The 57,671-nt window shown below is 50.9% G+C and carries 52 protein-coding genes and 1 tRNA gene (2 of these 53 running past the window's edge); 33 read left to right on the forward strand and 20 right to left on the reverse strand.

Annotation, left to right across the window (positions count from 1 at the left end):
* On the forward strand, positions 1-351 hold the end of the coding sequence (locus V3C19_RS11460) for a hypothetical protein (protein ID WP_295934272.1). The gene continues 405 nt to the left of window position 1, outside the view; the window shows 351 of its 756 coding nt (coding positions 406-756); the start codon falls outside the window, past its left edge; its stop codon occupies positions 349-351.
* Positions 352-590: 239 nt separating this feature from the next.
* Here the strand turns inward: V3C19_RS11460 and V3C19_RS11465 are convergent, their stop codons facing one another.
* The 4 genes from V3C19_RS11465 to V3C19_RS11480 form a co-directional block, all read right to left on the reverse strand.
* A complete protein-coding gene (locus tag V3C19_RS11465; protein ID WP_295934270.1) occupies positions 591-776 on the reverse strand; it encodes a hypothetical protein in 186 nt (61 codons plus the stop codon).
* A 38-nt stretch (positions 777-814) separates the two neighbouring features.
* Entirely contained in the window at positions 815-1,276 is a 462-nt protein-coding gene (locus V3C19_RS11470; RefSeq protein ID WP_295934269.1) for a hypothetical protein, read from the reverse strand.
* A gap of 37 nt (positions 1,277-1,313) precedes the next feature.
* Positions 1,314-1,754: a sialate O-acetylesterase gene (locus V3C19_RS11475; RefSeq protein ID WP_295934267.1), complete on the reverse strand. Its 441-nt coding sequence runs from the start codon at positions 1,752-1,754 to the stop codon at positions 1,314-1,316.
* A 503-nt stretch (positions 1,755-2,257) separates the two neighbouring features.
* Positions 2,258-3,514 (reverse strand): DUF2254 domain-containing protein, encoded by a 1,257-nt coding sequence (locus V3C19_RS11480; protein WP_295934265.1) that lies wholly within the window; start codon positions 3,512-3,514, stop codon positions 2,258-2,260.
* A 484-nt stretch (positions 3,515-3,998) separates the two neighbouring features.
* On the opposite strand from V3C19_RS11480, the gene V3C19_RS11485 reads away from it, so the two are divergent.
* A complete protein-coding gene (locus V3C19_RS11485; RefSeq protein ID WP_295934262.1) occupies positions 3,999-5,519 on the forward strand; it encodes a M60 family metallopeptidase in 1,521 nt (506 codons plus the stop codon).
* Between the two features lie 594 nt (positions 5,520-6,113).
* On the opposite strand, the gene V3C19_RS11490 is transcribed toward V3C19_RS11485, so the two are convergent.
* Both V3C19_RS11490 and V3C19_RS11495 read right to left on the reverse strand, forming a co-directional pair.
* Positions 6,114-7,478 (reverse strand): hypothetical protein, encoded by a 1,365-nt coding sequence (locus V3C19_RS11490; protein WP_330937102.1) that lies wholly within the window; start codon positions 7,476-7,478, stop codon positions 6,114-6,116.
* Positions 7,479-7,485: 7 nt separating this feature from the next.
* Positions 7,486-7,902: a hypothetical protein gene (locus tag V3C19_RS11495; RefSeq protein ID WP_330937103.1), complete on the reverse strand. Its 417-nt coding sequence runs from the start codon at positions 7,900-7,902 to the stop codon at positions 7,486-7,488.
* A gap of 535 nt (positions 7,903-8,437) precedes the next feature.
* On the opposite strand from V3C19_RS11495, the gene V3C19_RS11500 reads away from it, so the two are divergent.
* Entirely contained in the window at positions 8,438-9,037 is a 600-nt protein-coding gene (locus tag V3C19_RS11500) for a hypothetical protein (RefSeq protein WP_295934257.1), read from the forward strand.
* On the forward strand, positions 9,034-9,966 hold the full coding sequence (locus V3C19_RS11505) for a nucleotidyl transferase AbiEii/AbiGii toxin family protein (protein WP_295934255.1): 933 nt from the start codon (positions 9,034-9,036) through the stop codon (positions 9,964-9,966). The genes V3C19_RS11500 and V3C19_RS11505 overlap by 4 nt, the downstream gene beginning before the upstream one ends.
* Positions 9,967-10,057: 91 nt before the next feature.
* Here V3C19_RS11505 and V3C19_RS11510 read toward each other — a convergent pair whose 3' ends face one another.
* Complete coding sequence (locus V3C19_RS11510; RefSeq protein WP_330937104.1) at positions 10,058-11,131, reverse strand: hypothetical protein; 1,074 nt, start codon at positions 11,129-11,131, stop codon at positions 10,058-10,060.
* A 158-nt stretch (positions 11,132-11,289) separates the two neighbouring features.
* On the opposite strand from V3C19_RS11510, the gene V3C19_RS11515 reads away from it, so the two are divergent.
* Both V3C19_RS11515 and V3C19_RS11520 read left to right on the forward strand, forming a co-directional pair.
* Positions 11,290-11,913, forward strand: a complete 624-nt coding sequence (locus V3C19_RS11515; RefSeq protein ID WP_295934252.1) for a helix-turn-helix domain-containing protein — start codon at positions 11,290-11,292, stop codon at positions 11,911-11,913.
* A gap of 784 nt (positions 11,914-12,697) precedes the next feature.
* Positions 12,698-12,973: a DUF3892 domain-containing protein gene (locus V3C19_RS11520; protein ID WP_102722133.1), complete on the forward strand. Its 276-nt coding sequence runs from the start codon at positions 12,698-12,700 to the stop codon at positions 12,971-12,973.
* Between the two features lie 105 nt (positions 12,974-13,078).
* Here the strand turns inward: V3C19_RS11520 and V3C19_RS11525 are convergent, their stop codons facing one another.
* The 3 genes from V3C19_RS11525 to V3C19_RS11535 all read right to left on the reverse strand — a co-directional run bounded on the left by V3C19_RS11525 (position 13,079) and on the right by V3C19_RS11535 (position 15,053).
* Positions 13,079-14,224, reverse strand: coding sequence for a site-specific integrase (locus V3C19_RS11525; protein ID WP_295934249.1), 1,146 nt, complete (start codon positions 14,222-14,224; stop codon positions 13,079-13,081).
* Positions 14,225-14,317: 93 nt separating this feature from the next.
* Positions 14,318-14,734 carry a hypothetical protein gene (locus V3C19_RS11530; RefSeq protein ID WP_102733091.1) on the reverse strand — a complete coding sequence of 139 codons (417 nt, stop codon included), beginning with the start codon at positions 14,732-14,734 and terminating at the stop codon, positions 14,318-14,320.
* Positions 14,735-14,813: 79 nt separating this feature from the next.
* Complete coding sequence (locus V3C19_RS11535; RefSeq protein ID WP_102722130.1) at positions 14,814-15,053, reverse strand: helix-turn-helix transcriptional regulator; 240 nt, start codon at positions 15,051-15,053, stop codon at positions 14,814-14,816.
* 128 nt (positions 15,054-15,181) lie between these two features.
* Between V3C19_RS11535 and V3C19_RS11540 the strand changes: the two genes are divergently transcribed.
* The 3 genes from V3C19_RS11540 to vsr all read left to right on the forward strand — a co-directional run bounded on the left by V3C19_RS11540 (position 15,182) and on the right by vsr (position 20,042).
* Positions 15,182-18,175 (forward strand): autotransporter outer membrane beta-barrel domain-containing protein, encoded by a 2,994-nt coding sequence (locus tag V3C19_RS11540; protein ID WP_295934242.1) that lies wholly within the window; start codon positions 15,182-15,184, stop codon positions 18,173-18,175.
* 1,032 nt (positions 18,176-19,207) lie between these two features.
* A complete protein-coding gene (locus V3C19_RS11545) occupies positions 19,208-19,495 on the forward strand; it encodes a hypothetical protein (protein ID WP_295934239.1) in 288 nt (95 codons plus the stop codon).
* 130 nt (positions 19,496-19,625) lie between these two features.
* Positions 19,626-20,042, forward strand: coding sequence for a DNA mismatch endonuclease Vsr (vsr, locus tag V3C19_RS11550; RefSeq protein WP_102722140.1), 417 nt, complete (start codon positions 19,626-19,628; stop codon positions 20,040-20,042).
* Here vsr and V3C19_RS11555 read toward each other — a convergent pair.
* The 4 genes from V3C19_RS11555 to V3C19_RS11570 all read right to left on the reverse strand — a co-directional run bounded on the left by V3C19_RS11555 (position 20,036) and on the right by V3C19_RS11570 (position 24,177).
* Positions 20,036-20,998, reverse strand: a complete 963-nt coding sequence (locus tag V3C19_RS11555; RefSeq protein ID WP_102722139.1) for a restriction endonuclease PLD domain-containing protein — start codon at positions 20,996-20,998, stop codon at positions 20,036-20,038. The genes vsr and V3C19_RS11555 overlap by 7 nt on opposite strands.
* A complete protein-coding gene (dcm, locus tag V3C19_RS11560) occupies positions 20,989-22,077 on the reverse strand; it encodes a DNA (cytosine-5-)-methyltransferase (RefSeq protein ID WP_102722138.1) in 1,089 nt (362 codons plus the stop codon). The genes V3C19_RS11555 and dcm overlap by 10 nt, the downstream gene beginning before the upstream one ends.
* A gap of 132 nt (positions 22,078-22,209) precedes the next feature.
* Positions 22,210-22,299, reverse strand: a tRNA-Ser gene (locus tag V3C19_RS11565).
* Positions 22,300-22,695: 396 nt separating this feature from the next.
* Positions 22,696-24,177 carry a beta-N-acetylhexosaminidase gene (locus tag V3C19_RS11570; RefSeq protein WP_295934224.1) on the reverse strand — a complete coding sequence of 494 codons (1,482 nt, stop codon included), beginning with the start codon at positions 24,175-24,177 and terminating at the stop codon, positions 22,696-22,698.
* Between the two features lie 139 nt (positions 24,178-24,316).
* On the opposite strand from V3C19_RS11570, the gene ruvB reads away from it, so the two are divergent.
* The 3 genes from ruvB to V3C19_RS11585 all read left to right on the forward strand — a co-directional run bounded on the left by ruvB (position 24,317) and on the right by V3C19_RS11585 (position 27,641).
* Complete coding sequence (gene ruvB / locus V3C19_RS11575) at positions 24,317-25,336, forward strand: Holliday junction branch migration DNA helicase RuvB (protein ID WP_330937105.1); 1,020 nt, start codon at positions 24,317-24,319, stop codon at positions 25,334-25,336.
* A gap of 121 nt (positions 25,337-25,457) precedes the next feature.
* Positions 25,458-26,477, forward strand: coding sequence for a beta-ketoacyl-ACP synthase III (locus V3C19_RS11580; RefSeq protein ID WP_275124780.1), 1,020 nt, complete (start codon positions 25,458-25,460; stop codon positions 26,475-26,477).
* Between the two features lie 33 nt (positions 26,478-26,510).
* Positions 26,511-27,641, forward strand: a complete 1,131-nt coding sequence (locus V3C19_RS11585) for a sulfite reductase subunit alpha (RefSeq protein WP_295934217.1) — start codon at positions 26,511-26,513, stop codon at positions 27,639-27,641.
* Between the two features lie 808 nt (positions 27,642-28,449).
* Here V3C19_RS11585 and V3C19_RS11590 read toward each other — a convergent pair.
* Positions 28,450-29,250 (reverse strand): glycosyltransferase family A protein, encoded by an 801-nt coding sequence (locus V3C19_RS11590; protein ID WP_295934214.1) that lies wholly within the window; start codon positions 29,248-29,250, stop codon positions 28,450-28,452.
* 415 nt (positions 29,251-29,665) lie between these two features.
* Here V3C19_RS11590 and V3C19_RS11595 point away from each other — a divergent pair, with 415 nt between their 5' ends.
* The 7 genes from V3C19_RS11595 to miaA all read left to right on the forward strand — a co-directional run bounded on the left by V3C19_RS11595 (position 29,666) and on the right by miaA (position 37,615).
* Positions 29,666-30,658 (forward strand): glycosyltransferase family A protein, encoded by a 993-nt coding sequence (locus V3C19_RS11595; RefSeq protein ID WP_295934211.1) that lies wholly within the window; start codon positions 29,666-29,668, stop codon positions 30,656-30,658.
* Positions 30,659-30,718: 60 nt separating this feature from the next.
* Positions 30,719-31,666 (forward strand): glycosyltransferase family 8 protein, encoded by a 948-nt coding sequence (locus V3C19_RS11600; RefSeq protein WP_295934208.1) that lies wholly within the window; start codon positions 30,719-30,721, stop codon positions 31,664-31,666.
* Positions 31,667-32,964: 1,298 nt separating this feature from the next.
* Positions 32,965-34,185 carry a glycosyltransferase family 4 protein gene (locus V3C19_RS11605; RefSeq protein WP_295934205.1) on the forward strand — a complete coding sequence of 407 codons (1,221 nt, stop codon included), beginning with the start codon at positions 32,965-32,967 and terminating at the stop codon, positions 34,183-34,185.
* Positions 34,186-34,548: 363 nt separating this feature from the next.
* The gene (locus tag V3C19_RS11610; protein WP_295934203.1) at positions 34,549-35,358 is read left to right on the forward strand and encodes a glycosyltransferase family 4 protein; all 810 of its coding nucleotides are present in this window, start codon (positions 34,549-34,551) and stop codon (positions 35,356-35,358) included.
* Complete coding sequence (locus tag V3C19_RS11615) at positions 35,358-35,948, forward strand: DapH/DapD/GlmU-related protein (protein WP_295934200.1); 591 nt, start codon at positions 35,358-35,360, stop codon at positions 35,946-35,948. The genes V3C19_RS11610 and V3C19_RS11615 overlap by 1 nt, the downstream gene beginning before the upstream one ends.
* Positions 35,949-36,021: 73 nt before the next feature.
* On the forward strand, positions 36,022-36,327 hold the full coding sequence (locus tag V3C19_RS11620) for an acyltransferase family protein (protein ID WP_295934197.1): 306 nt from the start codon (positions 36,022-36,024) through the stop codon (positions 36,325-36,327).
* A gap of 364 nt (positions 36,328-36,691) precedes the next feature.
* A complete protein-coding gene (miaA, locus tag V3C19_RS11625) occupies positions 36,692-37,615 on the forward strand; it encodes a tRNA (adenosine(37)-N6)-dimethylallyltransferase MiaA (protein WP_130083343.1) in 924 nt (307 codons plus the stop codon).
* Here miaA and V3C19_RS11630 read toward each other — a convergent pair.
* The 3 genes from V3C19_RS11630 to V3C19_RS11640 all read right to left on the reverse strand — a co-directional run bounded on the left by V3C19_RS11630 (position 37,610) and on the right by V3C19_RS11640 (position 39,951).
* Positions 37,610-38,089, reverse strand: a complete 480-nt coding sequence (locus V3C19_RS11630; RefSeq protein ID WP_295934194.1) for a hypothetical protein — start codon at positions 38,087-38,089, stop codon at positions 37,610-37,612. The two genes, miaA and V3C19_RS11630, sit on opposite strands and share 6 nt — an antisense overlap.
* 4 nt (positions 38,090-38,093) lie before the next feature.
* Positions 38,094-39,380, reverse strand: coding sequence for a hypothetical protein (locus V3C19_RS11635; protein ID WP_330937106.1), 1,287 nt, complete (start codon positions 39,378-39,380; stop codon positions 38,094-38,096).
* A 382-nt stretch (positions 39,381-39,762) separates the two neighbouring features.
* A complete protein-coding gene (locus V3C19_RS11640; protein WP_295932345.1) occupies positions 39,763-39,951 on the reverse strand; it encodes a hypothetical protein in 189 nt (62 codons plus the stop codon).
* A 79-nt stretch (positions 39,952-40,030) separates the two neighbouring features.
* Here V3C19_RS11640 and mnmA point away from each other — a divergent pair, with 79 nt between their 5' ends.
* The 3 genes from mnmA to V3C19_RS11655 all read left to right on the forward strand — a co-directional run bounded on the left by mnmA (position 40,031) and on the right by V3C19_RS11655 (position 43,084).
* Positions 40,031-41,104 (forward strand): tRNA 2-thiouridine(34) synthase MnmA, encoded by a 1,074-nt coding sequence (mnmA, locus tag V3C19_RS11645; protein WP_130084318.1) that lies wholly within the window; start codon positions 40,031-40,033, stop codon positions 41,102-41,104.
* Entirely contained in the window at positions 41,101-42,450 is a 1,350-nt protein-coding gene (mnmE, locus tag V3C19_RS11650) for a tRNA uridine-5-carboxymethylaminomethyl(34) synthesis GTPase MnmE (protein ID WP_302389309.1), read from the forward strand. Before mnmA ends, mnmE begins: the two co-directional genes overlap by 4 nt.
* A gap of 157 nt (positions 42,451-42,607) precedes the next feature.
* On the forward strand, positions 42,608-43,084 hold the full coding sequence (locus V3C19_RS11655) for a hypothetical protein (RefSeq protein WP_295932341.1): 477 nt from the start codon (positions 42,608-42,610) through the stop codon (positions 43,082-43,084).
* An 84-nt stretch (positions 43,085-43,168) separates the two neighbouring features.
* On the opposite strand, the gene V3C19_RS11660 is transcribed toward V3C19_RS11655, so the two are convergent.
* Together V3C19_RS11660 and V3C19_RS11665 are read right to left on the reverse strand one after the other, a co-directional pair.
* Positions 43,169-43,801 (reverse strand): trimeric intracellular cation channel family protein, encoded by a 633-nt coding sequence (locus V3C19_RS11660; RefSeq protein WP_161981381.1) that lies wholly within the window; start codon positions 43,799-43,801, stop codon positions 43,169-43,171.
* A gap of 55 nt (positions 43,802-43,856) precedes the next feature.
* Entirely contained in the window at positions 43,857-44,636 is a 780-nt protein-coding gene (locus V3C19_RS11665) for an MBL fold metallo-hydrolase (protein ID WP_130084314.1), read from the reverse strand.
* A 158-nt stretch (positions 44,637-44,794) separates the two neighbouring features.
* Between V3C19_RS11665 and V3C19_RS11670 the strand changes: the two genes are divergently transcribed.
* The 11 genes in view from V3C19_RS11670 to murG are tightly spaced (at most 27 nt apart) and all read left to right on the forward strand, a layout consistent with a single transcriptional unit that may run on beyond the window.
* Positions 44,795-45,250 (forward strand): hypothetical protein, encoded by a 456-nt coding sequence (locus V3C19_RS11670; protein WP_149873392.1) that lies wholly within the window; start codon positions 44,795-44,797, stop codon positions 45,248-45,250.
* Between the two features lie 9 nt (positions 45,251-45,259).
* Entirely contained in the window at positions 45,260-46,825 is a 1,566-nt protein-coding gene (rsmH, locus tag V3C19_RS11675) for a 16S rRNA (cytosine(1402)-N(4))-methyltransferase RsmH (protein ID WP_295932337.1), read from the forward strand.
* Positions 46,826-46,849: 24 nt separating this feature from the next.
* Positions 46,850-47,194, forward strand: a complete 345-nt coding sequence (locus tag V3C19_RS11680) for a hypothetical protein (protein WP_130084312.1) — start codon at positions 46,850-46,852, stop codon at positions 47,192-47,194.
* A gap of 16 nt (positions 47,195-47,210) precedes the next feature.
* Positions 47,211-49,310 carry a penicillin-binding protein 2 gene (locus V3C19_RS11685; protein ID WP_130084311.1) on the forward strand — a complete coding sequence of 700 codons (2,100 nt, stop codon included), beginning with the start codon at positions 47,211-47,213 and terminating at the stop codon, positions 49,308-49,310.
* Positions 49,311-49,319: 9 nt separating this feature from the next.
* Positions 49,320-50,819, forward strand: coding sequence for a UDP-N-acetylmuramoyl-L-alanyl-D-glutamate--2,6-diaminopimelate ligase (locus V3C19_RS11690; RefSeq protein WP_295932333.1), 1,500 nt, complete (start codon positions 49,320-49,322; stop codon positions 50,817-50,819).
* Between the two features lie 18 nt (positions 50,820-50,837).
* On the forward strand, positions 50,838-52,211 hold the full coding sequence (gene murF, locus V3C19_RS11695) for a UDP-N-acetylmuramoyl-tripeptide--D-alanyl-D-alanine ligase (protein WP_295932330.1): 1,374 nt from the start codon (positions 50,838-50,840) through the stop codon (positions 52,209-52,211).
* 3 nt (positions 52,212-52,214) lie between these two features.
* A complete protein-coding gene (gene mraY / locus V3C19_RS11700; protein WP_295874969.1) occupies positions 52,215-53,318 on the forward strand; it encodes a phospho-N-acetylmuramoyl-pentapeptide-transferase in 1,104 nt (367 codons plus the stop codon).
* A gap of 7 nt (positions 53,319-53,325) precedes the next feature.
* Positions 53,326-54,636, forward strand: a complete 1,311-nt coding sequence (gene murD, locus V3C19_RS11705; RefSeq protein WP_295932328.1) for a UDP-N-acetylmuramoyl-L-alanine--D-glutamate ligase — start codon at positions 53,326-53,328, stop codon at positions 54,634-54,636.
* Positions 54,614-55,471: a LysM peptidoglycan-binding domain-containing protein gene (locus V3C19_RS11710; protein WP_330937107.1), complete on the forward strand. Its 858-nt coding sequence runs from the start codon at positions 54,614-54,616 to the stop codon at positions 55,469-55,471. The genes murD and V3C19_RS11710 overlap by 23 nt, the downstream gene beginning before the upstream one ends.
* 27 nt (positions 55,472-55,498) lie before the next feature.
* A complete protein-coding gene (locus V3C19_RS11715; RefSeq protein ID WP_130084305.1) occupies positions 55,499-56,641 on the forward strand; it encodes a putative peptidoglycan glycosyltransferase FtsW in 1,143 nt (380 codons plus the stop codon).
* A protein-coding gene (gene murG / locus V3C19_RS11720) for an undecaprenyldiphospho-muramoylpentapeptide beta-N-acetylglucosaminyltransferase (RefSeq protein WP_295932323.1) crosses the window boundary here: on the forward strand, positions 56,638-57,671 show its 5' portion. The gene runs 91 nt beyond the window's last position; only the first 1,034 of its 1,125 coding nucleotides appear in the window; it begins with the start codon at positions 56,638-56,640; its stop codon lies beyond the right edge, outside the window. Before V3C19_RS11715 ends, murG begins: the two co-directional genes overlap by 4 nt.

Below are 57,671 nucleotides of genomic sequence, written 5' to 3' on the forward strand. Positions count from 1 at the left end.
CGGTTCGGATTTGAAATTTTCGCCAACATAGGCGGAGAGGATTGGATACCTCTTGGCCTGACAAGCCAGCGAGGCGTCATTAATGTTGGAACAGATGCAGGATTCAAAACTTTTGATCAAAGTGTATCTTTCGACTTAACTTCCTGGAGTCAAACCTATAGCAACATAAACGAAGTCACATTCAGAATTGCTTTTGCCAACACGACCGAAGATGTTGAGGAAAGTTTGGCGATTAGCAACATACGGCTCAACGGCATGGTGCGTGATGCTATTCCGGAGCCTTCGACCTCCATGCTTGGCTTGCTTGCTTTCATTGGCTGTCTCGTTCGTAGAAAAGTCCGGCCAGCTTAGAATGAGACAAGTTGCAACAGCAATAGGAAAAATTCTCGATCCTTCTTATTTTCTAAACTATACGCTGGACAAACAATCTACAAACGCTAACCAGGCCTTAGAATTCTCTCATTTGAACCGACTCCAATTTGGGGTATGGGCTACTAAAACCAGAACAGGAACTCCATGTCTTTCAGAAGGAATGGGTAAACCATGCAGGAAGAAAGGAACAAAAGCGGCTCCGGCCGCCTTATGGAAATCTACCTGGAATCCGTCTTGTTCATCCTGCCCCGGGATTCCAGGGGGTAATCGAAAAACGGGCACCAGTTATCCATGCGGTGCACGACATCCTGAATCCGGGTCTTAACCTTCTTCCCCTGGGAATCCCGCAGGCACCCGCGCGCGCCGGTACGCGGACCGGAGGGAAGCTTCTCCTTTAAGGTCATTCCGTACCGGAGGCGGCTGCTGGAAGGGTCTGATGATATTACAATGCGAACAACATTTTACCGTTCAAGCTGACGGACTTAATCTCCAGAGGCTCTTCCCGGCTATTCACTAGGGAAAAACCGTAATTGCCCGGATCAAGAATCGTCCTGGTATCCAGCGCCAGAGGAGGCACAGGCGCGAAAAACTTTACGCCTACCGTCCAGTCCTGCCCTTTCCTGCCGATGGCATGGGCGACGGGATGGATGGGCTTCCATTTCACGCCTTCCACCATCACCTTATACATGACGTATCTGGCATACTCCGCGTAAAGACGGAACATGGGAGCCGTCAAATGCACCCCGTCGCTATAGGTGAAATGATACATGGGCGTGGCCATGATGTACCGGCTGTCCTTCTCCAGGGCCAGATCCAGCTGGGCCACGGCAATGACAGGGTAATCCGTGGGATTCTGGACAAAATAATTGAGGTGGGAAGAAACCTGGTACCCGAAGCACAGCACGTCATTCTTCTGTCCGGTGACGGCCTTGGCGTCCGCGTCAATATCCTGAATCAGCGCGCATCTTCTCTTTGTACCATTCCCTTGTTTTTCTGTCCTGCTGGTCGGTTTCCCCCTGCGTCCACAGGAAACAAGGCATGGAAAAGGTCTTTCCAGCCTTGTCCGCCAGCTCGCGGCCCGCTGTCAAATCATCCAGAATGCGCTGATAGGGAGCGTTGCTTTTGGAAAGAACACCGATGCTGACGCCTCCCACGCCGTCGGCAGAGCAGAGGAACCGGACCCTGTCGGCCTTTCCGGCATCGCGCTTCTTCAGCAGGTGCATGAAATTACCGGATGCTCCGGAAACGGGCGTCTCCCCCCTGGCGCCGTCCGGAGAAACTCTCTCCACCAGAGGAACGGCGGCGCTCCGGTCATTGCCGCCCTCAAAAGGCCGCACGCCGCCCTTGAACATCAAATTTCCGTCCTTCTGCTCCGTGGTCACGACCGGCTTGGCCGTCCACCCTACGGAAAGCGACTACCCATAGGACGGCAGGTAATTCCAGTCCGTTAAAACGGGCTTCTGAGCATAACTACAAGGGACACCCGCCATCAATAGACAGAAAAGCACCCCGGAACGGACACATATATTCATCTTCATAATAAGACCACGCCATCATGAGCATGTACGGCCGGGTACTCATTAAAATTTCCATGCGGGGAAGAAATCATCAGGAAACGATGAAACTTGATCATCCCTGAAAAGGCGGCATTCTAAAACATTAACCATCAGCTATAACAACACGAAACAGCTGCGGCCTGCCCCCATTGATGAAATAAAAATGTCGGGAGCCTTTCCGTTTTCCGGGCCGATTTTCACCAACGAAGTCTGCCCGGAAATAAATCCTTTGTTACGACCCCAGGCATTTGGGAAACTTCACGCTGTCTTCAAAATTCAGCCCGCTCGGTTTTGGCCGGATTTCCCTTTCTCACGGAGAAACCAACGGTCTAATCAATAACCAGCTTTTTCAGCGTCTCCCTGTCTTCGTCGAGCACTACGGTTCTAAGCGCATGTTCATAGCACTGGCGGGAGTATTTCCGGGCTTCTTCCTTGAATTGCCCGTTATCCAGGTTATACAGCTCGGCAAAAGCCTTCAACAGCTTGATGTCAATAACCGTAATGCCTCCTTCATCCCGAAGGATAGGGGCAAAAATATCCGAAAACAGATTGGAGACAGTTAAAGGAGGCACCCAGACTCTCTCATGCTTCACCTCGGCATGGCGTTCCGCCTGGGCGTAATTCGTCAGCAACCGGACGCCCCGGTTGATAATATCAATCCCTGTTCCGTAATCATTGACGGCCGCGGACAAGGCCCGGGCGGCAATTTCAGCAAGTACGCACAATCCGAATCTGGGATCCTGTTCAAAATTGCGCTCATGGCCAATCACAAAAGCTCCAAGCAGTTCACGCCGGGTTTCATTTGACACAGGCTTGTCAGCATAAACCAGAATCGAGGTAACGGAAACGAAATCCCCCGGCAGCGCAACAACGTAAATATTAAGATCCTTATCTCTGGAAAGGTGGTCCAGCTTCTCCATGTCAATATATTGGATATTGCCTGTCTGATCGCTCCTGACGGGAACGGCATTTTCCGGAATATCAAGCTCCCGGTCAACCAGCGGATTAGCCCCCAGATAGGGTTCCTTGGCGCGTGCCAGCAACGCTTTCCGTGTGACCCCTTCCACAAGCTCTGAAGTCTCGCCCACCCGGCCAAGCCGGGATAAATGCTCAATCCACCGGATGAGCGTAACCAGAATAATGGCAATCACTCCCAGGGTGACAACGAACAACACGACTCTTCCTTTCTGGTCGTACATGCCGGAATTCAGAAAGATGATCGCAATCAGGCTGAAAATGAAGGACCCGATGAACGTGGAAAGTGCATTCTGGGCAGTAGAATCTTCCATCAACAGCTTGGTGGCTCTGGGTGTCACGCTTGACGTAGCCGCTGCATAGGCGGAAACAACCGTGGTTAAAGAAAAAGTCGTAACCGCCAGCATGCTTGAAGCCAGGATATTTAAAATCGTATCGACCGTATCGGCTCCGATCTTCTGAAAAATATCAAATGGTACAAACTCACCCAGGTAAATCGATGCAATAGCCGTAATAATAGCCAGTAGCGCAAAATAGGTAGCCTTGACCCAAAGCAGCTTGTTAGCCCGCAAAAACAATAACCTGATTTGGAAAATGAAGGACCCTTTCATCAGAAGCTGGAATTGGAAAAACGGTTGAAGGCTACTCTCCTGTTAAAACAGTATCGAAGCCTCTCCGTTCAAGAATAAGACTCTCAAGAAGAAGGAAAGGTGTACCATGTTACAACTTTAATGTCCCCAAGGAGAAACCAGCGCCATGGAACGCCATGAACTGGGAAGCCCCGCTAACATGTTCTGAACCTGGGAAAAATGCTTCACCCGAGGCAAATGGCTCAAGCATGACAGCAGCGAATGCCCCTGTCACGGCAACCGCAGCAGGGGGAGGCCAGGGATTAAAACAATGGAAGCCTTCAAAATCACACGCAAAGAAGATTGACAGTACCATACTGAAGCGCTCCCCTTCATCAAACAGCCCGGGCCTTGTGTTGAAGCCGGGTGGATTTCCGTTTGCCGGTAAAAAGAGGAATGGTGAAAGAAGAGGAAAACGGAGAGTGTAACTTCTAACATCGTAAAATCATTCACTCCCCACGTTGTTATGAACCGGATCATTTCATTACTCTCCCTTCCCCTGCTGTCGCTCGCAACGGTATTTGCCGCCAATACGCCGGAAAGTATCGGCAATGACCTCCAGCTATTCAAGGATACCTCCTGCACGGCCCTGAAACAGGATGTCAAGGATACTTCCGCCTTCCAGTCTGACACGATGAAGGAACTCGCGGACAAAATCCTGGCAGGCAACTACAAGCCGGACTACCTGTATGCCGAATACGAGGCCCTCCCCTCACCCCGCCAGACGGGCAAAAATCTCAGAATCGGAGATGGATTCAGCAAATACGACAACATGACGGGCGTCTACCTCGAAAAAGGGCAGCACGTCGTGCTGGTCGGCAAGACGGATGGGCGTGAAATCAGCCTCCTGCTCCCGAACCTGATGCGCAAGCCGGCCGAAGGAGTGCAGCCGACGAAAGACCCCAACGGCTGGGGACTGCACAAAAAGCAAATTCCCCTCAAGGAAGGAATCAATATCATTGATGTGGAAACGCCCGCCAACGCCTACATCAGCTACTTCACCAATGATGCCGATACGGCTCCAAAAATCCCCGTCCATTTCGTGACGGGCAAGGCCAACGGCTATTTTGACACCACCCGGGGCGATACTAATGAAGACTGGGTACGCCTGCTTGACCAAGCCGTCTCTCCGATCATGGACGCCCGGGGAAAATACATCCAGGTTGCCTACCCGGTTGAATTCCTGAAAAAAATCACCAGCGACCGCGGGACAGAACTGATCAACGCCTACGACAAACTGATCGGCATCCAATACCAGCTGATGGGCCTTGAGAAATACGGCAAAATCCCGAAAAACCGCGTCTTTGCCCGTGTGAACTTCAACTACTACATGTTCCGCGATGGCGATGGAGTCGCCTACCTGGGAGACAACGGCACCATGCGGATGGTAACCGATCCGGAAAACGTCCTCAAGGGCGACGCCTGCTGGGGCTTCTCCCACGAAGTAGGTCACGTCATGCAAATGCGCCCAATGACCTGGGGCGGCATGACGGAGGTCAGCAACAATATCTTTTCTCTGCAAGCCGCCGCCAAAACAGACAACGAAAGCCGCTTGAAGCGCCAGGGCAGCTACGACAAAGCACGCAAGGAAATCATCGACGGAAAAATCGCCTACCTGCAATCAAAGGACGTTTTCAACAAGCTGGTCCCCCTGTGGCAACTCCATCTCTACTTTACCGAAAACGGGCATCCCGACTTCTACCCTGACGTCATGGAATACCTGCGCAACAACGCGGGAAACTACGGAGGGAATGATACCATCAAATACCAGTTCGAATTCATCAAAGCATGCTGCGACGTCACAAAAACCGACCTGACCGACTTCTTCGAGAAATGGGGCTTCTTCAAAACCGGACAATTCCATGTCGGCGACTATGCTAATTACGATTTCACTGTCACCCCCGAAATGGTGACTGAAACGAAAAAATGGATTGCAGATAAAGGCTACCCGAAACCTGAAACTGATATCATCGGAATAAGTGAATAGAATTATTAAGAAATCCTAATTATTCCTCATAAAAGTCATAATATGCCTGTCTCTCAGTAAAAAATGGAAACCTTTTCTCCATTAGAAAATGTATCAATTGGAAAAAGTAGAAAGTCTATTTAGTCATTCATAAGGAAAAATTATTTTTTGCGGTAATTTTTCAGATTTGAGTATGCTTATCCTCACTATTCCTCTGGAATCCTTATAAACGATCCTGAAGTTATTCAAAATAAATTACCTCTGCCAACAAGAATAACATCATACGATTTAGCGGAAAATCGGCAACATTCCTCCAATACGAAGCTATTTTCAAAAAATCATTTCCCTATGGTCCAACAAACCAGTTTCATCTTTTGAAGTAAAAGAAATTCAGGACAACTAATTCTAGTAGTTTTCTACAGGAATTAAAGATAATTGGCAACAACAAAAAATAAAAAACCTGTACAATCAATCATAGAACAAAGATCAGAAATTTGTAAGGTACTATATGGCTTGTTCTTCCTGGTTATTCTCTTAGTCTCCCCAAGTAATTTCTAACATCTGATGTATAGACTTCTTAATTTTTTCTAGAAGCAGAAGAATGACTCTCATCTTTCAGAATAAATCAAGATCTATTTTCATCTTAAATATTTTTTCTATAATAACCTCACTCCATGTATCTATATTCATTTTATAAACGTCGTTAACATTTACAATATGCCCACTTTTAGATTTTCCTGTTTTCATGGTAAATTCATCCGATGTAAGTTTGAATTTTTTATTCTCTAAATCCATCTCTATAGTATAACAAATTGCGAAATGCTGCGCATTTCGTTTACCATCGGGAGTACAAATAATAAAAGGGCGAGAATCACGGATCGATAAGGATTCTCCAATTTCTTCTTGTATCTCTCTATGAAGAGTTTGTTTCATTGTTTTAAATATATCTTCATTAGGATCATCACGGTCTTCAATGCGAGAATGACCACCTATATAACAAAGAATTTTATCACGTTCTTGTGAATTTTTAGAAATTTTTTTAGGATTCTTTTTTACAATCAATAATTGATTCCTTTCTTTATTTGTAATGACAGCTATAACAATTGGTTGTATACAAGATAAATCCTCTTCGACAACATTTCTATTTTCAAATTTTAATTTTTTTCTTGAAAATAGAGATAAATCATCATGTATTTTTTTCTTTAGTATAGCATTTTTAATTGTATCGTCAAAATATCCTATTTTTTCTATCAAAAGATCTTGTAGATTATTAAGTATTTGAGTTGTAACTTTATAACTAACAATATTTGGCAAATTATTAGTTTCATCTGTGTCGGTTGTAATTTGTTCAATTTTTCTAAAAAAAGAACCAAATTTAGAAATAGAATTTCCTATCGAATCGTTATATTCTTTGAGTATCGTTTCTTGCATGATCGACCCTCTTTTTTCTGTCAATAGATTCGAATATTCTCTAACTATTGATGTATCTGGTTTTACAGAAAATACATAAATAAGATCTATATTTTTCCTCCATATGTCCATCCGTATAAATTTTGTCAATATGTCATATGAATCATCATCTAAATAAGGAGATTTTCTTGAAGGATACGTATTCAACCATGTAAACCAACATAACGCATCAAAAATTCCTCTATCACATATAATAACATCTATTTTATCTTTACCATGTTCGAGATTTTCTAATATCTCTGAAATAGCAGATGTCAATGTCCATATATTGAAAAATGGATGTCTTTTATTTTCGATAGGACAAATGCTTGCTCTTTCGGTCAAAAGAACGGTCTTGAAGCCATTTCTTTTTAAAAAAATATTTAAAGAAGTAATGGTAGTGGTCTTTCCAGATTTAGGACTGCCACAAAATTCTATTAAAAGAGGTCTTCTTTGTCCTCTTTCTTGTTTCAAAGATAAAACTTTAGAGGCAAGTTCTTCTAGCTCTGTTATCGTTTTTTTTCTATCCATTTTAACTTTATTTAAATATTGATGTAACTTTATCAAAACAATTTTTATCTAGATAGTTTAAGATATCTCCAGAAGAAAATCCTGCAAAAAAAGATAATAACATCACTAAATAGATGTATCCACTATTTAATTCTTCATCAATAATTGTAACTATCTGAAATCCAGTTCTTAACGATAGAACAATTAGTAAACTAAATCCAATTGCAAATATTGGTCTCAGTAAATAGTAAGCTAAAACTCCAATTTCTTCTTTTTCCTGATCAACTTCCGGTGATAAAAAAACTTGATTTATACACGATTTATAAATTTTTCTCATATAAAATATGGTGCAACCCACTAAGGATGCTCCAATACCTCCAATAATTGCGATATCCGATATTTTTAAAAAAGAAATAAAACTAATTAAATGGTACAATAACCCCATGATAATTAATACAATACCTAATACATTCAGTGCTACATAATATATAATTACAAATATAATTTTTTTACAGATAAGTAAAAATTAATTTTTTTATCTCCATTACCTTCCATATTCTATAATACAATAGAATTATTGGACATTGTGGATTTGTCAATCAAATTTTCCCATTTCTTCCCCATGTCTCTTCAAACAAAAACCGCAATATACTCATTACGAACATATTGCGGAAAATTGATGGCGGACAGGGAGGGATTCGAAGCCTCGAATTATTGATTATAAGTGGTTAACAGCGAATTCACTGGACTGAAAATGGATGCTTTTGGGGTGACATTATGTAAGTTATTCATTACAAATGCTTCTTAATTTCATGGGAAGGCCATTTCCTTTCACCTCTTCCCCCGTATATCTTCCGGTATCTCTGGCCCAACAACTCCTTCCTGCATGGTTCTGGTGAGACCAGAATTTCGACTTGCCATGTTCTTTCAAATGTTCTAAAAGTACACATATCATTCATCCAAGTGTGTACTTTTGACTCATGACTATCCCTGCTCCAATCAAAGATTTTTTCCGTAACAAAGGCGGAGTTGTCCGGCGGGGGGAACTTCTTCCTGCGCTGATGACCGCAAGAATGCTGCAGAAATATATGGAGATGGGGATTATCCGAAGATGGGGACGAGGCTTTTACTGTCTTAACGATGAAAGCCTGCCTTACGAGCCGGAAATGCTCATGGTTGCCAGGAGATATCCTGCTGCGGTTATTTGCCTTGTGTCGGCGCTTTCATTCCATGACATGACGACACAAATTCCCCATGCGGTTGATATTGCCATTCCTTACCAGGGGAATGCTCCCAGGTCTTCCTATCCACTCGTGCACACATTCCGGTTTCGTGATGCCATTTATGAAGCGGGCATTGAAACACATGACATGCAAGGAGTGCCTCTGAAAGTCTACAATATGGAAAAGACTCTGGTGGACGTGTTCCGTTTCAGGAACAGGGTCGGAATGGATGTGTTTCTGGAAGCCCTCAAAATGTACGCGAATAATCATCCCGTCAATCTTCCCCTCATTCATGAATATGCCGCTCTTCGCGGAGTTACCCGAACGATCATGCCTTATCTGGAAACACTCGTATGAGCAAGGAACATCCCGCCAACAAGGCCGCTTCAATAAGAGACAAGCTTTACAACCTGTCTCGGAAAAGCGGACGGAATTTCCAGGAAATCGTTCAGTACTATGCGATGGAGAGATTCCTGTACCGTCTGGGACAATCTGAATTTCAACATAGTTTTGTCCTCAAAGGAGCGCTTATGCTGCGCGTCTGGAATGTTCCACAGGCAAGGGCAACAATGGATATAGACTTGTTGGGCAAATTGGATAATAGCGCTTCATTCATTGAGGCGTGCATTCAAAAGATTCTGGACGTACCCGTGCCGGATGACGGGCTGTCATTTGATCCAGAGTCGGTGACTTCCATGGAAATAACCCAGGAATCGGATTACCGGGGACGCCGCATTTTGTTTTTCGGGTATCTGGAACGGATGAGAATCCGGATGAAGATTGACATAGGCTTTTCCGATATTGTTCTGCCGGCTCCCATTCCCATTCATTTTCCTACGGCGCTGGATATGGATCCACCCATGTTGCAGGGATATACACGGGAAAGCGCTATTGCTGAAAAATTCCATGCCATGGTTTTCCTGGGACTTCAAAATTCCAGGATGAAGGATTTTTATGACATTTATGTTCTGTCCAGCCATCATTCGTTTGAAGGAAATCTTCTAAGCCGATCCCTCCAGGCTACTTTTGAAAGGCGCCATCTGGATATTCCATCCTCTTTGATAATAACGTCTTCTTCATTCCTGAAAATGAAGGAGGTGCAATGGACTGCCTTTCTAAAGAAATTTCCCGTCTCTCTGCTTTCCGGGATTCCGGTTCATTTGAAAGAGGTCGTTCAAAGGATTTCGTTTTTCCTGCTACCTCCATGCGAAGCATTATTGTCCAAGGCTTCTTTCGAGAAAACCTGGAATCCGTCGACTGGCAGCTGGGATGAATCAATGTCGTGAACCGTCACTTCTTCTGAAAGGTTTGTTGCTATTAAAACGGAAAGATTCCCCCCAGTGAAGGAGGGAATCCATGCCGTTCTCCGGGATGATCCTAGAGGGCTTTGACCTTGTAGTAGTACTTGTGTTCGTCCAGGGTTTGTTTGAGCGAATCAATCAGGTCCGTCCTGTCTGCCGGTATGTACACGGCGTCATGGAGGCTGATGCAGACTGGATGATTCCGGCAGAACTCCCGGAGGATATCCTCGTAGTGGAACAGGGTATGGGAAGATTCCAGATCGTCGATCGCCTTGATGAAGGATTCCATTTCATCGAAGTAGTCGTCGGTGAGGAATTCCCTCAACTGGTTTTTACATCTGGTAATCCATCTTTTATCGGCAGTACCTGACAACAGGGAGAAAATCCATGTGATAAGTTTCTCCTTGGTTTCTTCCCTTTCGTCTTGATCTGTAGGAAGCAGGGTATTGGTTTTGATCGCTTCGAGCATTTTCATGCATTGGCCGCGTGCAGCAAGGCACTGAACAATGGAATTGGTCAGGTCAATTTCCACCATGTCAACTCCATAGACATTTTTGAATACATGCTTCCTGATAAATGAAGGCATTGGGGTGAACATGTTGTAAACCCGTGGATGCTCATCATTTTGGCTGTATGCATTATCGAAACGCTTGCCGGCAATTTCAGAAACAAAAGCAGTTTTGTTATTTGGCTTTCTTTTCCTAGCATTTTCAATAAGAGCCTTGAACGCCGGTGAGTTGGTCTCAGCCTTGAAGATGGAATTCAAGTTATAGGATTTGAGGATGCAGGGATGAACCGGGATGGATTCAATGCCAAGGCTGGTTAGTGCCTCTTCAAAGATAGGGGTGATCTTTGTCCTGGTTTTCTTGTTGAGGGAACCATCCTTGATATTGGGATTGAACAGCATCCTGTAGAGGCCGTGTTTGACCTTGTTGACAGGAATGGTGAAGTAGACGTATTCCTTGGGAGGAAGTATTGGCGCCAGTTCTCCGTTCTCCTGGACGAGAGGGAGGGCGTTCAACAAGTTCTCGGCATCTACTTGCTTCATGTCCTTTTTGAGCATTCCGATTTTCTCAGCCGTTTGATTGGCGTTAATGAGTTTGGAATTGTTGATGATGGTTTTTGTGACACGGGTGTTGGTTACACCCATCAATTTATTATTATTTTTAATAAACATTCTTCGTAGTATCCGAATGTTCTTTTTATTCCTAAGTGCTCTTTTATTATGGAAATATACATCCTCTAAAATACCTTATAATAAGGATATAATGAAAATCTTATTGATTCATTCGCCCGTTCCCTGTATGGATGTTCGCAGGTAAAATGAGGAAAAGGAAACGGCCATTTGTCCCGGCGGATAAGCAGGACACGAGGAAGCTGACTGCGGAAGAACGGGAAAAACTCCGCAGGAAGGCGGTATTGCTCTATAAGAGGGAAAATCCTGTTCCGGCCATTGCAAGGAAACTGGGTATACGTCCTGCGACTGTCTATAGATGGATTAATAATTACCTGAACGAAGGTCCTGTCAAATACAGGGAGAATAAGAGGGGGAGGTATCCTATCCCAAACAAATACACTCAAAAACCATGGAATGAATTTGTCAAGGAACTCAGGGAATATTGGGCAACCCAGGAGAAGAAGAAGCCGGGAGTCCCTGAAAATATATTACTATACAGGGGTAAAGAGTTCTTTGAATGGTGTTCCGGACTGACAGAAGGAACCAGGTACGTTTATTACTGCCAGATCAGGAGAAAGCTGGATGAACTGAAAATCCGCGAAAACGACTCGGTTACGCTACAGGACAGGGATTTTCTTCGGAGGCAATACTATGATCCGGGGCACCATCAAACCGGATGGATGAAGTACTGCATGTTCCTACTGGGAAGGCCGTTCAAATCCAACAGCAGGAACATCTGGTTCAAGGGAATTTAATTCTCAATGGATTTGAAGGCATGCAGACAATTTCCGGGTATCCGTCCGGTATTATAGCAAGGGGAGCATTCCGCTAATTCTTACAAATTATTCTGGATAATTATTCAGAATAAGCTGTTTGCTCTCTTCGGGGTATTTCCTGATGCACAAAAGACTATTTTTTGTAATATGCTGATAGCAATTTCATTATACAAAAAATGGTCTCATACAATGTATATATAAAATAAATGGAGAAGGAATTTTTTCCCGTATACCTGATACATGCCCAAGGGAATTTGCCCATAACGGAGCCTGGTCTATCCCATACGGATTTGGGAACATGTACTCCAAGACAGCTGTCTGCCAGTTTTTGAGCTCAATAGGAAGAATGGAGATATTTTAGTAATAAGGACATAGGACTTCATTTCTGATGAATAGATGAGTCCCGTCTAATTTGACCATGGCGGAGTCCGGATAGCCCCCGATGGAGTTGGGAATCCTTCTCCCAAGACAACTGTCCAGGGCATGTTTTTTACATAAAATGGATATGGAAAGAATGTGGAATACTCATGATCAATGGAATAGGAACAGCAGGTTCAAGTTATTCAAGGCATGGATCATGGAAATTGTTCCATAAAGAAGCCTGGATTGCCCTATATGGATTTGATGGGAATAGGCCAAGTGTGCCCACTGGGGGAAATTGAACCTGGATTCATTCCATTATTCAAATAACTCGCTGGGCATGTATTGCGTAATACAGTTTCAGGGAGACTGCCGGAAATCATCCATGTAAAATTGTCCCACTATGATTTTGGCGACAAAGATTCATTTCAAATACGGCAGTCCTTCCTATCCAAATGAACAAGATATCCAGTCCATTTACCTGTCAGGAGAAGGATTGGAAGGGTTTTATCCCAAGGAACAAGTTTACGACATGCTTGTTCAAGGAAAGATTATCAGGGGCAACATTTACCCCTATCCTGCATTGGAAGAAATGACGAGTTTCAAGGGAGAGAAGTATGTGCGTTCCATGCCTAACGAAAGCAAGCACGACAATCTGCTCAATTTGCCCCGCGTGTGATTTTGTTTATGCCGATTCTCGTTTCGATATAGACAAAAGGTTTTGTGTGTATTGTGCAATAGTCAAACAGGGCACTTCACATGCAGCCTCCGATTGGGAATCCGGTTAATCCAGATTGAGTGAATCAACGTATTCAGGCGTAAGTTTCCAATAGAGTTCCGCATCCTTTTTCCTGGTAGGCTTGTAGTAATGCTTCCGTATCATCTGGATGCTGTTGCCCATTTCATCGGCTACGCTGGCCATGTTTCCGAAACAGGTAACTTTATAGGTGCAGTAGCTGTGCCGGTATCCGTTCTGCTTGGCTTCAACGTATTCAGGGATTGTTCTCCTGAAGGCGTCATAGATGCGGTCGACATGTTTTTTGCATCGTCCGAAATCAAAGACAAGTCCGTTGGTATGTTCACATGTAAGAAGCCATTTTTTGGCAACGTTGGGGAGATGGACAATGCGTCTTCCGGTTTTTCCTCCTGACAGGTAAAAGTCTCCGTCTTCATCGGGATTGCTCAAATCCAGTTCCTCCCATGTAATGTATTCAAATTCGGACAACCTGACTCCGCAGAACATGGCGATGACCAGCGGAGCGAGCATTTTGTTTTGATGTACCTTCGTGTAATGGAGGATTTGGACGGCTTCATCGACTGTATAAATGCCGGGTTCAGGACGTATAGCCTTGGGGCATTTGATGTTGGTCATGTCGATTTCACACCATTTGAAGAACGAGATGACGGCCGCCCGGTAATGCTGGCGTGTCTTTTCTGCTATATCCAGACCATAGAGCCATTTTTCCACTTCATCCTTCTGGATGGTGCTGACGATTTTCTTTCCGAATACTTCCTTGAAGACATTGACTCTTGAGAGGGTGAGGCGGATGTTTTCCCTGTTGGATGCCGTCAGGAGCTTGTGCTTTTTCCATTCCTTGAAGAGATCCCCGACCCTCCTGCTTTGCTTGGGATGGGCGACGAAGCTCATGTATCTTCTGATGAATTCAGCCAGGGAGATGGAAGGATTGGTTTTGTAGAAACGGTCGATCATAATCCTGTCTTCGGGATCGATGATTGTTTCTTCTACAAGCCCAGTTTGGGAAAGTTCTTCTTCAAGGATTCGGCATTTTTCCAAACCTTCCTTCCTGTCCTTGACCCTGCATTTGTTGTTCCTGGTGGAACCGTCGGGGTTGATGGTGTTCCAGTAGACGCGAAACCTTCCGTCGTTCTCCTGAACCAATCTGCATAATTTGAACTTCTTCGCTGCCATGTATGAGTTAATTATACCGTGAAAACAGGAGTTCGTATGCGGTAAAACTCAATGATGGTCAATTATTTTTTGTCGTAAAATGAATCGGTTTTATTATCCGGCGATTCCCATTTTTGAAGCCGTAAAGGAGCAGGCCAACCAGAAGGAAATGGATAAGAACCAAATACCGATATTCTTCCAATTCAAGTCTCCTCCGTCAGCTCCTATGGCGTTTCCCCTACCCAGAAATTGATACAATCGGTATGCGTCTCCTATTTTGGTCAAACATCCCAACAGGAGGTAAAATACGATGCTTTTCAATGAACCAGCCTTGCCCGGTTTGTCATCCGCATACCGATGAGTGGATAGCGTGTTTCCCTGATGGTCGCAAATGAAGAGGGCGTTTCCTTTGAGTATGGAGACGACCTCAGAAGAGAATCCCAAGAGTTTTCCTTGTTGAGTGAACAGGATTTGTCCTTCAGGAGATATTACGCGGACATGTGTTCCTTGCTGGTATGCAACTCCGATCATGAATCCATCATGTCATGAACCACGGGATTCGTAAGCGATAAAATACAATGACTGTCAATTATTTTGCCGTAATGATCAGTTATTTCCCTGGCTTGATAGGAGGAATATCCTGACAGAAAAAAGCTACATCCCTATTCAGTTTTTCTGCGATTTCGCAGATGGTATAAAATGTGATGTTGCGCTCTCCCCTTTCAATGCTGCCGTAGTAGCTTCTATCCAAATTGGTAACATGCGCAAATCCTTCCTGAGAGAATCCCTGGGCTTTTCTCTCGTTTCTGATCCTTTCTCCTAATTCCTTGAGTACATTTTGCTTGGACATTTATTCATTATCGCAGAAATGAGAAATTTATGTCCACGGTCTAAAATACCTCTTTACAGTTGTGGAGATACGCGATATTCAAACGCTATCACCTACTAACCAAGGAGAATGAACAACCCACATCAATTATGAAGTTACACCTGCCTACAGTACTGCTGGCGGCCGTGCTTGCCTGCATCTCGCAACCGCTCATCGCTACGGAAACAATCAACCTAAATACCCATAACTGGGATCAGTATGTCGGAGATTATGGAAATCCAGGATCTCCTCAATTTGATAACGTCAACCTAAGCCTTGACGGCAATTGGTCTGTTAATCTTGATAAATTTTACGGTCCATGCTGGGGATCAACGGATGACGGTTCCTATATGTTGACAGGACAAGGTACTATGGATTTCAAAAATGATTCCTTTATTATATGTGGAGGATCTTCCGATTGGCCTGATTCATATAATCCCCCTACTGGTAACGCCAAATATACCATCAGTTCTGGTATCGTTTTAAAAAATGTATCATTAGACGCACAGTTAGGGGCACAAGTGAAATTCAATGGTTCCCTCGAAACGAGCAACAAAGAATCTCCCTGCTCATTTTTTGTTGATTCTACTGTTGATGGCCCTTTATCTATCATTGATTTGAGAAACGCGACGATTAAGGATAACGACTTTGTTAATTTGGAATTTTGTCGAGGAATTATTATCAAAGATCAATATACTGTATCAGCTAACCATGGACTTAAGATTTGGAATTATACTTCATCTCAAGGAAGTGGGATTCTACAGGGGAATCTCATTCTTTCGGATGGCGGTGAGATAGCTCTATTTACATATGGTGGTCACAAATATTCTAACATAACTATAACTGGAACTTTATCTATTACAGGGAATACAACAGTTGATTTCCACTCTGTTTCTTCTCCGGAAGATGGTTTCACTAGCCCCGAGACGGGGACAATTGTATTTTACTGTAAAGATATTACTGGTGAAACTAGCCTTTTGAAGATTACTGAAAGTTATCGTGGAACCACCACAGTTTCCCGGAACATTAGTGACAAGAAATTCGTATCCATTGCTCAAACTGATGGTCGCTATGCCCTAACGCTGGTTGACAACGGTTACAATCCAGGTCAACCGGAACAACCGGGAACCATTATTACCGACGGCAAAGCACCCGATACTCTTTCCAAGGATGTTGTCGTCTCTTTGAGTAATGGAGGAAACGTCGATGCGACGGAGGTTACCAGCGGACTCAACAATTCCTATGTCCATGGAATGGGAGGAAGCTTGGTGACCGGTGATTCACAAACATTTACCATGGCAGGATCAGACACCCTCGGATTCAGCATTGTTGGAGAAAATGGAAATGCAGGCGCAGACATTCAGGTCGGTCAGGTTGGAGGAAACATTACCGATGCCGCCATTGTTTTGACCGGAGGCAAATACGAATCCAAACAGGTCAATGTTCAGAGCGGTCTTCTGGAAATTGCTCAAAACACTGTGCTTGGAACGACTGATTCCATGCTGACCGTTGGAGTTTCCAATGGTTCAGGAAATACTGTCGCCGCTTCCGTCAACAACAGGGGAACAATCAACAATGATGTTACTATCAATTCAGGCGCATCCCTGGACAACAGGAATACCGTCAATGGAAATGTTCTGGTCAATGGATCATCCATTCTGAGCAACAATGGGACAGTAAAGGGAGAAGTGACAATTGCGGAAAACGGTTCTGTCAATGGCAGCGGTACATTCGCCTCGACCATTCTCCAATCCAACGCTCTGCTCTATGTCGGCAATAGTCCGGGATTCCAGCAGCACAATGATCTGACTTTGGATAATGGTTCAAGGCTTGGTTTCTACTTGGACGGGATTACTGCCGCTACCTTGGCGAACCATGGTTCAGGCACCTATTCCAATCTTTCCGTGACTAACATACTGAATTTGAATGGAACAGTGAATACCGAAGTAGAAGTTGGTCTTGGCATTTTGGCCGCAGGAACGGAAGCGTTTACTCTGGATCTTATCCAAACGGAAGGAACAGTTTCCGGGAACGGCGATTTTGTCCTTTCCCTGGATGATAAAAACCATCTACTGAAGGAAGGAAGCCTGCTCTGGAATGCGTCTACAGGGACATTGAGTTTTATTGGACAAGTGGACGAAGCTGTAGCTGCCGCTCTGGTCGGAAAGGACGGATCCAATATCGCCAATTCCTTGTGGTCGAGTACAAGCGTCGTCAAGAACTTCGGTCAAACGGCTGTTTCTCAATTCAAGGTCACCCAACCGGGAGATTCCAATGTATGGGTAAGCGGTTTGGGTGATTTCGTTACCATGAACTCCACCTCTCATGCAGACGGCTTCCAGTACAACGGAGGCGGGTATGCGACAGGGATTGACTACGCCTGGACGAAGAAATTCCGCGCCGGCATCACTTTTGGGCAGACATTCGGAACGTTCAAATCCGACGACAACCAGGCATCCGTCAAGCAGGACAGTATCATGACCGGCCTGTACGCCAATTATCTGGAATCCATCAATGATAATCAAAACCTGGGATTGAGCGGATATTTCGCCTATGGTTCCGTGGAAAACAAGGCAAACACCCTTGTCGGTAATTCCTCATACCTTCCCGGTCATGCAAAATGGAATGCCGATGTGTTCACATTTGGCCTTAAAGCCGATTGGAACATCAAAGTCACCAATAAGACCACATTGACGCCGTTCATTGGAATTGATTACGTCCATGGATCGCAGGAAAGCTTCACGGAAACATATTCCAACGGCAGCCGCCAATACAGGGACGGTAATATGCAGGTATGGAGTGTTCCGGTAGGCATCACGGTTAAAAAGGAAGTATCGGTCGGAGGAGGACAGCTTCTTCTTCCCGAACTGACAGTCGCCTATGTCGGTGATGTATCCAGAACAAATCCTTCGGTCAAATCCACCATTTACGGCATCGACAACAAGCACGAAGGAAGCAATCCTGGCCGAAGCGCCTTCATGATGAACGCCGGAACCAACTGGATCATCAACCAGAATTGGAGCGTAGGAGCGTTCTACACCTTGGAAGCCAGAAGCAGCCAGGTGAATCAATCCGCCTCACTTTCGGCAAGATACAGCTTCTAAATAGATAAATAACAGTCATCAAGGGATGGAATCAGCAATGGTTCCATCCTTTTTCATTTTTACACCTCTACTCTATTCCTACCATATAGGGTACGGCAAATGGCATGGTACCCCCGTCAAACCAAACACGCTCCCCCAATTGAAAGTCTATCCCTGTTTGGGCTCAGTCTATACAAAGGACTTTTCACATGGAGGGGGCACTTTCCCAAACACTTCAAAATTGTTTTTCGGAAAAATGGAGAACTTTTTCTCTATTAGGAAATGTATCAGGAATAAAAGGAGGAGAACCCATTTAGGCCCCCGCCTGGCAAAAATATTTTTGAGACCATTTTTCAGATTCACGCACGTTTCGCCAGTTTGAAGTCCTTATAAGCAATATTGACAAATTACTTCATCACGTCGAACCCAATCGCTTACAACCGCCTGAAATCACGGCATCATTCCTCCATGAAGATTTTATACGAAGCAGTTTTCAAAAAAATATTTTCCCCCGATCCTATGCATCTTGCTCCATCACATAAACCAAGAGATAGAAGGGTTATAGGTAAATTAATTCTAAATTGATTTCTACGGAAATTATTTTAGAAAGTAGGATAAACCCAAGGTAACAGGGCAAAAAATCCTCACAAACAATTCTGGAAACATTCAGAATAAGATAACAAGTTTACTGAAATAGCCATCAATTTCTGATATCCCAATTACCTAACCTGGAGTCTCTGACTGTCTGATACAATGGGGATATGGGAGGAGTAAAAGAAGGAATAAAATGAGTTTTCACATTCGCTAATATATCATAATGAGTAAGTTGTAAAAAATATAGTCTCATACAATGTATATAAAAGTATATGGGAGAGTTCAAACGTATACCTCAGTGTACCATGTATTTGTTTCAGAAGAAAATGCTTTCTGAATTCACAAGTAAATGGGAACAAATAAGTTATGAGAAAAACGGTCTCATACAATGTATAAGTAAAGAGGAAGAGAGAGATTTGCCCCAGTATACCTGTAGTTTGATTCCCTGAAAACATTACCATGGTCAATGTGTTTTGTACGAAGCTGTTTTCAAAAAAATCATTGGAAACAATTAATTCTGAAATGATTTCTATGGAAATAGTTCAGAATATTAGATCAATTAGAATAATAAGAAAAGGAGGAAATCTGAACGTATTTAGAGTTGTAATAACAATGGTACAGCCGAATATGGACAACGATTCAGAAGAAGATAATCCTGATTGGGATAAATTTTGGAGCTATGATCCTAGTCCAGAAGATCCTCATGAATTTGGAGAGTGTATGGAGGACTGGTACGACTATGATTGAAGAAAGGAACAGAAAGAAATTGATCGTAGGAAGAAAAAGGAAGAATGGGAAAGGTGGTTTACTACAATTGGGGATAAGGTTCCGCAGAATACAGGATTGTAATTACATGTAAATTTGTTATTGAGGCCTTATGGATGTTTTTTCTCCAGAGAAGCGAAGCCAAGTGATGTCCCGGATCAGAAGCAAGGACACCAAGCCTGAGAAAATTATCCGGTCAATTCTCCACAAACTAGGTTTTAGGTTCCGCATCAACCGTAAAGATCTTCCTGGCAAACCGGATATCGTACTACCAAAATACAAAACAGTCATTTTTGTGCATGGCTGCTTCTGGCATCAGCATGAAGGCTGTAAATATGCGGTAATGCCCAAAAGTAACACTAATTACTGGAAACCAAAGCTTACTAAAAATGTGGATAGAGACAAATTGAATGTAAAGAGATTAAATGAAATAGGTTGGAATGTATTAACGATATGGGAATGTCAAATTCCAACGATAACTAAATCCCCTCAAATTATAGAAGGAAAAATTAAAAAAGAAATTTATTGATTATCTGAAAAATTTATCCCTCTTTCATATTCCATATAATACTCTTCTTCATCAATTTTTGTGAATTTGACATATCTGCTACCAAATTTATCTAAGTCTTCCAATTCTACTTTTGTTCCTAATTCTAGTCCTAATTTATTTCTAAAATATTCACCAAATTCACTGTTATTGTACGTCGTTTCAATAGCTTTACCTTCATCTTGTGCGACAACACACACAAAAGGAAAGCCATCATTTGTTAATACAGAAAATGGTTGTCCTCTATCGGGAAAGAAATTTCTTAATTCTTTTGGTATATGAATATAAGCTTGATTGGGATTTCTACCCTCACGTTGTCCCCAGTTCAAACCCGCTCTATTGTGCATTTTCCCAGTTTTTTCAGAGAATAGAGGAAGGTATACGCTCTCTTTAGAAGGATATAATTGCGATTTATTGGGGTCATCAGCAGAAAAAAATGGAGCATTCACCGCTACATATTCTTCTGCTTCATCACAATGACAATAGAGAGAATGATGCAATAGGGATTGATAATATTCCAAAGCTTCAGTTGAATTGCATTCTATCCCTAATTCCCTCTGGTTTTTTAAAAATCCAGTGACTGTATAATTAGCTGTTGAAAGAAACGCCTTTACAGGGCGGTTGTCTTTTCTCCATACATAAAGTTTCGAGTGAACTGCAGGATATTGGCTGCTTATATATGAACAATTAAAATCTATTTCCTTATGTAATTTAATAAAATTCCTATGATGAATCTCTGAAACACCATATATAGGAGTCATTCCAACAAGAAGCTCAATTGCAATTTCTTTTCCTAACTTTTTACGTATACTAGAAATTTGATATTCAACCATCGCAGAGGTAGCAAAACCTGAAACAATAATCAGACTATCTGCCTCATTTGCTGGCCTTACTAACACCTCATCAAACAATTCGTTTTTATTTACAATCATTTCCATGGAATATTAGAATCTATAAATTGATAGGGTTCTCCCAGAATTGATTTTAATAATGCCTCGAATATTACCTTAACCCCTTGAGGAGGCACTGCCATACCTATTTGTTTTCGAACACTTTCTTTAGATCCCCGAAATACAAAATCATCAGGAAATGTCTGAAGTCTAGCTCTTTCTCTATTTGTTAGAGCTCTATTTTCCGAATAATGATAAACATGGGTTCCTCCTCCACCGCTCCCTGTTATAGTATAGGCTGGCTCATTGGCTTTTAGTCGCTTGTATATTTGACTAATTTTTGCGCCTTTCACATTTAATTGAAGATGAACAGGTATTTTAGCAGTAAATGCATTCTCTCCTTCTCTAATGTATTTAAGTCTTTCTATCACAATAGCTGATTGAACTGTCTGCTCATTATTCGCTACGTCGCTAGGTATATTTGCTAGTGCTTTTTTTACGGAAATATCTATTTGAGAAAAAGGAGCTGGAGATGGTATATTAAATTTTATATCAACATCATTTCTTATTCCTACAATAATAATACGATGGCGTTTTTGAGGAACTCCATATTCTTCAAAATGATAAAGATTTGGAAATAATTTGTAACCTTTTCCTGAGTTTTTAAATGCATCGAGAATGTACGAAAAAGCTTTCCCATCATTTGCACTTCTTAATCCACTGACGTTTTCTGCAATAAAATATTTAGGATTAAAAATATTTAATGCAGCTACGCAATATTCGTACAAAGCCCCAAAAGAGCCATGCATGCCTTTCTGCTCTCCCACAGTACTAAAATCATTACAAGGAAATCCAAATGTTAAGCAATCAATAACTCCGTATTTTAACAAACTTTGAAATTCTAATTTACGGATATCTTCACAAATAATCTTACGAGGCTTTAAATTTTCATTATATGTGGCACATGCATCTTTATCATAGTCTGTTGCCCATAAATGTTCAATTTCTATACCAGGAACACAAGCTAATTTAGCAGCTTCTCCAATGCCTCCAGCTCCACAAAAGAGTTCCGCTAACTTGAGCTTTTGTGAAGAAGAAAATTTGAACAAGTCTAGTTGCGAAAGCATGGGCCAACTGTACTAGGAGACGAAATGGAGTTCAAGGTTAAAGGAGCATCATTTTCCCCCATTTCTTCCCCATATCTCTGCTAACAAAAACCTCAATATACTCATAACGAATATATTGCGGTGGAAAATTGATGGCGGACAGGGAGGGATTCGAACCCTCGGTACTGTTTCCAGTACACACACTTTCCAGGCGTGCTCATTCGACCACTCTGACACCTGCCCGTTGATAGATTGTGTTAGATAGGAAAGCGGGGGTAATGTAACGGTAGAAGAGAGACTTGGCAATCTTTTTTTCACTCGCAAGACGTTTTCCTGTTTTCCACAGGCTCTTTTTACATTTCCAGCCGTTACTTGAAAAGGGGGAAGATGGTAGTATTGGAGAGATCCTAAAGGGAAGGTGGTAAAGGCAGGGTCAAGGCCATGGCCTGAACCATAAGAGAATCTATGTATGCTATCCAAAAAGCAGGCCTCCGTTATCCACAGAGGCCTGCCATAGAGCAAAGGAGAGTTTTCTCACGCATACTCCTCTTCTTCTAGAAAGGCACAGAATATTCTCTTATTTCCATGTTTACGCTCTTAGCCTTATGAAGAAGGCTTCTGCTTTTGCCAATCCGGTCCTTATTTCTTCTCCGGGCGTTCGAGGCTGATACCCCATTTATCCTGCATGAATTTTTTGTGGAATTCCAGTTTGTCCTTGAAGCGGTTCAGGTTTTTTATCTCCTTGGGGGACCATGCGGTTTCCACAAGGGCCAGGGCGCGCGGGTAAGCCTGGTAGAAGACGCGTTCGATGTCCGGCAGACGTTCCGCCCACAGGCAACAGTCTACGCCGCGCACTCGTTCCGTTTCCTTGGGGGAGAGGCCTGCTAGAGGGTCAAAGGAATACACGTTTTCCAGCGTGTTGACGGGCATCCAGCCCGTGTCCGGCTGGCCGGAAGGCCAGTCGCCGGGAAGCTGGGGATAGTCAAAGTAGCATTTCCCGTTGGGGGCGCAGATAACGTCCACTTTGTCGCCCGTGGTGTTGGCTACCGTTTTAGGCGTGTGGCCGCCTCTCCACGTGGTGACGATTACTCCGTCCGGATATTTGCCCATGGGTTCATACCAGAAGACGGCCGTTTTCCCGCGGCTTTTCAGCATTTTGGCGCACCGGGTGAAGAATTCCACCATTTCCTTTTGAGCGGCGGCTTTTTTGTTTTCTTCACGGATACCGGCTTTTTCGCGGAAGTCGGCGCATTTGGGGCACTTCATCCAGTTGTCCTCCGGGGCTTCATCCCCGCCCAGATGCACGTATTGGGACGGGAAGATGTCTTTGAGTTCATTGAAGACGGCGTTATAGAATTTCCAGACGTCCGGGTTGCCGGGGCATACCAGCGTGTGGGAAATACCCGCATTCGTGCGCACTTCCAGCTTGGGGTTTGGGAAACAGAGAAATTCCGGATAGGCGGTGCAAAGGGCCTGGTTGTGACCGGGCACGTCTATTTCCGGGATGATTTCAATGTTCCGGGCAGCCGCGTATTTTACCAGGTCTTTTAGCTGTTCCTTGGTGTACATGCCTCCATGGGGAGTTTTGTTGCCAAAGGTTTCCTTACGCTTGGAGGCCACGCTTTCCAGCTTGGGGTACCCGGGCACCGGGAGGCGCCAGCCCTGGTCATCCGTGAGGTGGAAATGGAGCTTGTTGAATTTGTAGAAGGACATCACATCAATGAATTTTTTGACGTCCTCCACCGGCACGAAGTGGCGCGCGGTGTCCATCATCATGCTGCGCCAGCCAAACCGGGGCTTGTCTTCAATGACACCACAGGGTATGCCGCCGTCCTTGTCCTGGGCCTGGAGCTGTTCCAGCGTGTTTTTGGCGTAAAAGAGGCCCGCGCGGTCGCCTGCCTGAATTTCCACGCCCTGCGGCTTGATGGTGATTTTGTATCCCTCCGGCCCCAGGGCCTTGTTGGCGGCCTGCTTGAGGATTTTGGGGGATTTACAGACGCCGGAGGAAGTGCTGATTTCGACCGGTTCCGGGATGATTTGATAGGGACGGGATTCCACGTCGCCGGCGGCAAAAACGCTGCCGCCCATCGCCAGCAAAAGAGGTAGGATACGCCATTTCATTGCGCGCGATTGTGACGGAACCGCATTGCCTCCGCAATCAAAAAAGACCATAGGGTTCCGGCATGTCCCGGAAAAGACGTTTCCCGCCCGCACTTCCATCTTGACGGATGCCTCAAAGACGGGTTTGCTAGTCCTGCGCATGGGAGAGTCCTTTTACACACGCACCACGGAGACACCCCCCTCCGCCTTTGATTTGTCCCTCAGGCCGCCCGCCTTCAGCGAGTTCCGCGGGCAGGAGAAGATCAAGGACCGCCTGATGCTGATGGTGGAAGCCGCCAAACAGCGCGACGACGTGCTGGACCACATTCTGCTGAGCGGCCCTCCGGGCCTGGGGAAGACGACGCTTGCCAATATTATCGCGAATGCCGTTGGCTGCCGCATCCATACGACGTCCGGCCCCCAAATTGAGAAGGCGGGGGACCTGGCCGGCGTGCTGACCAATCTGGAAAAGGGAGACATTCTTTTTATTGACGAGATCCACCGCCTGCACCCGGCCATTGAGGAGTATCTGTACCCGGCCATGGAGGATTTCCGGCTGGATATTATTATCGACCAGGGGCCGAACGCCCGTTCCATCCAGTTGAATCTTCCCAAGTTCACCCTGGTGGGGGCGACCACCCGCGCCGGCATGCTGACCAGCCCTCTTCGTTCCCGGTTCGGCCTGGTAAACAGGCTGGATTATTACACGCAGGAGGATCTGTGCGCCATCATCGAACGTTCCGCCGGGCTACTGAACGTTCCCGTGGAACCGGCCGGCGCGTTCCAGATCGCCCTGCGTTCCCGCGGCACCCCCCGCGTGGCCAATTCCCTGCTGCGCTGGGTGCGGGACTTCGCGCAGGTGCGCGGCAACGGCATCATCACGGAGCAGCTGGCTCATGACGCTCTGACGATGATCGAGATTGACGACGACGGCCTGGACGAGATGGACAAGCGTCTGCTGGAGGCCATGATTTACAAGTTCAACGGCGGTCCCGTGGGCCTTTCCTCCCTGGCCGTGGCCGTGGGGGAAGACGCCTCCACTCTGGAGGACGTGCACGAGCCTTTCCTGATTATGCAGGGGTACATCAGCCGCACTCCCAGGGGACGCGTGGCGATGCCCTCCGCCTATCTCAAGATGGGCGCCACTCCGCCCGCCAACGGCCAGGGATGGCTGTTGTAGAACACCCCTTTACGGCATGGCAGGAGTCCTGCGTTTTGTGCTGGTCATGGGGCTTCCTTTCTTTTAGACTGTTTCCACATTAAACGTCAGGACGTTTTCTGTTCATCATACGCCTAAAGCTATGGCCGCAAATTCTGAAATCGCTTTTAAAAGACTGCCCGTCAAGATCATCGGCACGGGTTCCTATGTTCCGGAACGCCGCCTGACCAATGCGGATCTGGAGAAGATGGTGGACACTTCCCATGAATGGATCATCGAACGTACGGGCATCGTGGAGCGCCGCATCGCCGCCCCTGACGAGTATACTTCCCACATGGGGACAAAGGCCGCCCAGCGCGCTCTGGAGTCCTGCGGTCTCCAGCCGGAAGATATTGACCTGATCATCGTTTCCACCATTACGCCGGACACGTTCACGCCCGCCACCTCCTGCTACATTCAGGATGCCCTGGGGGCCAGGAATGCCGCCGCCTTTGATATTTCCGCCGCCTGCTCCGGTTTCCTGTTCGCCATGAAGACGGCCGTACAGTACCTGGGCACCGGCCAGATGAAGACGGCGCTCATCATTGCCGCGGAAAAGCTTTCCACTGTCGTCAACTGGGAGGACCGCACCACCTGCGTCCTGTTCGGGGACGGCGCCGGCGCAGCCGTGCTCCAGGCCGCCACGGGGGAAGAAGGGGAAGGCTCCATCCTGGCCACGGATATCGGCACGGACGGTTCCCTGCATGACCTGCTCCAGATTCCCGGCGGCGGTTCCCGCTGCCCCACCACGGCGGAAAACGCCCATGAACGCCTGGCTACCCTCGCCATGCGCGGGAAGGAAACCTTCCGCCAGGCAGTTCCCCGCATGAAAGATTCCGCCGCCAGTGTGATTGAACGCGCCGGCCTGACTTCCGACGAGATCAAACTGATCATTCCGCACCAGGCCAACCTCCGCATCATCAATGCCGTGGCCCAACGCCTCTCCATTCCGGAAGAAAAAGTATTCATCAATATTGAAAAATACGGCAACACTTCCGCCGCCGCCGTAGCCATCGCCTTTGACGAGGCGCGCCGCTCCGGCAGATTCGGCAAGGGGGACAACGTCGTCCTGGTTACCTTTGGGGCAGGACTGACATGGGCCGCCGCCGCCATCCGCTGGTAATCTCCTTTATTCATCCAGACTTTATTCTCACACATGACTACCGAACCATACGGCAAGAAGAATCCGTTTCCCGCACCCGTACTTTCCGTCAAGCACCTCACCGCGGAAGACAGCCCCAAAGAGACCATCCACATTGAATACAGCCTGGACGGCTCCGGCCTGGAATACATCGCTGGAGACGCTCTGGCCGTTATTCCCGCCAACGATCCCGCCCTGGCGGACGCGCTGATTGAAAAGCTCGGCTTCTGCCCATGCTCCGCCGTCTCTACTCCGAACGGCGAAAGCACCGATCTGCGCGAGGCTCTGATCCACCATTACGACATCACGAACGTCAACAAGGCCCTGCTGACCAAATGGGCGGCGGCCTCCGGCAGCCAGGAACTGGAAACGCTTCTGGCCGGGGACAAGGAAACCCTCAGCAATTTCCTGTGGGGTCGCGACGTGCTGGACCTGGCCATGGAATATCCCGCTTCCTTTGAATCCGCGGAAGCTTTCGTCGGCATGCTGAAGAAGATCATGCCCCGCCTGTATTCCATCGCTTCCAGTCCGAACGCCCATCCGGAAGAAGTGCATCTGTGCGTAGGCGCCGTGCGCTATACGGCGCGTGACCGCAAGCGCGGCGGCGTCTGCTCCACCTACATGGCGGACCGCCTCCAGCCGGGACATACGGCCAGGGTATTCGTGCATACCAACAAGAATTTCCGCCTGCCGGAAGACGGGGATACCCCCATCATTATGGTTGGCCCCGGCACCGGCATCGCCCCTTTCCGGGCATTCTGGGAGGAACGCACCGCCTCCGGCGCCAAGGGCGGCAACTGGCTGTTCTTCGGAAATCCGTACAGAGCCACTGATTTCTGTTATGAAGACGAGCTGAACCGGCTGACCGGCACCGGCAAATTGAAATTGTCCGTGGCCTGGTCCCGCGACCAGGAGAAGAAGGTGTACGTACAGCACCTCATGGTCCAGGAAGGTGAAGAGCTCTGGAAATGGCTGGAAAACGGCGCCTGTTTCTACGTCTGCGGAGACGCTGCCCGCATGGCGAAGGATGTGGATGCCGCCCTTCATGAAGTGATCCAGACCTGGGGCCATAAAACTCCGGAGGAAGCCGCGGAATACGTGGCGGACATGAAGCAGCACCACAGATACCAACGCGACGTATATTAATCCGGGATACCTTCCTTCTTTTTTACCGTGCCTTTCCATCGCCAGTGGAAAGGCACTTTTTTTCCCGGGATGAATTTTTGTCGCCTCTCCTCGGGAATAAGTCCTAACTAATAATTATCAAGAACCGTAGCCTTCCAGCCCCGTCCACTTGTATGAACAGAACGCCAATTCACTGAAGGAACCACAAGAACTTGTTTTTCCGCCTTCAACAGATTGTCAGATGTAATTTTCATCCTACAGAAAATGCGCGGCATCAATTCCCATCCCTCCGGCAAACGCCACAACTGGCCTTTCAGGGAAATAAGGCGTCAAGTCTGTTCATGCATGGCAGAACCGACCCTCCGTACATGGATTGGCTCTCACTCCCTTTCCCAACGCGCCATTACCCTTTTCCTCATTCACTGCCCAGTAAGGAATATCCTCTCCACATTTCATGTTTCCTGTTCCACTATAGCCACATGATAGGAGACCTCTTATCTCCTGCCGCCGTTCTGTATAAACAGATGCAGCAATTAGAGTAAATCCCTTTTTCAGGTACTTTCTACCTCCCCTGCCGGATTCTATCAAGCTTTGCAAACAGAGTTTTTCACCCTTCTGAGTTTAAAGAAGAAGACCATGCAGAGTAAATACAGACGTTGCGGCAAACAATGAACCACACCCATCCATCCCGGCTCTCTTAACACCCATCTCCGGCGAAGGGAATAGTTCCACTAATTCCGCTGTTGATCAATGCGGCTTATCACCTTTCTTCTCTCCTCCATTTCGGCAAGCAATTCTTCCCGGGAACGGAAAACCGGAGAGCGGCCCTTCAGCAATTCCCTGCACAGTTCCAGACCCGCCTCTTTGCTTTTTTCAATTGGCTCTGCATCAACAGGTCTTTTCTTTCAAAAGCTGCGGCCGTATGCATGTCGGCAAACCGGGACGCGCTGTTGATGGCCCAAATGTTTTTAACGGCGAACCGGTAATAGTACAGGGAGGTGTCCGGCAATTCATAGATGTTCCCCTGCAGCCATGCATGGAACCCCATCAGGTCGTCTTCAAAACTGGCTGTCATCGGCAACGCTCTCCCCCATTCGCAGGCACTTTTCCTGATCATCATGCTTCCTCCGTAATGAGCAGCGGAAGAAAAAGTTCCCTGTTGAAGCGCGACAGCCGGAACCGCCTGCGGAGCAACGGGGAAGACCGGAAATTCAAACGCAACGCCGGGTTCCTCGTGTACGCAGGTCATCTGGCTGACGACAGCCACGGCATCCGGATGCTCTGTCACCACTCGGGCGAAAACACTGCACCTCCAGGGGAAAGAGCAGTCATCCCAGTCCTGCCGCAGAATCCATTCATGGGAGGCCAGCTCCACTGCCTGCCGTATATGCGGCCCGCGCCCCAGAGAGAGGTCATTCCGATTCAATACTAACCGGTACGGCCCCCGATATTGCGCCGCCATTTCTTGCATGACGGCAAAGGTTCCATCGGAAGAACCGTCATCCGACAAGATGATTTCAATCGGCCCCTCATAATCCTGTTCGAATACACTCCTGATGTCTCTGATGCAGTATTCCTCATTATGCCCAGTCAGAATAATGCTGATGGAGGGGAGTTCCGAAGGATTCATGAACAGGAACGGCCCAGAAAAGAAAACGAGAATCCCAGAGTGAACAAGGATCCATGCTGTTTATTAATAAGGTGTTCCTTTCATAGCAGATTCTCAAATCCGCCTTTATTTTTTTATGAATCTTTTATTTAAAGCAGGTTATAAAACAAAATAAATTTATTGAAAATATCCTTTCTTTGTTTTTAAAAGCAGGAGCTATTCCCTTTAAAGGATTCTTTAAAAAATATTTGAATTGACGACGGATTGAGAATCCGTTATGGTCAACCTGTTCATGCGTGCAATGAACAAGAGAAAGGGCAGGATGAATTCCATTCCTCTTCCGTTTACTGGCCATGATTACTGCAGAATCGGTGGAGAATTTCCTTCATATCCGGATTCCCATCCAATTTTCAAAGCTGTTCATCGTTCTTCCTAAATGCAGAACCCGTTTTTCAGCGTCATCATTCCAGCCTACAATCTGGAAAAGTATATCGCTACCGCCCTTCAGTCTGTACTGGCTCAAACATTCCGGGATTTTGAAATTATCATCGTGAATGATGGATCCACAGATGAGACCGTTTCTATTATCCAGTCTTTCCACGATCCCAGAATTCACCTGTTTTCCCAACCCAATAGAGGCGTCTCGCAAGCGCGAAATATAGGAATGAGAAAAGCCAGGGGCGCTTATTTTGCCTTTCTAGACGGTGACGATTACTGGTATCCCGAGCATTTGGAGCTAGCGAATGATTTTTTCAATCTTCATCCAGAAATATTAGTTTATTCCAATCGCCATATGCTGGATGAGCTGGCAAACGTTCCGCCCCGCCCTTCACCTTATCCCGCATTCATTCGGAGGCTGGGGGTAAGAGGATTGTTATTCATGAACTCCAGTAATGTGGTTCTGAGTTCGTCTCTTGCGTCCCGGCTTCCGCCCTGGGAGGCAGACATGCCCTATGGAGAAGACGGACTGTACTGGACAAGATGCATGAGGCAAACAAGCCTGATAGGGCTGGGAGGAACCGTTACTTCCATTTATCGGCAAAGGGCTCATTCCGTCATGCATGATGCAACCTATCAACATGTTCCCCTTTATGAACTCATTACTCCCCTTCTGGATGAACTTGAAGCCATGGAAAAACCGACATGGCAATTTGCCGTTCATTTCCTGATCCTCAGGGAGCTGCATCCCAACAGATTGTTGTTTCTTAACGAAGAGGAAAGAGATCCTCTGATGGGCAGAATCAGGCAATTCATGCATCCTTTCCTAAACCGACCATATTTTGACGCTTATATGCGAGCCTGTTTCACAAGGGAGAGAATGGAACAATCGCTTTCTGCACTTATGGATAGAACTATTTCCCTATGCAGATGGCTGGATCTTCTGGAGAGGATGGGACGATTCATATTCCGTCGCAATGGGGACCAATAGCTCGGAGGGCAAGCAAGTATTAATTCCTTTGACTGCAATAATCCATGTTCTTTCTTTAACATGAACATCGTATATGCCACAGACGATAATGGGGCGCTGGGAACGGGCGTAAGTATCGTTTCCCTCATGGAAAATTTACCGCCCGGGACTCATGCCGACATTTACATCATGACAGACGGTTTGAGCGAGGACAACAGGGTCCGTTTCAATTCCCTGCAACAGACCTACTGCATTAGTTTGCACTTCATAGACATGAAGGATAAATACAAGGATTTTCCCGTTGGCTCCAAATGGTCGACGGCAACATACTACCGCCTTAGTCTCGCGGAGGAACTTCCCGCCACGGTAGAACGGGCTCTGTATGTAGATATTGACATCATTTTCAACCGGGATGTCAGCCCTATGTATGAATCCGAGTTTGGAGATTGCCTCATTGCCGGTGTTTTCACCACGGAACATTTATCTGAGAAATTTTTCGCACGCTGGAAACAGGAAATGAATATGGACAGGGATTCCATTTATATCAATGCGGGCGTCATTCTTTACCACATTAAGAAAATACGTGAGGAACGCTTTGAAGACCAAGTGTTATCTTACGCAAAAAACAATATCCATCGCCTCTCCTGGCAAGATCAGGATATTTTGAATGTATGCTACCAGAAACGTATCTTGCTACTCCATCCCATGTGGAATATCTGTGACGGAGCCATTTGGGCGATTCTCTGGGAAGGCGTAAAAAGCTTTGATCATAATCCCCTAAAACCGGAAGATCTGCTGGAAGCTGCCTCCCGACCGGGAATTATTCATTATTGGGGTCACCCCAAACCTTGGCAGCCCAACAGTCTTCGTCATGACAAGGGATTGTTCTACAAGTATTGGAAAAAATCCCCGTGGAAGAATAAGATCAAAGATTTCCGGAAGAACAACGATTACCTCTGGCTGTTTATTTGCAGAATGAGATGCCTCCTGGGAAAAGGTAAACGGCTTTTACAAGGCACGCGCCAGTAAGATTGCGGGAGTTCTCTCGTATTTCCTGTCAACCGAAGGATTTACAGCCACCATCCTGCATTACGGAATGCTGGTTCCTGCCATTTTTCTTTTGCCAGGCCATCCGCATTCTCTTTCATCCTGGCGCTCCCCACTCCCGGGAATTTCCCTCCTCAGATTTTCCTGCCATGAATAACATGGAAAGCACCGCATTATTCATATGACAAGCTCTATTTCAGTTTCGACATAATCGTTTGCATATCCGCCCCTGTTATGCGCATCCTGTCTACTGGTGCCCTTATAATCATCCCGGGATGAATTGCAGATACCTTCTAACCCATATAGCCAATCATTGCACCGAGCGCGGCTGACGCCTGCATGACAAGTTACTACATACGGCAAGGGCTATCCGGACAGTTCCGCCTCCTGCCTGATTCGCAGCACGGATTAGGGACGCGACGTTGGCAGCAGTACATATGAGCGCTTGTTCCCCACATTACTTTCCTTCCATGGCGATGGCTACCCGGTAGCCGACAGACCATTCCTGCGTCATGAACCGATGGGAGGTGTTCGTTAACGGCACCTATGCCATGCCGATGACATCCCTGTTTTGCGGCTCCGGCCATAGGGCTGTATTTGTTTCAACTGTAAAAAGTTACCGCAGTAAGCTGCCATCTGCAGAGATACAAAGACATATACCAGAAACGGCGTAACTTGAAACTGGAAGAAGCTCCCCAACCGATGGGCGAACAGCTGTTTGGTGTATTTAATAACTTCAGGATATTTTCTGAATAATTCTTTTCCCAAAGCCACATCAGCTTTCAGCCAAGGATATACCTGATTGATTTTCCAATTCAAAATAAAGGAATAAATTGAGGAACCCCAGCAAACTCATCAGGGTTCCCGTCAAACCGACAAACTCAGCGCCCAGGCAGTCCAGGAATATTTTTCTTGAAAAAAAGATATGATAAGAATCAGAACATAAAAAATGAGGTTTACCCGTGCACTCAACAGGCTTTTTTTACTCGGGATTCTTCCATATCATATCATTCATTTCATAAATTTTATCTTCCCTTTAGAAGAAGATAAAAACACAGACGTCAATTTATACTCGTCTTCGTTGGCCCGGTTTGTAAATACAAACAGAATATAGCCAGTAACACAGCCGGGAAAAGCGGCATCAATCTAGCACAGTGTTCCTCTTCATCAATATCTTTTTATAAAACCATATGGCACAAGCCTTCGCTCCGGAAGCTGTCCCGGCACGGTTTCATAAAGTATTCTTGTTTTATTCATCCCTTCCATCTACATTACCGCCCATGAGCAAGGGCCGGATTCTCATCGCTGCATATGTTTTTCCTCCCGGGGAAGGGGGCGTGGGCATGGCGGCCCATGAGATGGCCAGCAGCATGGGTGCTCTGGACTGGAACGTCCACGTTATCACCCGCCCACAAAATCCCTCGAATAGCTCTTCCTGCGCCAAATGCTGTCCCCTTACCACTCTACCGGATTCCCTGACGAAGAACAGTGCCCATTTAAGGGAATATTTGAGCGTTTTTCTGAAAAATCTTCAGCCGGATTTTATTATCTACCATTCCTGGTCCAACTGGTGCCGGGAAGAGTTGCTGGCGTGCGCGCAGGATGCGGGCATTCCTTTCTTCCTTCGCTCTCATGGAACGGCTTCCAATTTTCTCTCCTATTTTCATTTAAACTACCCTCCTTTTTTCGGGATGAAAAAATGGCTCTGTTCCTTTTTAAAAATACGCAGGGACATCCTTAATATCCTCCGGAAATCTCCGTTAAACCATCTTGTTTTCCTTGATCCCTACGGAACTCTTTTCAAGAGTTTCGATTATTACTACGCCTCCAGGCGGCAACTCTCCAATTATGTCAGCATTCCCAATACATTTCCGGCCCTGAAGCAGACTGCTCCTTTCTTCCGGGAAAAATACGGGCTCCCCTCCGGCCCCATTTTCACCTGTCCCGCCAGCGCCTGCAGTAGAAAACGGCAGCTCCTCTTCATACGCCATGTAAAGCAAACCAAACTGCAGAACATTGTTTTTCTTTTCCTCGTCCCGGAACGGAATTCATACGCGGAGAAAATGGAGCAGCTCATCGGGGATGATCCCAGATTCAGGATCCTCTACGGCCTTCCCCGGCCGGAGGTGGAAGCCGCCATTATAGAAAGCACAGCCGTTTTCCTTTACTCCTTTCAGGAGCAGCAACCCCTGTGCATTCTCGAAGCGATGTCGTGCGGCGTTCCATGGTTCACGCCGAATGTGGGCGCTGTTTCCACCCTAAATGGGGGCATCGTCCTGAAAAAAGCATCTCCCGCCACGGTGAAAAAAGTCGTGGAGTCCCTGACGGACGAAAAAATCCGGGAGCAACTGGGGCAGGAGGGGAGCCGGACATGGCAGACCCGTTACGCGCCCGGCGTGGTATATGGGCAGTGGGAGGAATTACTTCTTTCCTCCGTTCAGCCGGAAGAAAAAACTTTCCTGCATCCTCCTCTGTTCCCGAATCATTCCCCTGCACCCTAAATCCGTCTCAACCTCGTTTTTGAAGCCATGCCTCCCGAACGCCTTCGCCCCGTATTAGCCATAGCAGCCGACCTTCCGCTCGGACGGCTATTGGCTCCCTTTCGCGACAAGGATCAGCGTACAATTCCCTGGCTTTTTGCCCTCTTCCATGCCTTGGAATACCAGAAAGATTTTGATATCCATTGGATTACACTCAGTAAAGATGTTTCTACCGGGGAGACTATCCACACGCACAACCAAACTATCCACATCCTTCCCCTGGGCAGTATGGGCAAAAATATCCTTACAGCCCATTTTCTAACGGTTCGGAGGATACGCAAAACCCTGAACGGCATACGGCCGGATCTCCTGCACATATGGGGCGTGGAACAGGCTTACGCGATGGCGGGAAGAACCTTCCGGGGAAAGAAGCTCCTTTCCTACCAAGGCGCCCTTACCGCTTATTGCCAGCGCGCGCCGCAGGCTTTTCTCCTGCATATGCAGGCGTTCTGGGAACGATTGGCCGTCAGGCATTATGACCTGATTACATGTGAATCTCCCTGGGCGTGCGACCGCGTTGCGGAGATTGCTCCCCATGCCCGACTTTCCTGCATGGAATACGGCGTGGAGCCCTCCTTCTACCATCTTGCCAGAAGACCTTCTTCAACACCCTCCTGCTTCTTTGCCGGAACTATTTATGAATTGAAGGGCATCTCCTACCTGGTGGAGGCTTTCTCGCATCCGGATCTTGCGCATATCCAGCTATTCATTGCAGGCAGAGGCGCTCTCAGAGAACGTCTGGAAGCCCAATCTACGCCTAATATCCACTGGCTGGGCAGCATTTCCCGCCCAGAACTCCAACAGCATCTCTCCACAGCGTGGTTCCTGGCGCATCCCACCCTGGCGGACTGTTGTCCCAACATCGTGAAGGAGGCAAGAGTCATGGGTCTCCCGGTAATTACCACGGCGGAAGGGGGGCAGGTCCAATATGTCAAAGATGGAATATCGGGCTACATCATCCCTGTCCGCGACAGCGGAGCCATCAGGGAAGCCGCACTGAAACTTTCCAAAGACCTGGATACGGCCCTTTCCATGGGAATGGAGGAACATCAGGAATGCCGCCGTCTGCTTGACGCAGAGCAAACAGCAGCTGATTGCCTCTCACGTTATCACACCATGCTGCATTTACGCTGATGAAATTATTCCTTATCCATCTGCTCTCCGGAATAGGATGCCTGCTCCTCAAACTCCGGGGAGTGCGTACCGGAGCGGGCGTCATCCTGACCGGACTGCCGCGGATCAAAAAATTTCCGGGAGCTTCCATCACCATCGGCAACGGCGTCACCATCCACTCCATGGCACGGATGAATCCGGTTCTTTCCCATCATGCCTGCCTGGCGGCTCTTTCACATGAAGCCCGCATTACTCTGGAAGACGGCTGCGGCGTCAGCGGAGCCACTCTGGTCTGCGTCAACGGCATCCACATAGGGCGCCACACCTTGATAGGCGCAGACACGCTGATTCTGGACAACGACATGCACTATCCCCGGAGCGGCGCCAGCTGGGGCAGCACGTGGGGAAATCCCGGGCAGGGAAAGCCCATTCACATCGGAGAAGGCTGCTTCATCGGAGCCAGGGCCATTATTCTGAAAGGCGTCACCATCGGTCCCGGAGCCGTGGTCGCCGCGGGAGCCGTCGTCACCAGAGACGTTCCCCCCGGCTGTCTCGCCATCGGCAATCCCGCAAAGAACAAACCTCTTCCCGAACGCCTCAAACATCCTTGAGAAACACCGGGTGCCATCTACCCTTGAACATTTCTCTTGCCTGCCTCAGGACTGCCAAAAGGCAGATTCTGTCATGACATCTCAAATTCCTCAAACAAATCTTTCTGATAAAAACGCATCATCCCAAGAACATTGGATTGACATATCCAGATTTCTTGCAGCATGCCTGATTGCATGTGTCCATACGCCGATTTTTTCTTTCGCCAGCATGTTCCAGCTGCCGGTGTTCAATGGCTGGGTGGCATTCTTCCTGATTTTGGCAGCCTATTTCATGGGTCGAAATAATTCCTGGAAAAAAGCGTTCAAACGGCGTTATACGCTGCTCATCCCCTTTCTTTTCTGGAATAGAACATCTCTTTCCTCCCTCCAGGAGTCATGAATATGAGAGGACAAAAAAGTCTGGGTTGGCCGACTCTTCTAAGAAATATGTCCATCGTTAAAAAACAAGGAAATTTACAGCCCTGAAACAACCGTCATCATTATCATTCCACTGCTTATTACCAAAAAGGATCGCGCACAGAAATATTCAAAAAATGCTGTTCAAACAGGATTTTGAAAAAATGTCCGTATTCCTCCCCTCTATTTCTTACTTCCGGGAAAGGATACCAACCTTTACACTTAGGGCGCCCTGCATCTCAACGCCCTGAAATATGAAGCCATCTCGTCTTCACTTTACCCTTTTCTTCAACAGCTTTTAGGTATCTCACGGAAACAACAAGCACTATCCGCCATTGCTCCATGTTATGATTGAAACTTTTCCCCCCAACAAAATAGCGTTTCCCATGACCTTGTTCCTGGCAGGTCCCACCGGGTCGGGAAAATCCGCCGTGGCTGTGGAACTGGCGGAAATGCTGGGAGCAGAGATCGTCAGTTCAGACGCCTATCAGGTCTACCGGGAACTTCCCATCCTGACGGCGGCTCCTTCCCCGGAAGATCGGGCGCGCATTCTCCACCACATGGTTTCCATCATTCCAGTCCAAATGCCCTGGGACGCCACGGAACACTACCACCGCGCCATGCGGTGCGTGAAGGATATTCATTCCCGCGGAAAAACGGCCATCATTACGGGCGGTTCCGGCCTGTACTTCAAATTCCTTTCTCACGGCCTGTCGGAAGCGCCACCGGGGAATGCCGCCCTCCGCGCCTCTTTTGCGAACTATTCCACGGAAGAATTGTACGCCAGGCTGGCTTCCCTGGACCCGGAAGGTGCAGTCCTGACCAATTCCTCCAACCGGCGGTATGTGGAACGCAATCTGGAAATTGTCCTTGCCGGAGGAAAACCCCTCTCCTTCTGGAAACGGAACTGGCTGAAGCCGCCTCGGGGGCCTGGCTGGGCCATCACCAGGGAGGTTCCGGAACTGGACAGCAGAATCGCTCTCCGCGCCGCGCGCATGATGCAAGAGGGAGCCGTGGAAGAAATAGCCACCCTGGGGCCCTGCTCCGCCACGGCGGAACGGACCCTGGGTCTAGCATTAATACGCAGCATGCTTCGCGGGGAGATTACTCGTGAAATCTGCCAAGCGAAACTGGCTCTTGCCACCCGGCAATACGCCAAACGCCAGCGCACCTGGTTGAAACGGGAACAATGGCTCCGGGAATTGCCGGCCGATCAAAATTCTACCGCACGGCAGCTTGCAAAACGCATCATGCAGGATCTGAAGTCATGATTTTTCGCCGTGTAGCAGTAGCTTTTTCCGTCCAGCCACTTCAATTCCATTTTTCATGCCACTGTTACCGAACCCGGTAAAATGCTTGAAAAACGCCACGGCGGTATCAGCATCAATCGCGAACTTCGGATAATGTGCGGATGTAAACATGCGGCGTCCGCCTCCGGCATTAACCGCTTCCACCGTCAGGACTACGACTTCTGCAATATTCGAGGAATCCTGAAAATCTTCCTCTTCCAAGGCAGGAGCATCATGCAAACACGCCCACACCTGTCTGGCCTGCCAGTCATCCGACAAAACGCACAGGACAGACACTACTCCCGCAAACGCCTCCAGATAATTGGAGGGTATTTCTTTTTGCGTATAGCGGTCCGTGCGGGTGTACCCCTCCGCATCCCGGTACACGGCGGTCATCGTAAACTCCTCCCACACTCCGGGCCGGGGAAACTGAATTTGTAATTGTCTTTCACTCATAACTCTAACTGGCCTGAATCAAACTGCACCACTCTCCCACAACAGTCCCTCCATAATATCGGGGAGCATGGACTCCCATAGCCGCATGCCATCCTGTCTTTGCCAGAGACAATCTATTATTGGATAACGCCCCAAGATAGGAATCCCCTTCAAACATCTCCGGCAAAACCTTGTAGGAAACAAGACGGCCAACCTTCTTATCAAAACCAACCAGCCACACCCCGGAAAACTCACTCGTCATGGACAAGGCCACACCCCGCAACGCAAGACTGTCAGGAACTGTAGAACCATGCTCGGTATTGACGACACTGGCGGAATCACGATCCCACCGGAACATGCGGACAAACACGCTGCACTGAGCATTGGCCGGACGGCCAATCTGAACATCAACCCAATACCTCATATAATCCGCGGGCGTGACAAACGGATCTCCATCCAGGCTCGCGTAATCCGCATTGAAAGCAACATTGCCGATGGCGATGGAATCGAAACACCGTCCAAACCCCAAACCGCAGGACATCGGAAAATAGCAACTCGTCAAGCCGTCGTAAGAGGTATTATGATAGTCAGGACTGATCCAGGAAAACTCGGCCGTGGCTACTGTCCATGCCGGCATATTATCTCTGTTGGCAGCCCACCAAAAACGGTCCAGAAGCACGCCAAAGGGAACAGGGTCGGGAGACTTGAAATAAGTCCTCAACGGAGAAAACTCCATCTCCTGAAGAAGCTGCACCTCGCGGAATCTGGCCGCCTGCGTATCCATGGATGGCGCTACGGGAATATTAATGCCCCCGTTGGCGTTCACAGTGCTGGAAAACGTACCTCCCTGGGCTGTCAAATTCTTCAGAACAGCATCCTCACCGTTTTTAATACCGCCGTCTTGGGCAGACAATCCCAAAACGGCGCCCTTAAAAGTCTGCGTTACAAGGGCATTCTCATCGGAGACCTCTACGGTTTCCGTAGGAGCGGTAAAACAGAATTGTCCGGCAGCAGTTATTTCCAGTATGGTGAGAGACCTCTTTCCGTCATTGAGAATGGCTTTCACGGTACAGCCAGTTGTACAAGTAAGGGCATAATGCGCCCCCGGTATGGTGTTTATTTTCATCGAACGGATTTCAAAGTAACCAATGCGGCACTTCATCCATTCTGCCACGTGCTGGAGTATAAACGGTAACCGTATATTCTCTCCATAATAAGGAAAACTGCAAAGGAGTAAAACAAGCAGCAAAAAAATAAAAAACGCCTTTTTGGCGGAAACAAATAGAACATCAATCTTATAACTGAATGCCATGGAAACAAATATGGTCACCAGCTCCAGCAGAAAGACCAGCCAAAATCATTTGAACAATAAAAAGGTCACTCCATAGATCAGATCAACGGCCCTTTTTGATCAAATAAATCCCTGCATGGCATCAATCCTTCCATCCATTGTCCATAATACCGCAAATAATCATATCACAACTTGTTGAAATTCAAAAAATTAATTAAAAAATAACATGACAGCAACGCATAAAGTATCCAGAACGCTATGCATACGCCTCCACCTAATTTATTCAGCCACATGGTAAAAGCATTTAAAGTCAATTAATAATAAGACGGATCGAAAACAGCCCGGACAGCACCATGATCAAAAAAGGCAGTTTCTCAAAAAAACAGTCTTTCCATAAATCGTATCAGTCGCCTAAATCGCAATCAGACAAAAAAATCATAAATTCAAATCTTTCCAGACGGTTATCTTCCCATACGGAGGACTTCACCTCCTGAAACACTGGATCCGCCCGCCACATCCCTTCCTTCTGACCAATGGGAAAGCCTTTCCCATCATGTAATGATGCCACTTTTTCCTTGGCTTGCCGGGCCATATTTGATTTACAGGAGTTGGCGCAGCGAATCTCGCAAACGGAGACAGGGAGCGTCGGCATCAATTTTCCTTCCAGCACAGTGGCACGTATTCTTGTAGGCTTATCCGGCGGAGTGGACAGTTCCGTTGCGGCGGCGCTGCTCGTGGAGCAGGGCCATGAAGTCGTGGGGGCTTACATGAAAAACTGGGTGAATGATGAAGGCATTCCCGGAGAATGCCCATGGGAACAGGACATTCGGGACGCGCTGGCTGTCGCTCAAAAAATCGGGATCGAATTCCGTGTGATCGACCTCGTGGAAAAATACCGCGCACGCATCGTGAACTATTTGATTGAAGGCTACCGTGCCGGCTGCACGCCGAATCCGGATGTGCTATGCAACCGAGAAATGAAATTCGGCGTGTTTCTGGATTATGCCCTGGAACAAGGATTCGAGTACGTCGCCACCGGCCACTATGCCCGCAGGCTCGACACGCCGCAGGGCTCCTTCATCCTGCGCGGCCGTGACCCAAACAAGGACCAGTCCTATTTCCTCTCTCTGATGCGGCCCGCCCAGATTGCCAAGGCCATGTTTCCCCTGGGCGATCTGCTGAAACCGGAAGTACGCGCGCTGGCGGACAAATACGGCCTTCCCACAGCCCACAAGAAAGACAGCCAGGGCATCTGCTTCATCGGCCAGGTGAAGATGAGCGACTTCCTGCGGCACTACCTGCCGGACAAACCCGGAAAAATTGTGGATACGGAAGGCAGGATTCTCGGCACCCACAACGGACTGCACCTTTTCACGATGGGTCAGAGGAAGGGACACGGAGTGGCTTCTCCGCGGGAAGGAGTCGCGTACGTCGTCGTGGGGAAAGACGTGAAGCGCAACCAGCTTATCCTGGGGTATGAAGAGACTTCCACACAGGGCCTGTATGCCTCCCATGCGGTTGTCGGCGGCATCTCCAACACCCTGTTACCGTTGCCCTCCCGCATTATGGCCCAGCCGCGCTACCGCGCCAAGGCGGAATGGGCCGCCTGCGAATATCTGGAGGAAGGAAAGGTGCGCCTGAGCTTTGACGTGCCGCTGCGCGCCCTGGCCGTGGGGCAGGTATGCGCGTTTTACGATGGCGGCAAACTGCTTGGCGGCGGCTTCTTTGAATCCATAGAGTCATGATTGGTCCGGAACGCACTATAGCCGCCCAGGCGACCGCCGCAGGCCAGGGAGCCATCGCCATCATCCGCATGAGCGGTGGTCGGTGTATGGAGATCCTGGCCAAATGCACCCGCCCGAGTCTTGCGGAGCGCCTGCATCCCCGCCGCGCCGTCTTGACTCATCTGCTGGATGCGGAAGGCACCCCCATCGACCAGGTGCTGCTTACCTACTTCCCGGCTCCCGCCAGCTATACGGGGGAAGATACGGTGGAGATTTCCTGCCACGGCGGCATGCTGGTAACGGAACGCCTCCTGAAACGCCTGTACCGGTGCGGGGCATCTCCGGCGGAACCGGGAGAATTTACGAAAAGGGCCTTCCTGAACGGACGAATGGACCTGACCCAGGCGGAAGCCGTCATGGACGTAATCTCCGCGGGAAGCGATCTGGCGCTGAGAGCCGCGCAATCCCAGCTGGACGGAAGCATCGGGGCACGGGTGGATGAACTTAAGGACGAGCTTGTCCACGTCCTGGCACATGTGGAAGCCTATATTGATTTCCCGGACGAGGATATTTCTCCGGACACTGCGTCCGCCCTTCTCTCACGGCTTGGCAACGCAGAAGAACAGCTTTCCGGCCTGCTGGGTTCGGCTGCCGCAGGACGCCTGTTGAGGGAGGGTATCCGGACAGCCATCGCAGGACCGCCCAACGTCGGCAAATCCAGCCTGCTCAACACCTTGCTGGGATACGAACGCGCCATTGTCAGCAACATTGCCGGAACCACGCGGGACACCGTGGAAGAATCCATCCAGATCGCCGGGCTGGCCCTGCGCCTGATTGACACGGCAGGAGTCAGGGAATCCTCCGACGTCATTGAACAGGCCGGCATTCTGCGAACTAACAGGGCACTGGAAACCGCAGACCTGGTTCTGGAAGTGATGGACGCCTCCCTTCCGCGGACCGCCCCTCTTCTGGCTGAAAACCGCAATACGCCCAGCCTGCTAATCCTGAACAAATGCGACCTGGGGATCCATTCGGACTGGCAGGAAGTTTCCGGAATCCATTTCTCCTGTTCCACGGGAGAAGGCAGGAAAGAGCTGGAAGAAGCCATTATCCGCACCTTTGCATCCCAACTGCCCTGTGAAGCGGGAAGCTCCCTGGTGGCCATCAACGCCAGGCACCAGCATGAACTGGGCCTGTGCCTGGAACACGTCCACCTGGCCTCGGAATCCATCTCCCGGCAGGAAAGCCCGGAATTCACGGCTCTGGAACTGCGGGAAGCTCTGGTCCATCTGGGGGAAATCACGGGAGCCGTGGACACGGAAGACGTGCTGGGAGCCATTTTTTCCTCCTTCTGCCTGGGAAAGTAATACCTTGGCAAGGATGATAGCAAATCTTATTGATTATCTTCAATATATCTCTCATGCGCGGGTTACTTTATTTTCGCGCTGTTTCCTCCTTCTGCATCCTTCTTGTTCAGGCAAAAACATATTTTCCCGCGGAAGGTCTTCGTAAATTCCCCAAAAAATGATGGGACGGCACCGCTTACAATTTGTCCTGGGCTTGCAACAGCCGGCAACCTGCTGTTATGGCGACAGAACAATTTTTCCGGCGTTCCGGCATCCATCCGTAACGGCCTGGGAAAAAAGGCATATGGGAATTGATCATCCTTTCATTGCCAACGGGGAAAATACATCAGGAAGTATGGTGCATGCACAGGAATGGCATATGGGAGAGGACACCCTTAACAGCAACATTTATCAAAATGATTTCAAGATAGGAGAAGTGGATACCCATGAAGGAAATAAATTCAACCGTAATGTGATCAACTGCTGGGTAATGGAGATCAATAAATCTACAGAAATAATTGAATTTATTTACTTTACAAATTCCGGCAATGACAAAAATCTTGAACAAGAGCCGTCGTCTCCAATGAAACGGACAATTTCCTGCATCCGGAGAGCGAAAACAGCAACAACTGGCTCAATGTCCATGATGTCTTAATACTTCCATTTTAAAATGTTCCGCAACCTTCTCCCTGCTTCACGGTACTTGTTTTTGCGGGATATTCACGAAGACTTTTACGCCTTACGGTTCAGAATCTTCGGAAACTTCCGCCTCCGCTTCCGGAGAAAACAGCGGAATGTAGGAAGGCAGGTTCCAGTTCCAGCGGATGGCCGCCAGGCGTACGGAAAGCGTCACGACGAACCCCGTCACAAAGCAGGTGGAAGAGTCGATGCCCAGATAAGAGAGCGCGGCATAGGCCACGCCGCCCATGAGCGCCGCCGTGGCATACAATTCACCGGGACGGAAAACGTAGGGAACGTTTCCGGTCAGCACATCGCGCAGCAGGCCTCCCGCCACGCCGGTGCAGATCCCCATCATCACGGAAACGGTAGGCGTATAGCCGTGCAAATATGATTTTTCCGTGCCAATCATGCCGAAGAGGGCCAGCACAATGGCGTCCGCCACGCGGATGGTTCCCAGGGGCGGCGGATACTTCTGGGCCAGGTAGAAGGTCGCCAGACTGGTAATGACGGCGGCAAGAACAAAAATTTCCCCACTGGGAAGCGTCCAGTACACCGGGATATCCAGCAGCAGGTCGCGCACGGTTCCTCCGCCCAGAGCGGCCAGCGTTCCGCACACGATCACGCCGAACAAGTCCATCTTCACCCGCGAAGAAGCAATGGATCCCGCCAGGGCGCCAATGATGGTACTCATGATTTCACAGATGGAGAGGAACATGACGGGGCGGGGGAAGGAAGAAAAACGGGGATCAGCACACCCGTATCCACGGAAGAGATGAATCCTGCATGGCGCAGAACAGGGAGGTGGAGCCGAGACCTATGTCATGCAATGTAGCACGCATCAGGCTTTCTGCCAATGCCGGAGAATTGCTTTCAGCGCTTAAATGGGCCAAAACAACATTTTTCAGGGCATTGTGCGCCACACGCCTCAACAGGTCGCACGCCTGTTCGTTGGAAAGATGGCCGTGTCCGGACGCTATGCGCTGTTTCAGCGGCCACGGCCTTTTGGGCGTAGCCGCCAGCATCTCCGGATCGTAATTGGATTCCACCACCAGGCTGTCCACCATGGACAGATATTCCGCCACGCATCCGGGCGCCTGCCCGGTATCGCTGATAAAGCCCAGGCTGGACTGTTCCGTCTCAAACTTGAAGCCCACGGGGTCCACGGCATCATGGTAGGTGGGAAAAGGCGTAATGACAATATCCCCTATCTTGAAAGACTGTCCTTTTTCAAAATAGGTCCAGGGAGCTTCCGGAGCCTTTTCCTGGACGCACATGGCAGTATGACGCGTGGCGTACACGCGCACGGCGTGCTTTCTGGTGAACTGATGCACGCCCTTCATGTGGTCGGCGTGTTCGTGAGTAAGCAGAATGGCATCCAAGTCGTCCGGTTCTACTCCGGCATATTTCATTCTTTCCCTGAGCCTTGCGGCGCTGAACCCGGCATCCACCAGCAACACGGTATCCCCCGCTTTCACAATGGTGGCATTTCCTCCGCTGCCGCTGCCCAACACGCAAAACTGCATCATGGGCGGAAATATAATCCTCTCCCGTAGGCGGGGCAAGACCGGATCAATGCTTTTTTCCCGGCATTCATGCAAGAAAAGAATGACTTTATCCAGTACGGGGTTGACATTTCAGGTGCATTAAAGTGTATTGAAAGCACTACGTAGTGTACTTGCAGGCGATGAGCAGTGTATCAGACAACCTATTTGGTGCATACACGCACAAGCTTGACCCCAAAAACCGGATTGCAATTCCGACGGAATGGAGGCCAAGCGAAGGCTGTGCCCTGCTCCTGCTATCCGGACGGCGCCTTGACCTGCCGACGGTGAAAGTCTACACCAAGGACAAATTCCTGCAACTCATTGAAAAAATTAAATCTGCGCCAGGCTATAGTGAAGCGCAGATCGACCTGTTCATCGGCAAACTATACGCAAATTGCGTGGAAGCCATCATCAACGCCCAGGGCAAGCTGCTGATTCCCAAACCCATGTGCGAGCATGCACAACTGAGTTCCGCGGTGCGTCTCGCCGGCCGCGGCGGCTATTTCGAATTATGGGAACCCTCGGCCTATGAAGAAGTCGCCCTGCGTGAAAACGCCAGCATTTCCGACATTAACCAATCCTTCGGCATTTTCTGATCTCCTCTCATGCCTCCAGATCCGTCTACACAGTCCGTGCACCAGGCAGACACCTTCGCAACGCTTGCGTTGCGCCCGGGCTGGCTTGTCTCCCGCCTGGGCATTGCCGCCAGGACCGGACTGGATGCGGAAGTCACGGCATATTCCATCGTCTTCTGGCTGCATGACGCCCTGCCGGCACAGGACATGATCGCCTGGCAGAAGCAGAAGGCCCGCATCACCGCGGAAATGGCCCTGGCCGGCCAGAAGGGCGCCTACGGCAAACTGGGCGCATTGTCCTCCGACCTGAACCGGGCCTTTGAGGACCATGTTGAGCTTTCTTTACGCGCGGGCGCGGGCGCCCATCTCCGCACGGACGCCATCCAGGCGCTCGCGGACGGCATCTCGGCCAGCGCGGCCTGCCGTCTGTTGGCGTGGAGCATTTGCCGCAACCACGTTCATGTGATCGCGGAGCTGACCGGAGAAATGGGAGTGGATGAACTGGTCTGCTCCTGGAAAGCCCTGGCCCCCGCCGCGGACTGGGAAAGCGCGTACCATACGGAAGCTCTGAAAGCGACGGAAGTCGGCGCCAGACTGGATGAATTGGTGGCGGAAATCGGTGAAGCGGAAACTGTGGCCGCCCCTGCTCCGAAGGAGGGGCAGGAAGACTCCTCCGGGAACTTCAGCCACACCACTGTCCTTCTGCACGAGACGGTGGAAATGCTCGCCCCCGCCCCCGGCAAGCTCATCGTGGACTGTACGCTGGGCGGAGGAGGACACACGGAACTTCTCCTGGAACAGGGAGCTACCGTATGGGGCATTGACCGGGATCCGGACGCACGGCGCGCCGCCACGCTCAAGCTTGCCCGCTTCGGTTCCCGCTTCAAGGTGCTTGCTGGCAACTTTCAGGATGTGGAATCCCTTCTCGCCCAGCAGGGCGTTTCCCGGGTGGACGGCCTGCTGGCGGACCTGGGCGTTTCCTCCCACCAGCTTGACACCGCTTCACGCGGCTTCTCCTTCCGGGAGGACGGCCCCCTGGACATGCGCATGGACACCCGCTCCGCCTTTTCCGCCCGGAACCTGGTGAATGAAGCCCCGGAAGAGGAACTTGCAGACATTCTCTGGCAGTACGGGGAAGAGCGGGCCTCCCGCGCCATCGCCCGCGTCATCGTGAAGGCCCGTTCCCAGGCTCCCATCGCCACCACCGGACAGCTTGCACGGATAGTGGAATCCGTTTTGCCCCGCAAGGGCAGGCAGCATCCGGGCACCCGCACCTTCCAGGCCCTGCGCATCGCCGTAAACGGGGAGCTGGACGCCCTGGACTCGCTGCTGGCCTCCTCCGTAGGCCTGCTCGGCAAGGGAGGACGCCTGGCCGTCATCACCTTCCATAGCCTGGAAGACCGCAGGGTCAAGCAATTCTTCGATCTGCACAGCCGTCCGGAAATCGACCGCCCGGAATGGCCTGCCCCGCGCCCCAACCCGGACTACTGCTTCCGTCTGCTTTCCCGCAAGCCAGTCACTGCGGGAGAGGAAGAACTTTCAACCAACCCCCGTTCCCGCAGCGCCAAATTGCGCGGCGTGGAAAAAATCATCTGACACCGCTCTCCCGCTCCCACCATCATGAAAAAATTCAAACAGCATTTCACCGGCCACCAGATCAGCGTAAGCATGATTATGTGGCTCATTGCCTTCGCTTCCCTCACCTGCGGCGCGGGCATCACCTATGCAGTCCTGAAAAACGACCAGATCCAGGTTACGCGCGATATCAAGCAGATGAACGACGAAATTGCCTCCTGCGAACTTACCGGGGAATACTACCGTTCCAAAATCTCCTCCCTGACCAGCCGATGGGCCATTCGCGACAGGCTGGCCCAGGACAAATCCAACCTTCAGCCCATTGATCCCGCAGCCGTAGAATACATTTCACCGAAAAACGCCTCCCGCATCGCTGCGGCCGGCAACTAAACGCGTCGCGCCGTTCATGACCACGCTCACGAAATCCAGATTCGCCAGAAGAAGCCTCGTCCTGTGCGGCGTGGCGGGCGGCGTGGTCATCTGGCTCATGCTGGGCCTGGTCAACATCCAGCTTGTCTCCCCGCGGAAAACGGGAGGACTCCCCAGCGGCGGCATTCTGGAACGCGAGGTACTGCGCCCCCAGCGTGGCCGCATCATGGATGCCAATGAGGAAATCCTCACCAACAACATGCACAGCTCCATCCTGGTGGCGGACGGCTACCACCTGAGCGACCCCAAGGTCATCAGCTACGCGCTCGCCTATTCCAAGGCGGTCCACTCCCCCCTTTGGGCGGAAGCTGAAACGGAAAAGGAGCAGGAAAGGCTCATCTCCGGATTCCGCAGGAAAATTCTCAACCAGGCCGCCAGCAGGAAAAACGGCAGCAAGGAATACAACCTGGCAAAAATTCTTCTCCAGGAACCGGAGGAAGAACCGGAAGGCACGGACAAGGCTCAAAAAAGAATGGAGGAGCTTTACGACCCGGCCACGGTGCAGGAATACGTTCAGGCCCACCTGGAATACGCCGCCAGGGTCATTGCACCCTTTCTGCCGGACATGAGCGTTCAGGACATCATCAGCTCCGTGGAAAAAGACGGGAAAATCCCCAAAAGACGCATCGTCATCGCCAAAAACCTGTCGGAGGAAAAAGCGGAGCTTCTGCGTGAAGCCATCCAGAACGCCCGCATCCGGGGTTTCCAGTTTGAAACCTCTTCCAAACGCATCTATTCCGTACCTGAATGCATGGTGCACATTCTCGGCTACATCGCCCAGACGGAAACCAGCGGTCCCTACCCCGTCGCGCTTGCCGGCCTTGAAAAACAGCTGGACGACCAGCTTCTGGGCCATGACGGCATCCGGGAATGCCGGAAGGACAGCCGCGGGCGCATCATCCCTTCCGCGGATTCCCGCTTCAAGGACGCCGTGGACGGATTGAACGTGCGTCTGACGGTGAACATGGAATACCAGACCATTGTGGAGGAGGAACTGGATGCGGCCATTTCCTTCTATACGGACAGCACACACAAGCCCAGGGGCTGCATCATCGTGGTGGAACCTAAAACCGGCAACATTCTGGCGATGGCCAGCAGGCCCCACTATAATTTAAATACGCGGGAGGGCCTTCGGGAAGGTGCCTACCATTTCGCGGTGCAATCCCTCTATGAACCGGGCTCCACGTTCAAAATCGTGGCGGCCACGGCGGCCGTGGATTCCGGCAAGGCCACGTTCGACACCATGATCAACTGCACGCCCTACATCGTGCCCGGCTCCCGCCCCGTGACGGACAAGCCTCGCTTTTACAACGCTCTGACGCTGGCAGGCGTGCTGAAAAAATCCAGCAACCCCGGCGCCTTCCGTATCGCTCTGAAAGCGGGCTGGCCCACTTATAAAAAATACTTTGACCTGTACGGCTTCTCCTCCAAGACGGGCATCGAACTGCCGGGGGAAACCAACAGCCAGTGCCAGGATGGCAGCAACTTCGTCAACTTCTCCCGCATCAGCTTCGGCTATTCCCTGATGGTCTCTCCGCTGCAGGTGGCCATGGCGTACGCCGCCATCGCCAACGACGGCGTGCGCATGCGCCCCCGCCTGGTGGACGGCATCTACGTGGATGACAAAAACTTCCAGCCCTCCCCTCCTGTGGAAGTCTGCCGCGTCATGAGCATAAAAACGGCCAGAAATCTGCGGAACGCGCTCTTTCACGTCACAGACATGGACGGCACCGCCAAGCGCGCCCGCATTGAAGGATACAACGTAGGCGGCAAGACAGGAACCGCCCACAAGGTAAAGCCGACCGGAGGCTATTATGAAAACCGCTATACCGTTTCCTTTGTGGGCATGCTGCCTGTGGAAAACCCGGCCTTCGTCTGCCTGGTGGTCATTGACGATCCCACCTCCAAGCACTGCCACCCCGGCGGCGGCACCGTCTGCGCCCCCATCTTCCAGAAACTGGCCACGCGCCTGGCGGCGGCCATGAACATTCCCAAGAATACTCCTTCCGCAGATCCGGACAAGAAAACGTCCCGGGTTCCCGCCTCCGCTTCCCCGTCCAACCAGCCGCGCAGATAGAACTACATCATGAAGCTACTTACTCTTCTCAAAGACCTTCCCAAGCATACGCTCACCGGTTCCGGCCAGGTGAAAATCTCCCATCTGGAATGCGACAGCCGCCGTGTTCTGCCCGGCTCCTGCTACATTGCCCTGAAAGGAACGCAGGCCGACGGGCACGCCTTTATTCCGGAGGCCATCAGGCGCGGAGCATGCGCTGTCGTGGCGGAATCCCCCTGCACGCAGCAGGCCATGGACGCCAAGGTCTCCTGGGTGGAAGTGGCTGACTCACGGCTGGCCGTCAGCCTGATGGGAGCGGCCTGGAACGGCCACCCCTCCCGCCACATGTCCATGATCGGCGTCACCGGGACGAACGGGAAAACCACCACGGCGTACATCGCCCATTCCCTCCTCAAGCAATCGTGGCTGCGCGCCGGGCTGATCGGCACCATCGCCTATGACAACGGGGAGGAAATTACCCCCTCCACCCACACCACGCCGGGTCCCCTGGAACTGGAACGCCTGCTGAAGGAAATGTTGGAAAACGGCTGCCGCGGAGTAGCCATGGAGGTCTCCTCTCATGCCCTGGACCAGGAACGCGTGGCGGGCATCAACTTCAACGTGGGCATCTTCACGAACCTGACCCAGGACCATCTGGACTACCACCACACCATGGAAAACTACTTCCAGGCCAAGGTGAAATTGTTTGAGCAAATGGCGGCGGACACCAAATCCCGCCGCAAGCCCGTGGCCGTCATCAACATTGACGACGCCTACGGCCGTCGCCTGGCGGAAATGTTCTCCGGCCGCATGGCGGTGAAAACCTATGGTTCCGCCCTGGGGTCGGACTTCCGCATGCTCGTGCACCACGCTACGGCCAGGGGCAGCGAATACGAGCTGGAATATAAGGGGAAAAGCTACCTGGTCCGCGTACCCCTGATCGGCAAGTTCAACATGTACAACAGTCTGGCGGCGCTGGCGGCCGTCATCTGCACAGGAATCCCCGTGAGGGACGCCATCGCCAGCCTCCAGAACATTCCGCAGGTGCCCGGCAGGCTGGAATTGTTCACCCATCCGGGCGGCGCACAAATCTTCATTGACTACGCCCACACCCCGGACGCCCTGGAAAACGTCTGCAAGACGCTCAAGGAACTGTGCTCCCGCCGTCTCATCACCGTATTCGGCTGCGGCGGGGACCGGGACAAGGGAAAGCGCCCGCTGATGGGCGCCGTGGCCGCACGCCTGTCGGACGCATGCATCGTCACGTCGGACAATCCCAGGAGTGAAGAACCCCTATCCATCATCAACCAGATCACGGCGGGCATGCCGGAAGGCCGGTACGCCATCATCCCGGACCGCGCACGGGCCATTGCCACGGCCATCGACCAGGCCCGGCTGGGAGACATCGTTCTCATTGCCGGCAAGGGTCATGAAAACTACCAGGAACTTTCCACGGGGCGCATCGACTTCAGCGATGCCAAGGAAGTGCGCCGCAACATGCGCATCAAGGACGAGTTCACGCAGGCATAACACACGACCATCATTCCCATGACCTCCCTCACGGCACACGGCATCTGCAACGCTATCGGCGGACAGCTGGTCAGCGGCCCCTTTGAAAGGGTCGCTTCCGGCGGTGTCTGCACGGACAGCCGCGCCCTGGCGCCGCATGCCGTCTTCTTTGCCCTGGGCGGAGAAAAATTCGACGGGAACCTGTTCGCACCGGAGGCCTCCCGCACTGCGGCGGCCGTTGTCGTCAGCCGCGTGGAACCCGGCATTGATCCCTCCTGCGCCGTCATCCTGGTGGAAGACACGCTGACCGCCCTGCAGAAACTGGCCTCCTGGTGGCGCTCCAACCTGAAGCTGATCGTCGTGGGCCTGACCGGGTCCAATGGGAAAACCTCCACGAAGGACCTGACCGCCGCCGTCCTCTCCCGGAAATTCCGCACTGTCGCCACGGAAGGCAATCTGAACAACCACATCGGCGTCCCCCTCAGCATCCTGAAAGCGGAACCCGCCGATGAAATGGCCGTGTGGGAAATGGGCATGAACCATCCCGGGGAACTGGCCCCGCTGTGCGGAATGACGCAGCCGCACATCGGCATCATCACCAGCATCGGTACCTCCCACATGGAATACATGGGTTCCCGGGACAACATCGCACGGGAAAAATGCACAGTTGCCGAATACCTTCCGGAAAACGGCCACATGATCTTTCCCGCGGACTGCGACTATGCGGACATGATCCGGCAGTCCACCCGCGCCACCTGCATCGACTGCGGCATTGATTCCGGGACGGTGCGTGCGGAAAACCTCATTTCCACGGAAGACGGAACGCGGTTCACGCTCGTCATACCGGGCTTCTGCCGGGAAACGGTGGAACTGCCCGTGCATGGCCGCCACATGGTCTGCAACGCACTGCTTGCGGCCGCCGCCGGCTGGGTGGCAGGTCTTGCAAAGGAACAAATCGTCTCCGGCCTGAACGAGGCAAAATTGACGGGAGGCAGGCTGCACTGCAAGCAGAGCGGCGGCATCCTGGTGATAGACGACACCTACAACGCCAACCCGGACTCCATGCAGGCGGCCCTGCGCACGGCAACCGACCTCCCCTGCACGGGCAGGCGCTTTGCCGTGCTGGGCAGAATGGGGGAACTGGGTACCTTCTCCGCGGAAGGCCATGCCCTGGTGGGCCGTACAGCGGAGGAACTCCATTTCGACTATGTAGTCAGCGTAGGGCAGGACGCCGCGCAAATCACGGACGCCATCCCTCCCGGTTCCGCCACCCGGGCCCTGTATCTCGCCGCTCCGGAGGAAGCCGCCGAATGGCTCCGCAACCATGTCGCCCCGGGTGACATCGTCCTCTTCAAAGGCAGCCGCGCCGCCCGCATGGAGCAAGTCATGAACCTCACTTTTCCGCCCCAGTAAATCATGTATTCCCTCATTGAACATATCTGCCCCGGATGCGGGCTTGCAGACACGGCAGGGAGGGCTCTCCTGGCCTGCCTGCTTTCCTTCGTGCTGACCATGGCATTTGCACCCAGGGTCATCCGTGCGCTGATTTCCCTGAAAATCGGCCAGCCCATCCGGACAGCGGAAGAAGTGCACAAACTGGCGGAACTTCATGGAGCAAAGTCGGGAACGCCCACCATGGGCGGTGTGCTGATCGTGGGCGCCACGCTGGCTGCCACCCTTCTGTGCGCCAGGGTCGCCAACCCTTTTATCATCTCCTGCCTGTTTGTCACAGTGGGGCTGGGCCTGCTGGGCTTCCGGGACGACTACCTGAAAGTAACCAAAAAAACTTCCGACGGCATTTCCGCACGCAAAAAACTCATCGTTCAAGCCCTGGTGGGCCTGCTGGGCGTCGCCTTCCTGTGGCTGTATCCGGAAGGGCAGCCGCGCGTGGAACTGCACGACTACGTCACTTCCCTCTTCATCCCATTCTACGGGCAGGTGAATCTGCCGTGGTACGTTTATATCCCGTTCGGCGCGCTGGTCGTGGTCTCCGCCTCCAATGCGGTGAACCTGACGGACGGCCTGGACGGGCTGGCCTCCGGCTGTTCCGTCGCCACAGGCATTACTTACGCCATCCTTGCCGTGCTGGCCGGCAACTGGCTGATAGCGGACGGCCTGAACATTCCCTTCCATCCGGCTGCCAATGAAATAAGCGTCTTCATGATGGCCGTGGTGGGGGCCTGCCTGGGCTTCCTGTGGTACAACTGCTACCCGGCCAAGGTCTTCATGGGGGATACCGGCTCCCTGGCCCTGGGGGGCGCCTTCGGCATGGCGGCGGTCTGCACCGCGCAGGAAATCCTCTTCATCGTCATCGGCGGCGTCTTCGTTATGGAAGCTACATCCGTAGTCCTCCAGGTAGGCAGCTTCAAGCTGCGCCACGGCAAGCGCATCTTCGCCATGGCGCCCATCCACCACCACTTTGAGCTCAAAGGATGGAAGGAAACGCAGGTAATCACCCGGTTCTGGATGATCAGCCTCCTGCTCGCGTTCCTGGGCCTGTTCCTCATCACCACCGCATAAACCGCCCATGAATCTTCACGACCTCAACATAGCCGTTCTGGGAGCGGGAAGAAGCGGACGCGCCGCGGCGCGCCTGGCCATGAAGCATGGCGGACGCGTGTGCGTATTCGACACTTCTCCGGCGATCACCGGCTGGCCGGAAGACATCCCCCTGCATGCAGGCGCCACGCAAGAAGACGGGCACGCGTTCCGCGCGGACCTGGTCGTGATTTCCCCGGGCATTGAAACGGACTGCCCCTTTGTCAAATCCTTTGGACGGGAAGGCGTGGAGACTATCGGGGAAATGGAACTGGCTTCCCGCTTCTACCGGGGGAAAATCATTGCCATCACCGGCACCAACGGCAAGACCACCACCACGTCCCTGGTGGAAAAAATCCTGCTCCGCGCCGGAAAAAAGGCCGTTGCCTGCGGCAACTACGGCGTGCCCATGGCGGAAGTGCTTCTCCGGGATGCCGTTCCGGACGTGCTGGCGCTGGAAGTCAGTTCCTTCCAGCTTGAAACCATCCGCAACTTTCATCCGGACGTGGCCGTATGGCTCAACTTCGCGCCGGACCACATGGACCGTTACACCGCCGTGGAAGACTATTACAAGGCCAAGCTGCACATCTTCAACAACCAGACGAAAAACGACCTGGCCGTGGTGCGCTTTGGAGAACATCTGCCCGCTCTGAAAGCTCCCGTCCGGACATTCAGCTCCGAATCCCCGGAAGCGGACCTGTACTACCGGGAACCCCTTGTCATGGGAGGAGGCTCCCCTCTGCTGAACCTGGCAGGGACTTCCCTGAGCCAGCGCCACAACGCGGAAAACGTCATGGCCGCCGTGCTGGCCTGCCGCCACCTGGGTATCCCGGCGGAAACCGCCGCGGAAGTGCTGGAGGAATTCACCCCTCCCGGCCATCGCTGTGAAGCCGTCCGCACGCTGGACGGCGTGCTGTGGCTGAACGATTCCAAAGCCACGAACCTGCATGCCCTGAAAGCGGCGCTGAAATCCCAGAACGCCCCCGTCGTCCTCATTGCCGGCGGCAAGGACAAGGGACTGGACTACCTCCCCCTCCGCTCCATGCTGAAGGAAAAAGTGCGCGCCTGCGTGGTCTTCGGCCAGATTGCGGACCAGCTTTACGACTCCTTTTCTCCTGCGGCGCCCACGGAAAAAGCCGCAGACGTGGCGGACTGCGTGGAAAAAGCGCGCCTGCTCGCCCGGCCGGGAGACACCGTCCTGTTCTCCCCCGGCACCTCCTCCTTCGACATGTTCACCGGCTACGCCCAGCGGGGACAGGCTTTTCGCGACGCCGTGAATGCCCTATCTCCCCTCTCCTGACCATCCCACCAAAACCATCATCATGAAAACGACCAAAAACCCCGATCACAATCCGACCGGACGCACGCGTCCGAAGCGCAAGCTGGGTACCGTACTTCGCGCCAAACTCAGCAGGTACCGTGCCCGTGTCTCCGAATTTGAAGACGACGCTCCCAGCAGCACCGTCGTGCGCTGGCTCGTCGTCCTCCTTCTCCTCCATCTTCTCGTCATCGGCGGGGTGTGGGTGCGCAGCACCTGGTTCAAGAACACCACGGAAATGGTGGAAATGACCGCCACTCTGCCCTCCCCGCCCACCGTCCCGCAAATCCCCGTCCCCGCCGTAGCTCCCGTAACGGCCCCCGCCGTTCCCCAGGCGGCTCCCGCCGCCCCGGTGACCATCACCCAGCCGGAACAAGTAGTGGACGCGCGCCCCGGCAGGCAGGAACAGGCCGCTCCGGCCCCGACCGCTCAGGAACATATCCCCGATGCCGCCCCGGTGGCAGGCCCTGCTCGCCACATCGTGCGCACGGGAGACACCTGGGAACGCGTCGCCCGTGACAACCGGGTCTCCGTCGCGGACCTGAAAGCCGTCAACCCCAATATGCAGAAACTGGTCAGCGGCACCACGCTGGTCATCCCGGCGCGTCCCGGCGATAATCTCGTCCAGGAAAAACCCGCTGAAGCCGACACGGCCCTGAGCGGAACCGCCCATATTGTGAAAAAAGGGGAAACGCTCTCCGTCATTGGCCGCAAGTATAAAATGAACTGGAGGAATATCCAGAAATTCAACAAGATGAGCGACAAGGACGTGGCGCGTCTCAAGATCGGCCAAAAAATCATGATCCCCAAGAAGTAGTCCTTTCCGGTCCGCCCGGTTGCCGCCATGTCTTCCAAAGTCTGCATGATTCTGGTCTGGTTCTTCGTCATCTGCCTTCTGGTCGTGGGTCTGGTGATGGTGTCCAGTACAGCCGCGTGGGCTGAGGAAACCAAGCATCCGTACGAACCGCTTTTCAAGCAGACGGCCTTCGCCTGCGCTGGGCTGGTGGGCGCCCTGGTCCTGTCCCGCATAGACTACCGCCTGTGGCGGAAATACATCTGGTGGATTCTGGGTCTCGCCTCCTTCCTGCTGATCCTGTGCTATGTGCCGGGCATCGGGAAGGAAATCAACGGGGAACGCCGCTGGATCACCATCGGCATGCAGTTCCAGCCCAGCGAATGCGCCAAACTCTGCATGATGATGGCCCTGGCCCACTGGCTGGCCCTGTATCGGGACCGCACCACTTCCTTCTGGTGGGGGTTCGTGATGCCGGGCATCATCTTCGGCATTCCGCTGGCCCTGATCCTGTTTGAAAAAGACATGGGCACCTCCGTAGCCCTGGCACTGGCCGCCTTCTGCGTAATGTTCGTGGCAGGCACGCGTAAAATCTACCTGGGCGCCGCCCTGATCGTGGCCGGGGCATCCCTCTACTTCCTCGTACAGAGCAACGCCAACCGCCTGGAACGCTTCCTGGCCTGGAAGGACCTGGACGCCCACAGCCAGGGGGCCGGCCTGCAACAGTACCGCGCCGCCATCGCCCTTTCGCGCGGAGGCCTGGAAGGCGTGGGGCTGGGCAACAGCGCGGAAAAGCACGGCACCCTCCCCTTTGCCCACACGGACTTTATCTTCGCCCCGCTTGGAGAGGAATTCGGCTTTTACGGAACCATGGCCGTGCTTCTGGCCTACTTCCTGATGACATACGCCGGCATCGGCGTGGCCATGCAGTGCCGGGACGCCTACGGGCGGTTCCTGGCCGTGGGAATCGTGGCCATCATCTTCTGCCCGGCCATGCTGAACATTGCGGTGGTAACCAATGCCGTGCCCAACTCCGGGCTGCCGCTGCCCTTCATCAGCTTCGGGGGCACCAACCTTGTCTTTACCCTGGCCGCACTGGGAATGCTCACCAGCATCCAGAGATTTTCCACCGGCGCACAGCCCAACTGTGAAATCACCCGCAAAGACGAACGCTCCATTGACGTAAGATTATGACCCAGCCCTCTCCCACACGCTCCCCGCTGAACATCGTGATTGCCTGCGGAGGCACCGGCGGCCATCTCTTCCCCGGAATAGCCGTGGCTCAGGAACTCAAGAAACGCGGCCACAAGGTCACCCTGCTCATCTCCCAGAAAAAGGTGGACGCCCAGGCCAGCAAAAACTATGGCGATCTTGACTTCCGCGTCATTGAAGCCATCGCCATGCCTAAAATTCCGTCCCTGGGGCTGCTGGGTTTTGGACTCAGGCTGTATAAGGCCATCCGCTTCAGCCGCCGCCTGCTGGATGAAGTGAACGCGGACGCCGTTATTGGCATGGGCGGCTTCACCTCATTCCCCCCCGTATACGCCGCTCACCGCAAGGGCATCCGCACCTACGTGCACGACTCCAACGCGCTGCCCGGCAAAGCCAACCGCATGACCGCCAAATGCTGCACGAATGTGCTGCTGGGCATTGAGGAAGCCAGACATTACTTCAACGCCGCCAAATGCATCGTCACCGGAACCCCGGTGCGCCAGGAAATGGCCGTCCGCAAGAACAGGCGGGAAGCCCGTGCGGAGCTCAATCTGCCGCAGGACCGCCGCGTGGTCCTGGTGATGGGCGGCTCCCAAGGGGCCAGGAACCTCAACTCCCTGGTCATTGAAGCGGCCAGACAATGCGCTGAATTGTGCGACTTTCTCATCATTACCGGCGCGGCGGATTTTGCGCGGGTCAGCCAGCTCACGGCTGACATGCCCCATGTGCACGTCATTGAATTCTGTTCCGCCATGGCCTCCGCATACGCAGCCGCGGACGTGGTCGTCTCTCGTTCCGGGGCCTCCAGCCTGACGGAACTGGCCCACATGGGCAAAGCGGCCCTGCTGGTGCCCTACCCCTTTGCCGCGGACGACCACCAGGCCCACAACGCCCGCGTTTTCGCGGCCCACGGCGCGGCGCGTATGATGCGTGAAAACACGCTGACTCCGGACGACATCGCCGCGTTCCTGAAGGAAGTATTCACGGATTCCGCCCTGCTGGCGTCCATGAA

The sequence above is a fragment of the Akkermansia sp. AE01SA01 genome (genome assembly GCF_036417395.1).
Lineage (GTDB): Bacteria > Verrucomicrobiota > Verrucomicrobiia > Verrucomicrobiales > Akkermansiaceae > Akkermansia.

What these genes read in the sequence shown, in the direction of transcription:
- V3C19_RS11465 (WP_295934270.1), bottom strand. Translation starts at nt 776, where the DNA reads ATGACCTTAAAGGAGAAGCTTCCCTCCGGTCCGCGTACCGGCGCGCGC.
- V3C19_RS11480 (WP_295934265.1), bottom strand. Translation starts at nt 3,514, where the DNA reads ATGAAAGGGTCCTTCATTTTCCAAATCAGGTTATTGTTTTTGCGGGCT.
- V3C19_RS11485 (WP_295934262.1), top strand. Translation starts at nt 3,999, where the DNA reads ATGAACCGGATCATTTCATTACTCTCCCTTCCCCTGCTGTCGCTCGCA.
- V3C19_RS11490 (WP_330937102.1), bottom strand. Translation starts at nt 7,478, where the DNA reads ATGGATAGAAAAAAAACGATAACAGAGCTAGAAGAACTTGCCTCTAAA.
- V3C19_RS11495 (WP_330937103.1), bottom strand. Translation starts at nt 7,902, where the DNA reads ATGGGGTTATTGTACCATTTAATTAGTTTTATTTCTTTTTTAAAAATA.
- V3C19_RS11500 (WP_295934257.1), top strand. Translation starts at nt 8,438, where the DNA reads ATGACTATCCCTGCTCCAATCAAAGATTTTTTCCGTAACAAAGGCGGA.
- V3C19_RS11505 (WP_295934255.1), top strand. Translation starts at nt 9,034, where the DNA reads ATGAGCAAGGAACATCCCGCCAACAAGGCCGCTTCAATAAGAGACAAG.
- V3C19_RS11510 (WP_330937104.1), bottom strand. Translation starts at nt 11,131, where the DNA reads ATGGGTGTAACCAACACCCGTGTCACAAAAACCATCATCAACAATTCC.
- V3C19_RS11515 (WP_295934252.1), top strand. Translation starts at nt 11,290, where the DNA reads ATGTTCGCAGGTAAAATGAGGAAAAGGAAACGGCCATTTGTCCCGGCG.
- V3C19_RS11520 (WP_102722133.1), top strand. Translation starts at nt 12,698, where the DNA reads ATGATTTTGGCGACAAAGATTCATTTCAAATACGGCAGTCCTTCCTAT.
- V3C19_RS11525 (WP_295934249.1), bottom strand. Translation starts at nt 14,224, where the DNA reads ATGGCAGCGAAGAAGTTCAAATTATGCAGATTGGTTCAGGAGAACGAC.
- V3C19_RS11530 (WP_102733091.1), bottom strand. Translation starts at nt 14,734, where the DNA reads ATGATCGGAGTTGCATACCAGCAAGGAACACATGTCCGCGTAATATCT.
- V3C19_RS11535 (WP_102722130.1), bottom strand. Translation starts at nt 15,053, where the DNA reads ATGTCCAAGCAAAATGTACTCAAGGAATTAGGAGAAAGGATCAGAAAC.
- V3C19_RS11540 (WP_295934242.1), top strand. Translation starts at nt 15,182, where the DNA reads ATGAAGTTACACCTGCCTACAGTACTGCTGGCGGCCGTGCTTGCCTGC.
- V3C19_RS11545 (WP_295934239.1), top strand. Translation starts at nt 19,208, where the DNA reads ATGGTCAATGTGTTTTGTACGAAGCTGTTTTCAAAAAAATCATTGGAA.
- vsr (WP_102722140.1), top strand. Translation starts at nt 19,626, where the DNA reads ATGGATGTTTTTTCTCCAGAGAAGCGAAGCCAAGTGATGTCCCGGATC.
- V3C19_RS11555 (WP_102722139.1), bottom strand. Translation starts at nt 20,998, where the DNA reads ATGGAAATGATTGTAAATAAAAACGAATTGTTTGATGAGGTGTTAGTA.
- dcm (WP_102722138.1), bottom strand. Translation starts at nt 22,077, where the DNA reads ATGCTTTCGCAACTAGACTTGTTCAAATTTTCTTCTTCACAAAAGCTC.
- V3C19_RS11570 (WP_295934224.1), bottom strand. Translation starts at nt 24,177, where the DNA reads ATGAAATGGCGTATCCTACCTCTTTTGCTGGCGATGGGCGGCAGCGTT.
- ruvB (WP_330937105.1), top strand. Translation starts at nt 24,317, where the DNA reads ATGGGAGAGTCCTTTTACACACGCACCACGGAGACACCCCCCTCCGCC.
- V3C19_RS11580 (WP_275124780.1), top strand. Translation starts at nt 25,458, where the DNA reads ATGGCCGCAAATTCTGAAATCGCTTTTAAAAGACTGCCCGTCAAGATC.
- V3C19_RS11585 (WP_295934217.1), top strand. Translation starts at nt 26,511, where the DNA reads ATGACTACCGAACCATACGGCAAGAAGAATCCGTTTCCCGCACCCGTA.
- V3C19_RS11590 (WP_295934214.1), bottom strand. Translation starts at nt 29,250, where the DNA reads ATGAATCCTTCGGAACTCCCCTCCATCAGCATTATTCTGACTGGGCAT.
- V3C19_RS11595 (WP_295934211.1), top strand. Translation starts at nt 29,666, where the DNA reads ATGCAGAACCCGTTTTTCAGCGTCATCATTCCAGCCTACAATCTGGAA.
- V3C19_RS11600 (WP_295934208.1), top strand. Translation starts at nt 30,719, where the DNA reads ATGAACATCGTATATGCCACAGACGATAATGGGGCGCTGGGAACGGGC.
- V3C19_RS11605 (WP_295934205.1), top strand. Translation starts at nt 32,965, where the DNA reads ATGAGCAAGGGCCGGATTCTCATCGCTGCATATGTTTTTCCTCCCGGG.
- V3C19_RS11615 (WP_295934200.1), top strand. Translation starts at nt 35,358, where the DNA reads ATGAAATTATTCCTTATCCATCTGCTCTCCGGAATAGGATGCCTGCTC.
- V3C19_RS11620 (WP_295934197.1), top strand. Translation starts at nt 36,022, where the DNA reads ATGACATCTCAAATTCCTCAAACAAATCTTTCTGATAAAAACGCATCA.
- miaA (WP_130083343.1), top strand. Translation starts at nt 36,692, where the DNA reads ATGATTGAAACTTTTCCCCCCAACAAAATAGCGTTTCCCATGACCTTG.
- V3C19_RS11630 (WP_295934194.1), bottom strand. Translation starts at nt 38,089, where the DNA reads ATGAGTGAAAGACAATTACAAATTCAGTTTCCCCGGCCCGGAGTGTGG.
- V3C19_RS11635 (WP_330937106.1), bottom strand. Translation starts at nt 39,380, where the DNA reads ATGGCATTCAGTTATAAGATTGATGTTCTATTTGTTTCCGCCAAAAAG.
- V3C19_RS11640 (WP_295932345.1), bottom strand. Translation starts at nt 39,951, where the DNA reads ATGGCCCGGCAAGCCAAGGAAAAAGTGGCATCATTACATGATGGGAAA.
- mnmE (WP_302389309.1), top strand. Translation starts at nt 41,101, where the DNA reads ATGATTGGTCCGGAACGCACTATAGCCGCCCAGGCGACCGCCGCAGGC.
- V3C19_RS11655 (WP_295932341.1), top strand. Translation starts at nt 42,608, where the DNA reads ATGATGGGACGGCACCGCTTACAATTTGTCCTGGGCTTGCAACAGCCG.
- V3C19_RS11660 (WP_161981381.1), bottom strand. Translation starts at nt 43,801, where the DNA reads ATGAGTACCATCATTGGCGCCCTGGCGGGATCCATTGCTTCTTCGCGG.
- V3C19_RS11665 (WP_130084314.1), bottom strand. Translation starts at nt 44,636, where the DNA reads ATGATGCAGTTTTGCGTGTTGGGCAGCGGCAGCGGAGGAAATGCCACC.
- V3C19_RS11670 (WP_149873392.1), top strand. Translation starts at nt 44,795, where the DNA reads ATGAGCAGTGTATCAGACAACCTATTTGGTGCATACACGCACAAGCTT.
- rsmH (WP_295932337.1), top strand. Translation starts at nt 45,260, where the DNA reads ATGCCTCCAGATCCGTCTACACAGTCCGTGCACCAGGCAGACACCTTC.
- V3C19_RS11680 (WP_130084312.1), top strand. Translation starts at nt 46,850, where the DNA reads ATGAAAAAATTCAAACAGCATTTCACCGGCCACCAGATCAGCGTAAGC.
- V3C19_RS11685 (WP_130084311.1), top strand. Translation starts at nt 47,211, where the DNA reads ATGACCACGCTCACGAAATCCAGATTCGCCAGAAGAAGCCTCGTCCTG.
- V3C19_RS11690 (WP_295932333.1), top strand. Translation starts at nt 49,320, where the DNA reads ATGAAGCTACTTACTCTTCTCAAAGACCTTCCCAAGCATACGCTCACC.
- murF (WP_295932330.1), top strand. Translation starts at nt 50,838, where the DNA reads ATGACCTCCCTCACGGCACACGGCATCTGCAACGCTATCGGCGGACAG.
- mraY (WP_295874969.1), top strand. Translation starts at nt 52,215, where the DNA reads ATGTATTCCCTCATTGAACATATCTGCCCCGGATGCGGGCTTGCAGAC.
- murD (WP_295932328.1), top strand. Translation starts at nt 53,326, where the DNA reads ATGAATCTTCACGACCTCAACATAGCCGTTCTGGGAGCGGGAAGAAGC.
- V3C19_RS11710 (WP_330937107.1), top strand. Translation starts at nt 54,614, where the DNA reads ATGCCCTATCTCCCCTCTCCTGACCATCCCACCAAAACCATCATCATG.
- V3C19_RS11715 (WP_130084305.1), top strand. Translation starts at nt 55,499, where the DNA reads ATGTCTTCCAAAGTCTGCATGATTCTGGTCTGGTTCTTCGTCATCTGC.